Origin of the sequence: Pseudoalteromonas sp. 78C3 (genome assembly GCF_002836695.1) — a bacterium.
Taxonomy (GTDB): Bacteria; Pseudomonadota; Gammaproteobacteria; order Enterobacterales; family Alteromonadaceae; genus Pseudoalteromonas; species Pseudoalteromonas arctica.
This window is the reverse complement of record NZ_PJAV01000146.1, coordinates 1-57,671: the sequence shown is the minus strand read 5'-3', so window position 1 is coordinate 57,671 and position 57,671 is coordinate 1. Positions and strand designations below refer to the sequence as shown.

Annotated in this window: 48 protein-coding genes (1 of these 48 running past the window's edge); 23 read left to right on the top strand and 25 right to left on the bottom strand. The window is 39.2% G+C overall.

What is annotated here, in order from left to right:
* Window positions 1-161 carry the 5' portion of a class 1 fructose-bisphosphatase gene (locus CXF76_RS11210; protein WP_101163684.1) on the bottom strand. It extends 808 nt beyond the left edge of the window, so only the first 161 of its 969 coding nucleotides appear in the window; it begins with the start codon at window positions 159-161; the stop codon falls past the left edge of the window.
* Between the two features lie 154 nt (window positions 162-315).
* On the opposite strand from CXF76_RS11210, the gene CXF76_RS11205 reads away from it, so the two are divergent.
* The gene (locus tag CXF76_RS11205; RefSeq protein WP_101163683.1) at window positions 316-2,745 is read left to right on the top strand and encodes a zinc-dependent metalloprotease; all 2,430 of its coding nucleotides are present in this window, start codon (window positions 316-318) and stop codon (window positions 2,743-2,745) included.
* A 110-nt stretch (window positions 2,746-2,855) separates the two neighbouring features.
* Here CXF76_RS11205 and CXF76_RS11200 read toward each other — a convergent pair whose 3' ends face one another.
* Window positions 2,856-3,629 (bottom strand): YggN family protein, encoded by a 774-nt coding sequence (locus CXF76_RS11200; RefSeq protein ID WP_007581974.1) that lies wholly within the window; start codon window positions 3,627-3,629, stop codon window positions 2,856-2,858.
* A 335-nt stretch (window positions 3,630-3,964) separates the two neighbouring features.
* Window positions 3,965-6,859, bottom strand: coding sequence for an RNA polymerase-associated protein RapA (gene rapA / locus CXF76_RS11195; protein WP_101163682.1), 2,895 nt, complete (start codon window positions 6,857-6,859; stop codon window positions 3,965-3,967).
* Window positions 6,860-7,164: 305 nt separating this feature from the next.
* On the opposite strand from rapA, the gene CXF76_RS11190 reads away from it, so the two are divergent.
* The 3 genes from CXF76_RS11190 to CXF76_RS11180 are packed head-to-tail and all read left to right on the top strand — an operon-like array spanning window position 7,165 to window position 13,306.
* On the top strand, window positions 7,165-8,562 hold the full coding sequence (locus tag CXF76_RS11190; protein ID WP_010553307.1) for a PhoH family protein: 1,398 nt from the start codon (window positions 7,165-7,167) through the stop codon (window positions 8,560-8,562).
* A gap of 51 nt (window positions 8,563-8,613) precedes the next feature.
* Window positions 8,614-12,423, top strand: a complete 3,810-nt coding sequence (locus tag CXF76_RS11185; RefSeq protein WP_101163681.1) for a PAS domain-containing hybrid sensor histidine kinase/response regulator — start codon at window positions 8,614-8,616, stop codon at window positions 12,421-12,423.
* Window positions 12,407-13,306 (top strand): diguanylate cyclase, encoded by a 900-nt coding sequence (locus tag CXF76_RS11180; protein ID WP_024590665.1) that lies wholly within the window; start codon window positions 12,407-12,409, stop codon window positions 13,304-13,306. Before CXF76_RS11185 ends, CXF76_RS11180 begins: the two co-directional genes overlap by 17 nt.
* Window positions 13,307-13,584: 278 nt before the next feature.
* Here CXF76_RS11180 and CXF76_RS11175 read toward each other — a convergent pair whose 3' ends face one another.
* Both CXF76_RS11175 and CXF76_RS11170 read right to left on the bottom strand, forming a co-directional pair.
* Complete coding sequence (locus CXF76_RS11175) at window positions 13,585-13,965, bottom strand: DUF3192 domain-containing protein (protein ID WP_024590666.1); 381 nt, start codon at window positions 13,963-13,965, stop codon at window positions 13,585-13,587.
* Between the two features lie 185 nt (window positions 13,966-14,150).
* Window positions 14,151-15,095 carry a D-2-hydroxyacid dehydrogenase gene (locus CXF76_RS11170; RefSeq protein ID WP_024590667.1) on the bottom strand — a complete coding sequence of 315 codons (945 nt, stop codon included), beginning with the start codon at window positions 15,093-15,095 and terminating at the stop codon, window positions 14,151-14,153.
* 380 nt (window positions 15,096-15,475) lie between these two features.
* Here CXF76_RS11170 and CXF76_RS11165 point away from each other — a divergent pair, with 380 nt between their 5' ends.
* Both CXF76_RS11165 and CXF76_RS11160 read left to right on the top strand, forming a co-directional pair.
* Entirely contained in the window at window positions 15,476-16,609 is a 1,134-nt protein-coding gene (locus CXF76_RS11165; protein WP_024590668.1) for a 1-acyl-sn-glycerol-3-phosphate acyltransferase, read from the top strand.
* 105 nt (window positions 16,610-16,714) lie between these two features.
* Window positions 16,715-16,960, top strand: a complete 246-nt coding sequence (locus CXF76_RS11160) for a DUF1289 domain-containing protein (protein ID WP_007586940.1) — start codon at window positions 16,715-16,717, stop codon at window positions 16,958-16,960.
* Here the strand turns inward: CXF76_RS11160 and CXF76_RS11155 are convergent.
* A complete protein-coding gene (locus CXF76_RS11155; RefSeq protein ID WP_024590669.1) occupies window positions 16,957-17,655 on the bottom strand; it encodes a transporter substrate-binding domain-containing protein in 699 nt (232 codons plus the stop codon). The genes CXF76_RS11160 and CXF76_RS11155 overlap by 4 nt on opposite strands.
* Window positions 17,656-17,773: 118 nt before the next feature.
* On the opposite strand from CXF76_RS11155, the gene CXF76_RS11150 reads away from it, so the two are divergent.
* Genes CXF76_RS11150 through CXF76_RS11140 form a run of 3 tightly spaced genes read left to right on the top strand, consistent with a single transcriptional unit; the run spans window position 17,774 to window position 22,921 of the window.
* Window positions 17,774-17,977, top strand: coding sequence for a DUF3283 family protein (locus tag CXF76_RS11150; protein WP_002962585.1), 204 nt, complete (start codon window positions 17,774-17,776; stop codon window positions 17,975-17,977).
* 14 nt (window positions 17,978-17,991) lie between these two features.
* Entirely contained in the window at window positions 17,992-18,393 is a 402-nt protein-coding gene (locus CXF76_RS11145) for a GNAT family N-acetyltransferase (protein ID WP_024590670.1), read from the top strand.
* 25 nt (window positions 18,394-18,418) lie between these two features.
* Window positions 18,419-22,921 carry an EAL domain-containing protein gene (locus CXF76_RS11140; RefSeq protein ID WP_024590671.1) on the top strand — a complete coding sequence of 1,501 codons (4,503 nt, stop codon included), beginning with the start codon at window positions 18,419-18,421 and terminating at the stop codon, window positions 22,919-22,921.
* A 16-nt stretch (window positions 22,922-22,937) separates the two neighbouring features.
* Here CXF76_RS11140 and CXF76_RS11135 read toward each other — a convergent pair whose 3' ends face one another.
* Both CXF76_RS11135 and CXF76_RS11130 read right to left on the bottom strand, forming a co-directional pair.
* The gene (locus CXF76_RS11135) at window positions 22,938-23,891 is read right to left on the bottom strand and encodes an ion transporter (RefSeq protein WP_024590672.1); all 954 of its coding nucleotides are present in this window, start codon (window positions 23,889-23,891) and stop codon (window positions 22,938-22,940) included.
* Window positions 23,891-26,560, bottom strand: coding sequence for a bifunctional acetate--CoA ligase family protein/GNAT family N-acetyltransferase (locus tag CXF76_RS11130; protein ID WP_007586928.1), 2,670 nt, complete (start codon window positions 26,558-26,560; stop codon window positions 23,891-23,893). The genes CXF76_RS11135 and CXF76_RS11130 overlap by 1 nt, the downstream gene beginning before the upstream one ends.
* Window positions 26,561-26,674: 114 nt before the next feature.
* On the opposite strand from CXF76_RS11130, the gene CXF76_RS11125 reads away from it, so the two are divergent.
* Entirely contained in the window at window positions 26,675-27,391 is a 717-nt protein-coding gene (locus CXF76_RS11125; RefSeq protein ID WP_024590673.1) for an SIMPL domain-containing protein, read from the top strand.
* A gap of 274 nt (window positions 27,392-27,665) precedes the next feature.
* The gene (locus tag CXF76_RS11120; RefSeq protein WP_007585421.1) at window positions 27,666-28,109 is read left to right on the top strand and encodes a hypothetical protein; all 444 of its coding nucleotides are present in this window, start codon (window positions 27,666-27,668) and stop codon (window positions 28,107-28,109) included.
* On the opposite strand, the gene CXF76_RS11115 is transcribed toward CXF76_RS11120, so the two are convergent.
* The 8 genes from CXF76_RS11115 to CXF76_RS11080 form a co-directional block, all read right to left on the bottom strand.
* Window positions 28,092-28,760 (bottom strand): hypothetical protein, encoded by a 669-nt coding sequence (locus CXF76_RS11115; protein WP_024590674.1) that lies wholly within the window; start codon window positions 28,758-28,760, stop codon window positions 28,092-28,094. The genes CXF76_RS11120 and CXF76_RS11115 overlap by 18 nt on opposite strands.
* Window positions 28,761-28,849: 89 nt before the next feature.
* A complete protein-coding gene (locus tag CXF76_RS11110; protein WP_101163680.1) occupies window positions 28,850-30,685 on the bottom strand; it encodes a DUF885 domain-containing protein in 1,836 nt (611 codons plus the stop codon).
* Window positions 30,686-30,753: 68 nt separating this feature from the next.
* On the bottom strand, window positions 30,754-31,890 hold the full coding sequence (gene hemW / locus CXF76_RS11105; RefSeq protein WP_024590676.1) for a radical SAM family heme chaperone HemW: 1,137 nt from the start codon (window positions 31,888-31,890) through the stop codon (window positions 30,754-30,756).
* A complete protein-coding gene (gene rdgB / locus CXF76_RS11100; protein WP_101163679.1) occupies window positions 31,887-32,486 on the bottom strand; it encodes an RdgB/HAM1 family non-canonical purine NTP pyrophosphatase in 600 nt (199 codons plus the stop codon). The genes hemW and rdgB overlap by 4 nt, the downstream gene beginning before the upstream one ends.
* Before the next feature lie 4 nt (window positions 32,487-32,490).
* Window positions 32,491-32,934 carry a DUF4426 domain-containing protein gene (locus tag CXF76_RS11095; RefSeq protein WP_007376526.1) on the bottom strand — a complete coding sequence of 148 codons (444 nt, stop codon included), beginning with the start codon at window positions 32,932-32,934 and terminating at the stop codon, window positions 32,491-32,493.
* Between the two features lie 60 nt (window positions 32,935-32,994).
* Entirely contained in the window at window positions 32,995-33,528 is a 534-nt protein-coding gene (locus tag CXF76_RS11090) for a YggT family protein (protein ID WP_101163678.1), read from the bottom strand.
* Between the two features lie 27 nt (window positions 33,529-33,555).
* Window positions 33,556-34,377: a pyrroline-5-carboxylate reductase gene (gene proC, locus CXF76_RS11085; RefSeq protein WP_101163677.1), complete on the bottom strand. Its 822-nt coding sequence runs from the start codon at window positions 34,375-34,377 to the stop codon at window positions 33,556-33,558.
* A gap of 17 nt (window positions 34,378-34,394) precedes the next feature.
* On the bottom strand, window positions 34,395-35,108 hold the full coding sequence (locus tag CXF76_RS11080; RefSeq protein ID WP_007585410.1) for a YggS family pyridoxal phosphate-dependent enzyme: 714 nt from the start codon (window positions 35,106-35,108) through the stop codon (window positions 34,395-34,397).
* Between the two features lie 2 nt (window positions 35,109-35,110).
* Here CXF76_RS11080 and CXF76_RS11075 point away from each other — a divergent pair, with 2 nt between their 5' ends.
* Together CXF76_RS11075 and CXF76_RS11070 are read left to right on the top strand one after the other, a co-directional pair.
* A complete protein-coding gene (locus tag CXF76_RS11075; protein ID WP_007585408.1) occupies window positions 35,111-36,151 on the top strand; it encodes a type IV pilus twitching motility protein PilT in 1,041 nt (346 codons plus the stop codon).
* A gap of 9 nt (window positions 36,152-36,160) precedes the next feature.
* On the top strand, window positions 36,161-37,297 hold the full coding sequence (locus tag CXF76_RS11070) for a PilT/PilU family type 4a pilus ATPase (RefSeq protein ID WP_010553294.1): 1,137 nt from the start codon (window positions 36,161-36,163) through the stop codon (window positions 37,295-37,297).
* Between the two features lie 89 nt (window positions 37,298-37,386).
* On the opposite strand, the gene ruvX is transcribed toward CXF76_RS11070, so the two are convergent.
* From ruvX to CXF76_RS11040, 6 genes are all read right to left on the bottom strand, one after another.
* Window positions 37,387-37,836 carry a Holliday junction resolvase RuvX gene (gene ruvX / locus CXF76_RS11065; RefSeq protein WP_101163676.1) on the bottom strand — a complete coding sequence of 150 codons (450 nt, stop codon included), beginning with the start codon at window positions 37,834-37,836 and terminating at the stop codon, window positions 37,387-37,389.
* Window positions 37,837-37,874: 38 nt separating this feature from the next.
* A complete protein-coding gene (locus CXF76_RS11060; RefSeq protein ID WP_007585401.1) occupies window positions 37,875-38,432 on the bottom strand; it encodes a YqgE/AlgH family protein in 558 nt (185 codons plus the stop codon).
* A 159-nt stretch (window positions 38,433-38,591) separates the two neighbouring features.
* The gene (gshB, locus tag CXF76_RS11055; RefSeq protein ID WP_007585399.1) at window positions 38,592-39,542 is read right to left on the bottom strand and encodes a glutathione synthase; all 951 of its coding nucleotides are present in this window, start codon (window positions 39,540-39,542) and stop codon (window positions 38,592-38,594) included.
* A gap of 54 nt (window positions 39,543-39,596) precedes the next feature.
* Window positions 39,597-40,331 (bottom strand): 16S rRNA (uracil(1498)-N(3))-methyltransferase, encoded by a 735-nt coding sequence (gene rsmE / locus CXF76_RS11050; protein WP_101163675.1) that lies wholly within the window; start codon window positions 40,329-40,331, stop codon window positions 39,597-39,599.
* Between the two features lie 69 nt (window positions 40,332-40,400).
* The gene (locus tag CXF76_RS11045) at window positions 40,401-40,901 is read right to left on the bottom strand and encodes a hypothetical protein (RefSeq protein ID WP_081709157.1); all 501 of its coding nucleotides are present in this window, start codon (window positions 40,899-40,901) and stop codon (window positions 40,401-40,403) included.
* A gap of 64 nt (window positions 40,902-40,965) precedes the next feature.
* On the bottom strand, window positions 40,966-41,859 hold the full coding sequence (locus CXF76_RS11040) for a DUF350 domain-containing protein (protein WP_101163674.1): 894 nt from the start codon (window positions 41,857-41,859) through the stop codon (window positions 40,966-40,968).
* A gap of 77 nt (window positions 41,860-41,936) precedes the next feature.
* Here CXF76_RS11040 and glnE point away from each other — a divergent pair, with 77 nt between their 5' ends.
* Window positions 41,937-44,732, top strand: a complete 2,796-nt coding sequence (gene glnE / locus CXF76_RS11035) for a bifunctional [glutamate--ammonia ligase]-adenylyl-L-tyrosine phosphorylase/[glutamate--ammonia-ligase] adenylyltransferase (RefSeq protein ID WP_101163673.1) — start codon at window positions 41,937-41,939, stop codon at window positions 44,730-44,732.
* 80 nt (window positions 44,733-44,812) lie between these two features.
* On the opposite strand, the gene CXF76_RS11030 is transcribed toward glnE, so the two are convergent.
* From CXF76_RS11030 to tolC, 3 genes are all read right to left on the bottom strand, one after another.
* Entirely contained in the window at window positions 44,813-45,385 is a 573-nt protein-coding gene (locus tag CXF76_RS11030; RefSeq protein ID WP_101163672.1) for a toxin co-regulated pilus biosynthesis Q family protein, read from the bottom strand.
* Between the two features lie 41 nt (window positions 45,386-45,426).
* On the bottom strand, window positions 45,427-46,356 hold the full coding sequence (gene lpxL / locus CXF76_RS11025) for an LpxL/LpxP family Kdo(2)-lipid IV(A) lauroyl/palmitoleoyl acyltransferase (protein ID WP_101163671.1): 930 nt from the start codon (window positions 46,354-46,356) through the stop codon (window positions 45,427-45,429).
* A 111-nt stretch (window positions 46,357-46,467) separates the two neighbouring features.
* Window positions 46,468-47,835 carry an outer membrane channel protein TolC gene (tolC, locus tag CXF76_RS11020; protein ID WP_101163670.1) on the bottom strand — a complete coding sequence of 456 codons (1,368 nt, stop codon included), beginning with the start codon at window positions 47,833-47,835 and terminating at the stop codon, window positions 46,468-46,470.
* A gap of 151 nt (window positions 47,836-47,986) precedes the next feature.
* Between tolC and CXF76_RS11015 the strand changes: the two genes are divergently transcribed.
* The 9 genes from CXF76_RS11015 (at window position 47,987) to rraB (ending at window position 57,053) form a co-directional block, all read left to right on the top strand.
* Window positions 47,987-48,613 carry an NUDIX domain-containing protein gene (locus CXF76_RS11015; protein ID WP_010553288.1) on the top strand — a complete coding sequence of 209 codons (627 nt, stop codon included), beginning with the start codon at window positions 47,987-47,989 and terminating at the stop codon, window positions 48,611-48,613.
* A gap of 26 nt (window positions 48,614-48,639) precedes the next feature.
* Window positions 48,640-49,098, top strand: coding sequence for a DUF1249 domain-containing protein (locus CXF76_RS11010; RefSeq protein ID WP_024592841.1), 459 nt, complete (start codon window positions 48,640-48,642; stop codon window positions 49,096-49,098).
* Window positions 49,085-49,870, top strand: coding sequence for a metallophosphoesterase (locus CXF76_RS11005; protein ID WP_101163669.1), 786 nt, complete (start codon window positions 49,085-49,087; stop codon window positions 49,868-49,870). Before CXF76_RS11010 ends, CXF76_RS11005 begins: the two co-directional genes overlap by 14 nt.
* Complete coding sequence (locus CXF76_RS11000; protein WP_007585377.1) at window positions 49,855-50,415, top strand: YqiA/YcfP family alpha/beta fold hydrolase; 561 nt, start codon at window positions 49,855-49,857, stop codon at window positions 50,413-50,415. Before CXF76_RS11005 ends, CXF76_RS11000 begins: the two co-directional genes overlap by 16 nt.
* Window positions 50,416-50,523: 108 nt before the next feature.
* Window positions 50,524-52,413, top strand: a complete 1,890-nt coding sequence (parE, locus tag CXF76_RS10995; protein ID WP_024590690.1) for a DNA topoisomerase IV subunit B — start codon at window positions 50,524-50,526, stop codon at window positions 52,411-52,413.
* Window positions 52,414-52,442: 29 nt separating this feature from the next.
* Entirely contained in the window at window positions 52,443-53,537 is a 1,095-nt protein-coding gene (locus CXF76_RS10990; RefSeq protein WP_007585374.1) for a PQQ-dependent sugar dehydrogenase, read from the top strand.
* Window positions 53,538-53,547: 10 nt separating this feature from the next.
* A complete protein-coding gene (gene parC / locus CXF76_RS10985) occupies window positions 53,548-55,842 on the top strand; it encodes a DNA topoisomerase IV subunit A (RefSeq protein ID WP_010553285.1) in 2,295 nt (764 codons plus the stop codon).
* A 162-nt stretch (window positions 55,843-56,004) separates the two neighbouring features.
* Entirely contained in the window at window positions 56,005-56,718 is a 714-nt protein-coding gene (locus tag CXF76_RS10980; RefSeq protein ID WP_101163668.1) for a 1-acylglycerol-3-phosphate O-acyltransferase, read from the top strand.
* Complete coding sequence (gene rraB / locus CXF76_RS10975) at window positions 56,718-57,053, top strand: ribonuclease E inhibitor RraB (protein ID WP_007585369.1); 336 nt, start codon at window positions 56,718-56,720, stop codon at window positions 57,051-57,053. Before CXF76_RS10980 ends, rraB begins: the two co-directional genes overlap by 1 nt.
* Window positions 57,054-57,671: the final 618 nt, after the last annotated feature.

Sequence of the window (57,671 nt, the reverse complement as noted above, 5' to 3'; positions counted from 1 at the left end):
CCTTGAATGTTTTCATCAAGGGTTGAGCCTAATACGCCAGAAAGCGCGCCTTGACCAACGCGAAACGAAATTTCTTTACATGCTGCTAAAATTGTTCGAATTAATGATAAAAGTTCTCTTGAACAACCATCTTCAAGTAATACTGGAGGGAGTCTACGCATTCTATTTTCCTGATAACGTGTTAAAACCAATCATAATGTGAGAGAGATTAGCTTAGAGCGCTGAAATTCGTCTTAAATAACTGTATTGTTTAAATAGCACCCTATAATGGGACCACCTAATCGTACTTAAAACACAAATAACAAAGATAAGATTATGAAAAAAATACCACTACTAAGTTACATATTCTTTACTGTGCTGTGCTCTATCATAACTCAAGCGCACGCAGCAATTAAGTCAATTGATGAATTTACTACGCAAATGAATCATTTTCCGGGCTATTATTCGTTTTTTTACGATACCCAAAACGGAAAAGTATATTTAAAAGTTGATAAGTTTGAACAGCAATTTTTACTGCAGCAAAGCTTGCCTTACGGTATTGGCTCTAACGACATAGGTCTTGATAGAGGTCAGCTTGGTAATACTCACCTTGTGCAGTTTGAGCGTTTTGGCGACAAAGTAATGTTACGCGCTGTAAATACTTACTATCGTGCCAACACAAGTAACAAGGCCGAACAGCAAAGTATTAAAGAAGCGTTTGCATCAAGTATACTTGCTGGTTTTAAAGTAGTCGCAGAAGATAAAGTCACAGCACTTATTGATTACACGCCTTACTTATTAAGTGATGTACACGGCGTAAGCCGCACACTTGCTGCACGAAAGCAAGGCAACTTTAGCCTTGATGAGTCACGTAGCGCCGTTTATATGAATCGCTCAAAAGCATTTGTAAAAAACACCGAGCTTGAAGCTGTACTTACATTTAAAGGCACAAAACCAGGTGAATTTGTTCGCCAAGTAAGTGCCGACCCATACGCACTTACCGTACACATGCATCATTCACTTATTCAATTACCAGATGATAACTACACGCCCCGTAAGTTTAATCCGCAATCAGGTTTTTGGAGTATAGAACATAAAGATTACGCAGCGCCGCTTGGTGACTCTATGTACGTGCGTTATATACCGCGTCATCGTTTAACTAAAAAGGATTCAAGTTTACCTATTAGTGAGCCTGTTAAACCAATTGTATATTACCTTGATCCTGGCGTTCCAGAGCCCGTTAAAAGCGCTTTGCTTGAAGGTGGAAAGTGGTGGAACGACGCATTTACGGCGGCAGGATATAAAAATGCATTTATAGTAAAAGTGCTGCCAAGTAGCGCCGACCCTATGGATATTCGTTACAACGTCATTCAATGGGTACACCGTGCAACGCGTGGTTGGTCATACGGAAGTTCGGTGATCGACCCACGTACAGGTGAAATACTTAAAGGGCATGTAACACTCGGCTCATTGCGTGTTCGCCAAGATATTTTAATAGCCGAAGCTCTTGCTGCTCCTTATTTAAAAGGCAATGAAGTTGCTAAAAACTTGCAAGCAATGGCGCTTGATCGTATTCGCCAATTAAGCGCACATGAAATTGGCCACACGTTAGGTATTTCTCATAACTTTGCAGCATCGGTAGGGGATAGAGCCTCAGTAATGGATTACCCACATCCGCTACTTAGTTTTAATGAACAAGGTAAGCTTGATGTAACGCGCGGCTATGCAACAGGCATGGGCGTGTGGGATACCCAAGTAATTAAATATGGCTATAGCGATTTTACTAACCAAGATGAAAGCGCAGAACTTGCTGCTATTTTAAAAGAGAACAAAGCCAAAGGCCTTGAGTTTATATCAGATAGTGATGCTCGTGCTAAAGGTGGCGCGCATCCAACAGCTCATTTATGGGATAACGGCACTAATCCTTCGCAGGAACTTTTAAGAGTACTCGACGTACGTAAAAAAGCGCTTTCGCAGTTTGGTATTAATAATATTAAAACGGGCGACTCATTATCGCAATTAGAGGAAAAACTAGTTCCGCTTTATCTGTTTCACCGTTTTCAGGTTGAGGCTGCGGTTAAGCTTATAGCCGGTGTTGATTATGAATACGAAACACGCGGTGACTCACCCGTAATAGGCGCACAAGTCGTTAATAAAAAAACACAGCAAGAAGCGGTAAACGCTATTTTTGCAACACTTAAGCCAAGTAACTTATTACTTCCTGAATCTGTGTTATCGCTAATTCCGCCAAAAGCATATGGCGAGTCTAAATCGCGCGAGAGCATAGTTGGGCGCACAGGGTTAACGCTCGATGCAATGGCATTACCCGAGGTTGCAGTGCAGCACAGCTTGTCGCTTTTATTAAATGCACAGCGTTTAAATCGCTTAGCGCAGCAACAAGCGCGTAGTAATGACTTTTATAGTTTAGATGAGTTACTTGAGGAGCTATATAGCCAAGTGTTTAACGTGTCATCACCTAATACAATGACAGGTAAAATCACTCAGCGCGTGCAATTTTTAACAGCAAAAGCTATGGCTGATTTAGTAGCAAGCGATAGTGCAAGCCCTGAAGTGCAAGCGCAGTTACGTTACTACTTAGTTAAGTTGAGTGAAGACTTTAACCAAAACTCAATGCTGAGCCATACAAGTACTGGCGAGAGTGCGTTTAAGCAATATTTAGCTGAGCAAGTAAATCAGTTTTTAATTAAAGGGCAATGGCCAAACAACTTTAAAGTGCTGCCAATCCCACCGGGCTCACCAATTTAGAATAAAAAGTAGAAGCGCTTATTTTTAATCAATCATTTAATCAATCATAAAGCAAAACACCGAGTATGTTCATACTCGGTGTTATTTGATTATAAAAACGAATACGTGCTCTAAGACTTTATTTGCACTAAATCGTAATCGGCCATACCAGGTACTATTGCCTGTAAGCGAGACTCGGTTACATCGAGTGCATTTAAACATTCGCAATACTCAGAAGCTTTAAGCTCTAATTGATGCGCCTTTTTTTGTAGCGACTTATCAATTTCTCTTGAGATAATATCCATGCGTTGCCCCATGTCGTTAATACGATCTTCTATATTACCTTCACGCGATTTGAACGCATCTCCGAGTGATACCAAAATAGCACCTAACGATCCATGCACTGCAGAGTGAATTTGCTGGCTGATCTCTTTAGTAAAAAAATCATCTATTTGCGAAAGTGACTGAGGGGCTATAAAAAAGAAGTCATCGCCGCGCTTAAACTTATCCATTAGCGCGCGCTCTACATACTTTAGTTGTGTTTTAAGTACTTCAGGTTCTTTGTCTGACATACCTTCAACTACGTGTTCAATAGCGCTTAAACCTAAGTTAACACCATCTGTAGCCAGATTTACTAATTCGGGGACTGTGTGGCGAATACCATTACTAAACTGTTCGAGTACTTTGCTTTCGTCATCGCTTAAATCAACCCAATAACCGCGAATAAATAGTTGGTTATTGTTATTAATTTGTACACGAGTCTGGCCTTTATCTAATATGCGAATTGCATCGTCAGTAATAATTAAACCATGACGTAATTCAACATCGCATTGGGCTTGAGCAAAGACACTGCTGCTTGAGAGCGCTATGGACAACGCCAATATCGAACGAGATAGAAACGCCATAAACACCTCAAAAAGACTAAAATGGAAGGCGAGTAGGTTAACAAAAAAACAACTTTATGCAAGGGAAAATAAACCTATCAACTATCTCAAACAATAGCTGTATAGGGCGTAGCTTGAGTTTTTAGATACGGCTATGTTGAGTAAAATCAACAGTACAACAAAGGACTTAGTATAAAGCTAAAGAGGTAGTGTTAGCTCACATCTAAATAAGAACACGTGGTTTTAAAAATGAAGTTTAAAAAGATACAGCTATTTAGTTAATTAAGCTTTTAATAGCTGACTCCAAATTTACTCTGGAGTCAGCTTAAAAGGCTAGCGGTTAAAAGCCAAAATCTCTAGTGTGAAACCACTATTAATCGAATTGCATCAAGTTGTAACTGCGTTTTTTCAATATACGTAGTTAGGTCGTTGCGTTGCTTATCGTAGAAGGTAATTTCTTCTTGGCGAATATTCGGGTTAATTTGCTTAAGGGCTACCAGTCGCTCTTGCTCTTCACTGAGTGACGTTTGCATTTTAACAAGCGACGCTGCACGAATAACTTCAAGTTTTTCTTGTGCCATATCTTTAGCGGTAGTAATCATAGGGTGAACAGCGCTTTGCAGTGCACCCGCAAGTTTACTTGCTGTTTGGCGGCCAACGGCTGATAACTGCTGATTAAAGCCTTCAAATGCCACATTCTCACCTAAATTATTACCTGCTTTATCAAGTAATATACGAATTGGTGTAGGCGGTAAAAAGCGACCAACCTGTAATACTTTTGGTGCCATTGCTTCTGCAACAAAAATAAGCTCAACAAAAAAGGTACCAGGCGGTAACTTTTTGTTTTTAAGCAATGCAACCGATGCGCTACCAAAGTCGTCGTCACAAATCATATCCATGGTGCCTTGCACCATTGGGTGATCCCAACTAACAAAGTGCACGTCTTCTTGCGAAAGTGCCGTGTCGCGATCAAAGGTAACGGTCATACCGTCTTCTTTAAGCGATGGGAATGATGGGTTTAACATATGCTCAGTTGGCTTTAAGATAATGGTATTTTCGCCTTTATCTTCTTGGCTTACGCCAAATGTGTCGAACACGTTGATCATGTAGCTTGGTAATTCAAACTGATTGTCGAGTTTTTCGATTTCAGCTACAAGTGAATCTGCAGCACCTTGACCCGATGAATGTAGCTCTAGTAAACGATCTCGTCCGCTTTCCATTTTTTTACGCAGTACTGCATTTTGCTGTGCTACTTGCTCAAGTAATGGATCGAGTTCGTCTTCATCGCAGTTATGCGCAGAAATATATTCAAGTAGATCATCACGGAACTCTTTATAAAGCATTTGCCCCGTTGAAGAGGTAGATTCGAATGCATCTAGACCTTCGTTGTACCAACGTAGCAATACTTCTTGAGCGGTGTTTTCAAAATATGGCACATGAATGTTCACATCTTGTGTTTGACCTATACGGTCTAATCGACCAATACGCTGCTCTAGTAAATCTGGGTTCAGTGGTAAATCAAACAGTACTAAGTGATGCGAGAACTGGAAATTACGACCTTCTGAGCCAATTTCTGAACACAGTAATATTTGTGCATTATCGTACTCGTCTGCAAAAAATGCAGCAGCGCGGTCACGCTCAATAATAGACATACCTTCGTGGAATACCGACGCTTTAATTGCTTCGCGCTCACGCAGTATTTGCTCAAGGCTGATAGCTGTTTCAGCTTTAGCACATATAAGTAGTACTTTTTCGCGCTTAAGCGTTTTAAGAGTGTCGATTAACCAATCTACACGTGGATCGAATAGACCCCAGCTTGCGCTTTCGCCTTCAAACTCTTGAAATATTTTTTCAGGGAAAAGAGCACGGTGTGCACTTAGTTCAGGGTTTTGAATGCCGCCCATGTTACCAAGAACCGACATAGCCGTTTTATACTGTTTTGGCAGTGCCATAGGGTAGGCGTGTAATTTACGACTTGGGTAGCCATCAATGCCGCTGCGGCTGTTTCGAAATAATATGCGACCCGTGCCGTGGCGATCGAGCAGCATGTTAAGTATTTCTTTACGTGCTGGTAAATCACCTTGCTGTGCTTTTACAAGAATATCAGTAATATCGGTTTCTTTTAATAGCTCAATTAGTGTGGCTTTGGCTGTGTCGTCTAGCCCTTGCTCTTGCAGTAATTGATTTGCAGCTTCAGCAACGTCTTTATAATTTGCTTCTTCTTCTTTAAACACGTCGTAGTCGTAAAAACGGTCAGGATCGAGTAACTGTAAACGTGCAAAGTGGCTGCTGTGACCAAGTTGATCAGGCGTTGCGGTAAGTAAAATAAGGCCAGGAATATCTTGGCTAAGCTCTGCCATACGTTGGTACTCTGAGCTTGGCTTGCCGTTATTTATACTTAGGTGATGGGCTTCATCTATAACTAGTAAGTCCCAATCAGCAAGTGTTGCTTGTTCAAACCAGCGTTTTTTCTTGGTTAAAAACTCAAGACTGGTAAGTACCAATTGCTCTGTATCAAACACGTTTGGTGAATCTGCAAACGCTTCGTCGCAGCGTTCTTCATCAAAAATAGAAAAATGTAAGTTAAAGCGGCGTAGCATTTCTACTAACCATTGGTGCTGTAGATTTTCTGGTACAACAATAAGTACGCGGCTCGCACGACCACTAATAATTTGTTGATGTAGTATCATGCCCGCTTCAATTGTTTTACCAAGGCCTACTTCATCTGATAAAAGTACGCGTGGTGCAAAACGTTTACCCACTTCTTGGGCAATATAAAGCTGGTGCGGAATAAGATTAGCACGTTGACCAATTAAGCCTTTAATAGGCGATTGTTCACGTTCAAATTTATGTAACCACGTTTGGTAGCGAAGTGTATAGCGATCAAAACGATCGACTTGGCCCGCAAATAAACGATCTTGTGGTTTATTAAACTTAATAAAATGATCTAAAAAGGTTTCTTTAAGCTTGGCAGTTTCGCCGTTATCAACACGGGTGCCGTGATAACACAGTAACTCGCCTTGTACTTCAATAGACTCTACTTCTAATTCCCATTCTTCAACGCTTTTGATCACATCGCCAGGATTAAATGCCACACGGGTAACAGGTGCTTCTGCCGAAGAATAAACACGGCTCTCACCACTGGCAGGAAATAATATGCTGACCTGACGGCCTTCAATGGCAACAACGGTGCCTAATCCTAAATCTGACTCTGTATCACTGATCCAACGCTGACCTAAGGAAAAATTCATGTATGTCTCGTCTATGATGAAAAAGGCGGCTATGTTACCTGTAAGCTAACACCACTGCAAGGCGCTATTTGGCTCACTTTTAATTAATTTTGTAAGTGTTAATTATTACTATTAAAACAACTTGTTTATGACTCTTTTTTAGGTAAATCAAAACTAATTACAGTTTGTAATAAAACGGACTTTTATGACAAATAGACTAAACTTACATTATGCCTTGGCAATTAAGTATTGCAGGTTTAAGTTTTGCCCGTTTTACTTAGTTATTTTGGTATAGCATAAAAATCATAAAACGTAAGGAAAGTGCTATGGAAAAAGCTTCGAACCTTGAAAGTAAAATGTATGTGCTAGATACCAACGTACTACTTCACGAACCCCTCGCTTATTTGTCTTTTCAAGAACATGACGTTGTAATTCCGATGACGGTGCTTGAAGAACTCGACCACATAAAAGACAGAAAACACGACGTAAGCCGCGATGCGCGCGTCGCTATTCGTGGATTAGATGAGGTACTTAAAAATGCAACGCCTGAGCAAATGCTACAAGGCGTGGCGCTGCCGAGTAACAAAAAGGCAAAAGCGAGTTCTGCGGGTACGCTTATTATTGTAAACGACCATTTATTTGCCGACTCCATTTCTGGTTTGCCGGGTAACGAAAACGACCATCGTATTATTAATTGCGCCGTGTATTTACAAAAGCAGCACAGTGATTCAAAAGTTATATTAGTAACAAAAGACATAAACATGCGTTTAAAGGCCAAAGGCGCAGGGCTTAAATATGTTGAGGATTACCGTACCGACCAACTTATTGACGATATCAGCTTACTCACTAGTGGTTATAAAAAAATTGAAGGGGATTTTTGGGACCATGTAGGGGAATGTAATACGCAGCAACACGGACGAGATACGCTTCATCATGTGCCTAAAAACTTAATACCTGATGTATTTTGTAATGAATATTTACTTGATGGAGGGGATCAGTTTGCGGCGCGTGTTAAATCGTACGATGACGAGCACATAACGCTAAAAGATATTGGTGTTGAGCGTTTAATGCATCAACAAGCATGGGGCGTTAAGCCCAAAAATATTTATCAAGGGATGGCATTAGATGCACTGCTGGATACAAGTATTGAACTTGTTATTTTAACAGGACCAGCAGGGTGCGGTAAAACCTTGTTAGCACTTGCCAGCGCCCTTGAGATGGTCATCGAAAAAGGTATTTACGATAAAGTAATAGTCACTCGTAATACGCCAGAAATAGCAGAGTCCATTGGCTTTTTACCCGGCACAGAAGAGGAAAAAATGGCGCCATGGCTTGCAGCCATTACCGATACGCTGGAGGTATTGCACAAAGGCGACGAAAATCCGATATCAAGCCGAAACTACATTATGGAAAAAGCCAATGTGCAGTTTAAATCGGTTAACTTTATGCGTGGGCGTAGTATTCAAAATGCGGTGGTAATTTTAGATGAGAGCCAAAATTTAACGGCATCTCAACTTAAAACAATTATTACTCGCTGCGGCGAAGGTACTAAATTAATTTGTACGGGTAACTTGGCGCAAATAGATAGTAACTATTTAACGCCAGTAACATCGGGCTTAACGTACATAGTAGAGCGCTTTAAAAACTTTGAAGGCAGCGCAACTATAAACCTCAACGGTGTTGTACGTAGTCGCTTAGCGTCATTTGCAGAAGAAAATTTATAACTTGCGCTTAACAAATTGGCTCGATAGTCTATCGATTGATTTTCGAGCCAAATGGCAGGCAGTACATTGAATTTTTTACCTCTGAAGCATTATTATCGTTCATTATTTATTGCGCTTTTAGTGCCATTGATTGTCGCTTTTTTACTGTGCTTGCACTTATATAATATAAAGCTTGAGCGGGCGGTTGAAAAACGCGAAGCCGATTTTACGAATGTTTCAGCACATGTTACTCACGGGATGGAGTCGGTGAGTAGTCTACTCACCACCATGTTTAGCTTATACGAACAAACGACCTATCCAAAAATAAACCAAAGCTTACTCGAGGGCATAAATCAATATGATGGTTACTATTACCGTCACTTTAGTGAGCAAGGCACTGAAATTGTAGGTAAGGGGGAGTTTGCGTTATCTGCTAAGGCATTAATGCAGTGGCAGCAGGCTATTACATTAGGGCCTTCGTTTAATACAACGCTTGCATTAATGCAGTCGTTGTCTGCTGTAGCATATGTTGATAATAATGGCTTTGCTTATGTAAGCAGGCGCAACAAAAGCCAAAGTTTAATGCTTACTGAAATTCTAGATGGAAAATTCAAGCCAAAATTTTCACCAAACAAACTTACTTCAAGTCCCATTGTTAAAGTGAATGATAAATCGTATTTTGCTATTGGCCGACAACGAAGCACCGGCTCAGCCGATTACATTATTTTGATTTATGATGTTCAGGCAATTTCTGGGTGGTTAAAAAAGGTTTCACCGAACAGTGGTGAATACGTTTTTATGAACCAATCACATCAAGTTATCGCCAGCTCTAAACAGTTAATAGAGCAAGCAACAGCATTAAAAAATTATTGGCCTGATTTGGCCCAGCACCATAGTAAAAAAACAGTATTAACTAGTGATAGTAATTACTTTATGCAGCCTATGGATGAGTTACCTATTCACGCAGCATTTTACGAGCACAAACCCCAATTAATAAGCCCAATTAAGTATGAAATACTATTAGAGTTCGCATTTTTAACGCTATTTTTAAGTATTATGTTTGGCGTGTTTTTTTGGTTAAGTCAGCGCATTTTTATTAAGCCAATGACTCACTTAATGTCGTACCTAGAGAGTAACGGTACACAGCAAGAAGTGCAGCTCGATTATAAAGTACCGCTGAGCTGGCAGCCTTGGTTTTCTAAAGTGAAGCGTGTATTTACTAAAAACAAACAGTTAGTTGATTCATTACAAAGTGCAAATAAAGCTCTGGACGACCAGGTTCAGTTGCAATCAGAAAAACTAAGCCGCAGTTACGAAGCAAAAGAGCGCCACTTGGCTTTGCTCAACACTATGCTAAACAGTGTGCCAGATCTTATTTATTTTAAAAATATTGATGGATCATTCTTAGGATGCAATAAAGCATTTGAGGCGTACATCGGTAAAGATCAAACTGCATTAGTCGGTAAATATGTAGATGATTTAGGTGATAACGATCAACAAATAAATGCGCTTGAAAAACAAGTATTACAAAATAGAAACAGTGTTGAACAGCGAATAGAAACTGATAAAAAAACGTATCAACTTACTATTGCACCTTTTTATAACGAGCACCAACATCTGTTGGGGACTATGGGTATTGGTCGCGATATTACCGAACAGCAACAAGCATTATTGGCCTTAAAAGCATCAGAATCTAAATTTAGAAGTGCGATTGAATTTGCGGCTAACTGTGTGGTTTTACTCTCGCTTGAGCACACAATATTACAAGTAAATAAAGCGGCAAGAAAGCAGTTTTCTGAACAGCCAGTACTGGTTGGTGAGCAGTTAAAAGCATTGTTTGACGATACTCAATGGCAGCAAATAAAAAGCACTTTAGCGCAATTGCTAGATGACAAAAAACGCGTATACCACTTAACGCTTGCTCAAGGGCGCTTAACAAGTTGGTTGCAACTGAGTGTATCGCTTGTATGGGATGAAAACCGCGACCCAGCTTATTACGTTATTCACATTCAGGATGTGAGCGCATTAACTAAATCGAAACTAGATGCCGAACGAGCAACCCTTGCTAAAAGTCGCTTTATAGCCAATTTAAGTCATGAAATACGCACTCCTCTTAATGCTGTTTTAGGGCTGCTTGATATGCTTATTGAGCAAGGATTAACGCAAAAGCAATTACAACAAACGGATCAAGCTAAGCATGCAGCACAAAGCTTGTTGCTAATGCTCAATAGAATGCTTGATTTTGCACGCATAGAAAGTTCGCAAACCGATTTAAAACAAGCATCTTTTAGTATGGTTGAGCTGGTGGATATTTGTGAAAGTTTAACGGCTCCATTGTGCGAAGGAAAAGGTATTGAATTTGTTATTGATATTGACCCGTTAATAGCGCCTGATTTGATATGCGACAGTATTCGCTTACAGCAAATATTAGGTAATTTATTAACAAATGCTGTTAAGTTTACAAAAACAGGTTCTATCACTTTAAAAATGGAACTTATTGAAAGCGATAGCCTAGAGCAACAGCATATTTGCTTTAAAGTAATTGATACCGGTATGGGCATAGATGAAGCCGATCAGAGGCGTTTATTTGACGCCTTTACGCAAGGTGATGAGTCTTCAACACGTATACATCATGGTGTTGGGTTAGGTTTAGCGATTGTTAAACATGCGGTGTCATTAATGGGAGGGGAGATTGCTTTAAAGAGTAAAAAAGGTCATGGCTGTGAGTTTTACTTCAGCGTTAGTTTTTTGGTTGATACCACTAAAAATACGATGTTACCGACTAATACATTGGCTATTTTATCGGATCAAAGCAAAGAGCTTAAGCAAGTAACAAATGCTTATACAGAGCTTGCTAATATTAATTTAGATGAAGTACTTAAATACCCAATTAAGCTCTCCAATACTCAGCAAATAATAATCGATGCGGCCGACTTACCTGCACTTTTAAATATTGAAGCAATTAATGATTCGTTATCAGCTAAAGAAACATCGGTAATTATTATTAATCATCAGCACACCCTTAATTTACCAACAAGTGAGCATTTAGCTGCGCATCACGTTAAAGCATCGGCATTGGGACAAAGGCTATTTAGCTTGAACTCTCAGCAACAGCCTAAAGCTAGTACCAATGCCGTAATATATAATATTGCTGAAACTAAAGTTGATATATCGGGTCTACTTGTATTAGCCATTGATGATAATCAACTTAATTTAGAAATAATTAGCAGTGTATTACGCCAAGCAAACGTAAGTGTTGTTACCGCTTTAAGCGCATCTATCGGCATGGAATTATTGCAAGTTTTAAAGCCTGACTTAATATTGATGGATGTGCAAATGCCGCAAATAGATGGCTGCCAAGCTACGGCTTTAATTCGTCAACAGTTTGACGCAAAGCAACTGCCTATTTTTGCTTTAACGGCTCATTGTGAACCCGCTGATATTGAACGTTCTTTAAAGTGCGGTATGAATAAGCATTTAACTAAACCAGTTGTTGCTAAGGTACTTATTGATGCAATTGCCGATTTAAACTTAGTTAAACCAAGCTTTTTTGAAAAATCATTCGCATTAACGCAGTTTAGTATGGATGAAAAGCTCCTCAATACAATGATTGGTAAATTTGCTAATTTATGCGAAACCCAGCTATTGCAAATAGAAGAAACAACCAATAAGGATGATTTGGTACGCTTAGTGCATAGTATAAAAGGTGTAGCAGGTAATTTAGGTTTTAGACGATTGTCTCACTGCGCTTTATTGTGTGAAAGAACACTTAAAACAACTAACAAGCCTGTTGAAATAACACTGAAAGAGCTTATTATGCAGTTAGAACAGGTAATTGTTTTTATAAAAGGGGTAGGGGCTAGGGATGTCGAAAAGAGCTAAAGTACTTATTGTAGATGATGATCCAATCAACAGATTAGTACTTGAAAAAACACTTAAAGTAGAACACGACGTATTCTTAGTTGAAAGTGGTGAAAAAGCACTGACCTTTGTAAAAACTGCGCAAGTTGATTTAATTATCCTTGATGTGATTATGCCAGGAATTGACGGCTATGAAGTGCTTGTGCAACTTAAAGAAAATCCGATAACTCAATCGATCCCCGTTATATTTATATCAGCTAATCGTAGCCATGACGACGAAGCTAAGGGCCTAGAACTCGGTGCTATGGATTATATCACTAAGCCATTTAGCCCTTCTATTGTGCGCGTTAGAGTACGTAACCAATTACTTATAAAGCAAAAAAATGATCTGCTAGAGATGCTAGCCTCAATCGACGGCTTAACTGAAATCCCAAATAGACGCTACCTAGACGAAAACTTAGCTCGTGAATGGCGCCGAAGTAAACGCAGTGGAACCCCGCTATCAGTGTTACTTATGGATATAGACCACTTTAAGCGTTACAACGATTGCTACGGACATCGTGCTGGCGATGAATGTTTAAAGGATGTTGCACAAGCACTCGCAGCTCAATGTGAACGTGGTAGTGACTTTATAGCTCGTTATGGTGGTGAAGAATTTGCAGCTGTATTACCTGGAATGAATAGGCATGAAGCTGTGGAGTTTGCTAATAAATTACGCAATGCTGTAAATGCTTTGAATATAGAACATAAAGCCTCATTAAATGCAGACCACATCACTATTAGTATAGGTATCGCCACCACTCAAAGTGGTAAAGTATATGCTGAGCAAGCGTTATTAGAAGAGGCCGATTTAGGCTTATATGCCGCTAAAGATGCAGGGCGAGATAGAATAGTCGCACGCTAAAAACTTAATATACAAAAAACGCCAATATTCATATATTGGCGTTTTTGTATCAAACTACTTTTTATACCAATTCGCTTAATTAAGTGATCTATTTTGAGGATGGAAAAACGTGTTGATAGCTAGGCAAAAAATTCGCTATTTAGTTGTTCTCGGCAATTGCTCCTGCATTGCTCTACCTTCTGCATCCATGCAGTCGTAAATGAGAGTTTTTTAACACAGGTAGCGACACGTTTAGCCCCGCAAAATGATTAAGTATTATTGCGGATTGGTATTATAGGTTACTGCGTGATCATACCTAAAGCGGTTTCACCAATGCCCACTAACTTATCATTTTTAAATACAAGTGGCGTACATTCATCTTTCGTTGTTTTAGAATCTGAATGCTTACTATGAGTTACATAAAAAAGTACTTGGTATACATCGTCATCTTTTTTTAATAGCTCTGTGAAATTAGGCGTTTTTAATTGCGTTAAAACAGATTGATAACTGCTATCCATTTTTAGCTCTGATATAGCTTCACGATTATTTTTATGTTGTGCTTGCCAGCTAGATGAATTCTTACCAGCCCAATGAGTCTCAGCTTCACCATCTGATACGGCAATAACACAGCCTGTTAAAAATGGAGCGATTAAAGCGGCTGCTAAAAGTGATTTTTTCATTTTTATTTACCTTAATAAGATTTTTAATTGGTTATTAGCTGTATTAAAGCAAAGAGTAGACCATATTTATAAGTTGTTATTAATCAGTTTGTTAAGTGGGTTAAGCTGTTTTTATCTAATAAAATATTAAATGTATTAGTAAAAACAGCCATTTTTTAGCTTATTTGATTACTACAATAAAATCACTACACCAAGCGGTTACGTGATTCGCCTTTATTAAATGCAGCAATATTTAAACTTACTTCATTAATTAAACGCACAATAGATTCAGTACTTGCCCATGCTATATGTGGAGTAAGTAAAAGGTTATTACCTTTGTAATTAGCAAGTGGGTTTGAAAGCTCAGCAGGTTCTTTAGTTAGTACATCAACACCGGCTCCAGCAATTAGGTTTTGCTCAAGCGCTGTAGCTAAGTCGGATTCGTTAATAATTCCACCACGTGCTGTATTAATAATTATAGCGCTTGGCTTCATCATTTTAAGCTCATTAAGTGCAATTAAATCACGTGTTTCATCTGTTAGAGGGCAGTGTACGCTGATTATATCGGCTGTTTTAATGACGTCTTCAAAAGGCGTACGACCATCACGACATGCAACACCTTTGCGCTCTGCAACAATAACATTTGCGCCAAATGCCTCAGCCACTTTAGCAACGCCTTTACCTAGCGTACCACCGCCTATAATGGCAAATGTTTTACCTTGTAAGTCGTTAAAGCTGTAATCGAGTATGCAAAACATTTCACTTTTTTGCCACGCGCCTTGCTGGCAATCCGCCTGATAGCGGTGTGTGTTACCCAGTAAGTTAGTAATTAAAGAAAACGTATGTTGAACAACAGAAGGTGTTGAATAGCCAGCTACATTAGTTACGGCAATACCAAATTCTTTAGCGGCTTCTAGATCAACATTATTAGTACCAGTTGCACTTACACAAATTAATTTAAGCTGTGTAAGTTTGCTAATCGTGTCGCGATTTAAAACTGCTTTATTAGTGATTAATACATCAGCACCTTGGCAATGTTCAATAACTTGCTCTGGGCTAGTAAGTTCATAAGTCGTTAATTTACCAAGTTGTTCAATACCAGTAAGAGACGTTTTAGCTAACGTTGCGTTATCAAGAATAGTAATGTTCATTATGAGCCCTAAAATAAGTGGATCTGAAAGAGTTAAAATCGTAAAAAGATGCCTACGATCCATCAAAAATACGAGCTTAAGGTACTACGAAAGAAAGGCTTTGTTAATGGTATTACTACCAAATGATTAGAGGGCTTTGTATTAGTGGTCTGCCCACTAGCAGATTGAGAACATGGTATTTTGCTAGACTGATCAGATTTTTGCACTTTTAAGCAAGCTCATGGTCATAGAAGGTAATTAAACTCGGCTTTAAAACAAGTTGCTAAAAATAAAAATCGTTTTTTTGGTTATTTCGCATTTTAGATTGGCTGAGTTATAATCGGGTATAGACATAAACGGTGCGCTTTGGCGTACCGTTTTTTAACACTGTAGATGTAGTAATGAGTGAATTAGAAGATAAATACGCAGATATACGCCCATACAACGACGACGAAGTTGCGGCGTCGCTTACACGTTTAATTAACGATGATGCGTTTATTGATGTAATAGCAAAGTATAATTTACCGCGCTTTTTATCGGCAGTGCCTTTTATTGCGCGTCCAATGGTAAGAAGTCAGTTACGTAAAAAATGGGGCAAAGTAAGCACCGTTGAAGATGTGCAAAATGAAGTGGCACAATACTTAGATAAACTAGTGAAGCGCACCACATCAAAAGTTACCTTTTCTGGGTTAGAACAGTTAGATGCTAACCAGGCCTATTTATTTATTTCAAACCACAGAGACATAGTGCTTGATCCTGCATTAGTTAACTGGGGTTTATACCAACATAAAATGAAAACAGTGCGTATTGCTATTGGCGATAATTTATTGCAAATACCTTACATTACTGAGCTTATGCGTCTAAATAAAAGCTTTATAGTTAAGCGCTCTGCTAAAGCACCAAAAGAGATGTTAAAAGCACTGACTCAACTATCGTCATACATTTACGATTCTGTGGTCGGTGGAAATTCTATTTGGATTGCGCAAAAAGAAGGGCGTGCAAAAGACGGTTTTGATCAAACTGATCCTGCGCTTTTAAAAATGCTGCAATTAAATGGGCGTAAACAAAAGAAAGAGTTTGGCGATTATATTAAAGAGTTAAAAATAGTGCCTGTTTCTATTTCTTATCAATATGAGCCGTGTGCAATTGCTAAAGCCAAAGAGCTTTACCACAAGCAACATCATGGTGAGTACGTTAAATCGGCTGGTGAAGATATTGCGAGCATTGTTGAAGGCTTTAGTACTGCTAAAGGGCACGTGCATTTAGCATTTGGGCAACCAATTGAATCTAAATGTGATAGTGCTGAAGAGCTTGCTAAAACAATTGATAGGCAAATTGTTGATTCGTTTTATTTACACCCAGGCAATTACATCGCTGGTGGTTGTAAAGATGCGGTAATAGACTCTCCTGATACAGCGACATTTGAACAACGTTTAGCCTGTGTACCTGAAGAGTTAAAACCATTAGTGCTAGCTATGTACGCTAAGCCATTTCACCGTAAAACAGAGATAAATACTAATAGCTGTGAACATTAATACTCACAGCTCAATGAAACTAAGCAGCAATTAAATTGCTGCTTTTTTTTTGCTCAAAAATAACGCTATACTAATACCTCCTCTTCAACTGGGCGGTACTTATGCATGCAACAAATTGAAATATTTGATATTCCAAGTCCTTGCAAGAGTATTTGCTTAGTTAATAACAGAGGGTATTGCAAAGGGTGTTATCGTAGTCGGGATGAACGCTTTTCGTGGAATACCTTAACCAACGACCAAAAAAAGAAGGTGCTTAGTTTGTGCCAGCAGCGCTACAAACGTTATCTTCAAAAAAAGCAGCAAAATGCAGTGCCAAGCACACAGGCGCAGCAGCAAGGGTTCGACTTTTAAAAGCTTAATCCATACTTGGCTCTTAGTGCGTATACAGTGCCATTGTTAGTTAAGTTAATTAATGACATTTTAAGCTTTTCTACCAAGTTTTCATTACGCTTATTTAAATAATGATAAAGCGGATAAGTATTCAACACTTCTTTTTCAAAGCAACCTTGAGGTGAAGGTAGCTCATTGTTTTGCATTATAAAGTTAATCATTAAAGCTCCCTGTACTTTTTTCTGAGCAAGCAAATTAAGTTGGGTATTCATGCTTTTAACTTTAATAATATTCCCTGCAAACTGTGTGCTTGCTAAATAATGTTCTTGGACAGGGTAGCCATCAACAATTGCGACGCTATCGAGCTGTTCTAAACTGCTAGGTAAACAGTTTTTATACAATACTAAGTCAAACTTAAAGAGCTCATAATCGACCCTAATTAAGTTTTCGTAATTTTCTTCAACGCTTGCATCTCTTCCTAACTGCCCATCAAGTACGCCATTATTTGCAGCTAGCAAAGCATTTTGGTGGCTAAAATCGATTATATGTATTTTAAAACCGATATCTGCGTATGCTAACTTTAATAACTCTAAGGCATAATCAGCTTGTGGTGTACTTTGCGGACGATTAAAAGTGAGGTTGTATTGATGACTAAAACAAGAGGCACTAAAAAATAAATTTACCAATAATAACAAGATACTAAAATGTCTATTCATTATCAGTTCCAATTACTACAGAAATAAATAAAATAAGACGCGTATAATAACAAGGAGATTACCTCTTGCCCAGTTTCGGGGTTAATCAAATAATTTTAAAAGCGAATGAGGAAGTATTGTGAGTTTTAATTTATGCCTATTGCCACGTGAAGAAAAATACCAAATTCAGTTAGATTATGAAGCGTCTTTTTGGGCGTATCAAATTAAGCGAAATAAAAAAACGAGAGAGCAAGTTTATAATACAATCCATAGCCGTCCAATGGCTGAACAAATGGTTTTGAAGCAAAAGTTTGAGCAATATTTAGCGCTAATGCTTAGCTAAGTGTTGATATAAAAATGTATATAGTTAAGTTGCTGGATGGGCTAAAAGTTCCACTCGTTAATAAATTTTATAAAAAACATAATGTAAGAGGGCGGGCTAATAAACAAGATAAGGTATGGGTTACTTACTATAATAATGAAATAGTTGCAGCATGTAGGCTGCAAGATAAAACAGAGTTCTTATTTTTATCTACCATGTTTGTTGTGCTGGAACATCGCGGTAAAGGTGTTGCTAAACAGCTATTATCAACACTCTTAAAGTCGCAAGATAAGATGATTAATACCTTCGCATATAAAAACGTAGTTGATTTATATTGTGCTATTGGTTTTAACCAGGTGTTAACATATACTCTTGCTTTACAAGTACTTTTTGATACTTACAAACATCGAAATATAGTCGCTCTAGAGTACCCATAATAATAAATAATAATATGGAATAAGCATGAGTAAATGCGTTAATGGGATCATTAGTTGCTTTGTAGTTTTAATAACTATCCTAAGTTGCCAAGTAGGCGCACAAGTAAAACGTTTATCTCCAAGCGAAGGCTTATCGCAAAGCTACGTTAATACAATGCTTATCGACACTAATGGTTACCTTTGGCTTTCTACTGAGGCTGGGCTTAATCGTTATGATGGCTATCAAGTTATTCCAATAAACGGCCCTAATGGTGAATTAGAAGAAGCGATCATTGATCGTATTTACCAAGACCCTCAAGGGCACATTTGGATAGCCTCTTTACTTGCAGGCCTATTTAGATACGACCCCGTAACAGATTCATATCAGCAATTTCTAGAAAAACCTACCAGTGAAGAAGAAATTATCAATCAGTCTGTTTTTAGTATGGTGGCCGTTGATAAAAAAACACTTTGGATTGGCCGAGGCCGCGACTTTGCAAAGCTTGATATAGCAACCGGAAAAATCACAACTATTTTTGAGCTTCCGGCTAAATATAAAAACACCCTTGTGAGAAAGCTCTTTGCCTACAATGGTTATATATTTATAGGTACAAGCCATGGCGCATATGTATTTGATATTGCAACAGAGCAAGTTAGACCCCTACAGCACTTAAAAGGTGAAGCTGAGCATATTTACCAAAATAATGTTAAGTCGTTCGCATTAGGTGAAAATAAACAGTTGTTAGTAGGGGCGGTCCAAGGTTTATACGAAGTTGATATTAGTAACTTATCAAAAATGTTTGAACGCCCCGATTTACCTTTTGAAAGTAAGGTATTACTAAGTGACCTAAATGTTTGGAGCATAGTAAACGAACACGGAAAAATAGATTTAGCTACCGATAAAGGCTTGTTTAAATTTGATTTAAACACCGGGGAGATGATTAAAAATACTCGAATAGCCCAAAGTAAGTACACACTTGCCGATACCAGTATTATTGATATGGCTAAAGATAAATCGGGTGGTACATGGGTTGCGACTAAGACTGATGGTGCGTTTTATTTATCTCATGACAGCTATCATTTTAATAATGTCGATGGCACTTTGCTCGGGGGGGATGGTTTATCGCATCACTCTATCTGGGGGATTACCGAATATAAAGACAAGCTTTGGCTTGCAACGCATAACGGTATTACCGAGGTTGATTTAAAAACAAATATTGGTAAAGCTTATTTAAAAGATTACAAAGTCGACTTACTCACCACTGAGTTTACCGTATATGAAATAACGCCTTATAAAAATAATTTATGGCTTTATACAAATCGTGGTTTGTTTATTTTTGACCCTGTAACGCATCAAGTTAGCGAACCTAAAGTACATAACCCTGCTAATCAGGAGTTAATTACCGGTAGGGTACATGGCGTTACATTAATGCCAAATGGCGATCTATACTTTGTGCACTCAGATCATGGGGTATTTATATACAATATAGATTCTCAAGTAATAACGCGTTTGGGTGGTCAGTTTGATCAATTTGAACCCTTTTTAGCCCATGGCTTTTTACCTGCGCTGAGCAATAAACCAGATTCACCATTATTTTTTAATGCCGGTATTTTATACCAAGTAAACCCAAGTGATTTAGCACTTAAAATGATTTATAAAGTGCCAAAACAGCATGAAAACGTAGCCATTAGTGTGCTTTCTTACTTAATTGATAACAACAATATATTGTGGATATCACTTTCTAATTTCGGCTTAATAGGCCTTGACGCATCTACTTATCAATTAGTCCATACAATCGATTTAGAGAGGAATAAATTAGGCACTCTGCTATACGATATGGTGCTAGATGATGATGGCATGATCTGGATGAGTAGCCATAAAGGCATTTGGCGATTAAACCCAGAAACACTTCATTTTCAGCAATTTTCTACATCAGAAGGGCTACTCTCTGCTGAGTTCAATAGCAACGCCATGGCACAGCTTAAAGATGGCCATATTGCGTATGGTAGCTTAAAAGGTTTTACTTATTTTCATCCAATGGAAAACCAAAACTATCAGTCGCTTATTGATCACGTAAATATTACGCGAGTTGATTTAATGTCACGAGATTTATCGCTTGATTTAAAACAACCGCTCAACGAGGTTGTGTTAAACCATGATGATATAGGGCTTGAAGTTGCATTTTCGGCCATGGCATTTAGTAATCAAGAACGCATCATTTATGAGTATCAACTCGATAACGGACAAAAAAGTTATACCCGAAATAACAACCGTGTATTGTTTCCAAAATTGAATCCAGGTAATTATCAATTAAAAGTTTGGGCTAAAGACCCCCTGACTGGCGAATATACCTCGCCTGCTATTTTAAAAATAAAAGTAAAGTATCCACTTTGGCGTGCACCTTATTTTATGGTGCTTTATGGCATGCTGTTTATTGGCTTTGTTGCTATGTGGGTTATGCGCCGTAATAAAATTCAGCGTATTTTATTGGCAGCAAATAAAGAAAGTAAAGAAAGCGAAGCGCGTTTAAAGCTAGCGCTTGAAGGCAGCGAATCGGGTGTTTGGGATTGGGAATCAAGCAATCCAAGTATTTACCAACCTCGCTTAGCGAGTGAGTTAGGTTACGAAAATGAAACCGTGAGCCTTGATGAATATTTATCTAAAATTCATCCGCAAGACAAACAGCTATTTCGCTTAGAGTGGCTTGAGTTTTTATCTACCGATAAAGGTTACTTTAATTGCACCTACCGCCTGCGCCATGCAAAAGGCTATTGGCGCTGGTATAAGGATTTTGGAAAAGTCGTTGAGTGGGATGATAAAACGCCACAAAAAGTAGCGGGTACCTACACAAATATGACCCGTGAGATGGTGTTTGAAGAACACGCTTTACTATTTACGGCAGCATTTGAGCAAACACGTGATTGGGTGTTTATCCTCGATAAAAATTTAAATATTCGGGCTTCTAATAAATCACTGCAAACCGCCTTTAATTTCTCTGCTGAGTCGTTATCTAGTCGAGCATTAAATTTAGGTATATCGCGCAGCAATCGTTTTGATTATTTACGCATAATGCAAAAGCTATCCATTGGAGAGCACTTTTCGTGTGAAGACAGTGTAGTTTTAGCAAGTGGTGAGCCACGCCATGTACTTGTGAAAATAAGTGCAGTGGCCGATAACGAACAGCGCCTTAATAGCTATGTCATTATTTTAACCGATATAAATGCACAAAAATCAGCCGAAAATGAGCTGCACTTATTGGCCAACTACGATGCCTTAACAGGGTTGCCAAATCGTACATTATTTAATGACCGCGTTGAACACGCCCTTGAGCAAGCAAAATTGCACGAATGTAAAGTTGCTTTATTACATATAAATATTAAGCGTTTTAAATACTTTAATGACTCTTTGGGGCATGCAGTTGCTGATGAGCTAATTAAAGAGGTTGCTGAGCGTTTAAAATGCTCCTTGCGTCCATCGGATAGTGTTGCTCGATTTGGTGGCGATGAATTTGTAGTACTGGTGGAAGATATTCAGCAAATCGAACAAGTACTCATTATATGCACTAAGTTGATGGATTGTGTGAATCAAAATATTACGATTAATGGCCAAGTTGTAAACGTTAATTTAAGTATTGGTGTGTCTATATCACCAGATGATGCACAGCAAGGCTCTGCGCTTTTAAAAGCTGCGAGCATAGCGTTATATCATGCAAAAGACTCTTTAGAGGGGCGTTATCAGTTTTATAAGCAAGAGATGAATCAGCATGTTCAAAGAGCGCTGCATCTTGAGTCTCAGCTAACTAAAGCGTATCAAGAAGAAGAATTTTGTAATTACTACCAGCCTATTATTAACGCTGAAAGTCAAAAAACAGAAGGCTTTGAAGTACTGCTGCGTTGGCCTGAAAATAAGCTTGTGCAAACTCAAGAGTTTTCGGTGGCAGCAGAAGGTATAGGCCTAATTACAAAAATTATGCTGCAGACTTTTGCGCGCGCTTTATTAGAGCTAAAAGAGTGGCGAAAAGCCTCACCTAGCCTGTATTTATCTATTAATTTATCGGCTCTTGATTTTGAGTTTAAAGACCTTGTTCCTGAAATTAAAAAAGCGTTAAGTAATTCAGGAGTGTCGTCTGAGGCAATTGTTTTTGAAATAACCGAATCAATATTAATGCGTGATTCAAAAGAAGCGCTACACAGCATGGAACAACTTAAAAAGTTGGGCTGTAGATTGTATATGGATGATTTTGGTACGGGTTACGCATCGCTTACTTATTTAAAGCGTTTTCCTATTGATGTATTAAAAATAGATAGAAGCTTTGTACAAGACATAGGCATAGATTCTGACGATGAAGCTATTATTCAATCAATACTCGCGCTTGCTGATAGTTTAGGTAAAGAATGTGTAGCTGAAGGCGTAGAAAGCTCGCACCAACTCGCCTTTTTAAAGGCGCGAGGATGCATGCATTTCCAAGGGTACTTATTTAGTAAACCGGTACCTAATACCGAAGTACTCCCGCTTATTAATCGCAATTGGAGTGACATATTTAATTAATAATAGCAGTACTTATTTAAGGCCTTTTACCGCAGTGCCTGCAAAACAAATGGCTATTATGCTCATTCAACTGCGTTTTAATGGCCTTATTAGCTTCTAGTTTACTCAAGCCTAATTTATAGCGTAGTTCTTCTAGGTGTTCTTGTTGAGTATCATTAAGAGTGCCATCTTGAATTTGTTCATGTACGGCATCTTCAAAAAATTGGCGGCGTTTACGTATTTGTTCTGAAAAACTAGACGCCAGTAAACCGGTAGGTATCGCAACCATTCCCATGCTCAGTAGTGTTATAACACCGCCGAAAAACTTACCCAATGGCGTTATAGGTACTACATCGCCATAACCAACGGTTGTTAATGTTGCCATTGCCCACCACATAGCCGCAGGAATAGAGCCAAATTTATCGGGTTGTATGTCGTGCTCAATTAAGTAAATTCCGCATGAAGCTAAAATAAGCACGACGGCCATAATAAAAAAAGCAGCCATTAATGAACTACCTTCATCGTTAAAGGCTTTTAAAAGTAGCTGCATGGCGCGTGAGTAGCGAGTGAGTTTAAATACCCTTAATAGTCGGAGCACGCGTAAAAAACGTAAATCGAGAGGAAATAAAAACATCATTAAGCTTGGTAAAATCGCAATTAAATCAACAATTGCCAAAGGGGAGAAAAAATAGCTAAGCCGACGTTTGGTATGAGACCCTTCCATTGCTGCATATTGTGTTTTATCTACGCAAGCCCAAAGTCTGGCTAAGTACTCAATAGCAAAAATAGCGACCGAGACAATTTCTAAAACTAAGAATTCGTTGTAATACTGCTCTGCCACACTTGGAATTGATTCAATAACAATGGCTACAACGTTAATCATTATTAAGCTAATGAGTGCAATATCAAGAATATGTCCTGCTCGATGGTACTGGCCTGTGCCTTCAAACAGGCAAGCCATTTTTTGTCTTAAAGTGTGTGGTTCATTCATTATTTAAGTTTAAGTACCATATTAATACTGCCTTCTTCAAAGTCGCGACTAATTTTAAAGCCTAACTTACGGGCAAGCTCAATCATCCCCGTATTCTCTGGTAAAGTTATGCCTTCAATCGACTCAACACCTTGGCGTTTACAGTGGTTAATTGCAGCACTCATTAGTATGCGACCAAGCCCTAAGCCTTGGCAATCTGAGCGTACTACAATGGCAAACTCAGCATGCAGGTTATCGGGGTCCATAATGACGCGAGATACACCTAATGTACGTGTTTTACCTTCAAAGCGCTGGCAAACAATAAACGCCATTTCACGGTCGTAATCAATTTGCGTCATTTTAGCGAGTTGATCGTGGTTAAATTGTGGTAGTTCGCCAAAAAAGCGTTTATATCTGTCTTCTTTATTAAGTGACTCGTCAAATGCTTTATGAGCTTGTTCATCTTCTGGCTTTATTGGCCTGAGCGTAGCCTGGGTGTTGTTTTTAAGTGTTACCACTTCAACAAGTTCAATAGGGTAGGGACGAATAGATAAGCGCTTACGATTGCTCTGAGTTTGATAGCGGCTAAGTGTCATGGTGGCATCGAGCACTAAAAACTGTCCATTACTGGCAAGAATAGGATTAAGTTCCATTGAGCTTATGTCAGGTTGATCAATAACTAACTGAGAAATACGCGTTAGCAGTGCACACAAACGATACTTATCAACTTTTTCGGGTAATATGCGCTCCTTTAGTACGCCTTTATCGTGCGCTGCCGCAATTAAATACTTTGCTAAGTTCATATTTAGTGGAGGCAGAGCAACGGCGGCTTGCGCATATTCAAGGCCGGTTCCTGCTTCACCTAATAATATAACAGGACCAAAATTAGGCTCGGTTTTAATTGCAATTCGCAGCTCATTTGCGCCTGCTCGCGGCGCCATTTTTTGTAATGAAAACCCTTCAATAACAGCATCCGGATAAGTGTTTTTAATACGGATAAGCATTGCAAAAGCGGTTTGTTCAACCTCGTTGGCGTCGTTTAAGTTAAGCACCACACCACCTACTTCAGACTTTGAAGCAATACTTGGGCTAATAAGTTTTAACGCGACCGGAAAACCAAGTTCTATGGCTTGCTCTCTGGCTTCTGTTGGGGTGTAAGCCACCTCAGTTTGAATGCATGTAATACCATAGTGATTTAATACTTGGCTTGCCTGATGGGTAGGTAAGTAGCTTTGTCCGTCATCTAAAAACTCATTAATAAGCGCTTTAGCTGCTACTTTATTTATTTTTGCGTCATCAGTATTCGACTCAGGTGTTTGCGTTAAATGCTTTTGGTTACGGCGATACGTTACCAAGTGCATAAACGCGCCAACAGCACCCTCTGGTGTTCTATAAGTTGGTATTGCGTTGTTTGAGCACACTTTTCTGGCGGCGTAAGATGCGTCTTCACCCATAAAATTAGTTATAACGTAAGGGCGTGCCATTTTGGGTAATGTTTGTAAGGTTTCTACAATAATGTTGGCGTAGTCTTCGCTGGGCGCAAGCGCTGAGGGAGTATGGATAATCAGTAAGTTTTTAACTTCTTTTGCGTGCAGTAAAATTTCTAATGCTTGCTTATAACGCGCAGGTGCTGAGTCGCCAAAAATATCCACAGGGTTTGAGGTGGTTTCTGATTGCGGAATAACTTTATTTAGCGCATTTCGGGTTTCAATGCTTAGTTCTGCTAATTTACCGGAGCTTTGAATTAGCTCATCAACGGCCATAACACCCGGGCCGCCACCATTAGTTAAAATTGTCAGTTGCTCTACTTTTAATAATTTTGGATGCATGGCGAGTGTTTGTGTCGCTGCAAATAGCTCTCGTAAATCATTTACGCGCAGCATACCCGCTCGTTGAAATAACGCATCGTAAACAGCATCAGAGCTTTGCTTTCCACCGGTGTGAATTTCGGCTGCAAGTGCGCCTGCACTTGTTTTACCTGTTTTAATTGCAATTACAGGTTTACTAAAGGCCGCGGCTCTTGCTGCTGATATAAAGCCACGAATATCTTCAATGTTATCAATGTAGAGTAAAATAGCTTTGGTTTTAGCATCACGACCTAAAAAGTCGAGTAGTTCATTAAAGTTTATATCAAGGCAATCACCTACCGATACAAAATATGAAAAGCCAATTTCTTTGTTTTTAGCCCAATCTAAAATGGTTGAGCATACAGCTGCTGATTGCGATACAAATGCAATTTTACCTGGGCTCGCCACGGTATGTGAAAAGCTCGCATTTAAACCAATATGAGGGATCAGCAAGCCCAAACAATTGGGTCCAAGCAAAGTAACCTGTTTGGCTTGAGCGCATGCTTTAAGTGCGCTTTTTTGCTCTCCAGAAAGCCCATCTGCAATAACAATAGCCGTTTTACAGCCAAGCTCTCCAAGCTGCTCAATAATATCAATTAAGGTATTTTTGTTAGTACAAATAACAGCAAGGTCGGGTACTTTTGGTAAGTCAGCAATAGAGGGGTAAGCAAGTACGCCATGTACTGCGCTATGGCTTGGAGTAACGGGCATTATCGGCCCTTTAAAACCGCCTTGAAGTAAGTTGCGCATAACCACAAAACCAGCACGAGTTGATATATTAGAGGCACCAATAACGGCCACTGAGCTTGGGTTAAAAAACTGGGTAATGCGCTTAAGGCTCATGGTTTTTCCTAGGCTGATTAAATTTTGCGTTATTTATAGTCTCAATGTACCCTGTTTACTGTGTTATTTCGAGCGTCTAGATGCTTATTATTGATATCAATCAAGGAGATTATTGTGAATAAAACCCCCGGTTTTTACATTGTTATAGCGGCTATTTGTTTAAGTATAGGCTTAATTAGCTTAGGGTTTATTTTAAAGAGCACAGCTCTCAGTGTAAAAGAGATGGAACGTACTGTGCAGGTTAAGGGATTGGCCGAGCGAGAAGTTATAGCCGATACGGTAATTTGGCCTCTGCAATTTAGTGATGCCGACAATAATCTTGAAAAATTAGTCAGCCGAGTTGAGAAAAAAAATGATGCTGTAACTGCTTTTTTAAAACTGCATGGTTTTGACGACGATGAAATAACAATAGGCAGCCAGTCAGTTATTGATAAGCAAGCACGTGAATACAGTAATGAAAATCAGCAATTTAGATACATAGTGCGCTCAAATATTATTGTTTATTCTGATGCGCCAGATAAAGTGCAAAACGCGTTGAGCAAAGTGAGCCAACTTGCTAAACAAGATATCGCAATAGTGCAGGACAGCTACGAAACAAAAGTTGAATATATTTTTACTGGCCTCAATGATGTAAAACCTGCGATGGTGCAAGAAGCAACTGAAAAAGCGCGTGAAGTCGCTAATAAATTTGCTAAAGACTCTAATTCAAAATTAGGCAAAATAAAAACAGCTCGCCAAGGGCAATTTAGTATCAGTAATCGAGATTCAAACACACCGCAAATAAAAAATATAAGAGTGGTAACCAGTGTTGAATATTATTTAAATGACTAGGGCCTGTTGACCTTTCAGGATTAAAATTTGTTCAATCTAGGGGCGATTTAATCGCGGCGTGAGGTTTGTAACCTAGCGGGCTAAGTAAAAACCGAGCAACAAAGAGTAAATTGCCCCTAGGCAGAACCCTTCGGGCAGCGTATGTTTGGCATTTATTCCACGTTATCGCCTATTTATGGGGAATAACCACACTGCATAGGCTCTGCCTTGCCTAAATACCAAACATACTGCTGCAAATTTAACCTCGAAAGATAAACAGGCCCTAGGAAATAATATGTCAGAGTCTAAATATGGTCAGTTTGTACTGGCGCCCCGTTCGTATTTTTTTACTGCTATAGCGAGCGTAGTGTTTGCGTTTATAGGCTTTAGTTATAATGCATGGCGAATGGAGGCAAGTGAAGAGAACAACAATACACGCATTGCTAGCTTTCAAATTTTACAAGAACTAGCCGAGCTTGAGCTTATTGTATTTGCCGCACATTACGATAATAACAAAATAGATGGCAGCCCTAGAAAAGGCTGGGTTAAAGTTAACTTAATTCATGACTTAAGCTACTTAGCCGTTGATAAAGTACATTTAAAAACAAAAGACTTACAAAAGGTCTGGCAAACAAATTGGCCAAATATGGTTGATCAGCAAAGTGCTGCGCAATCTATTACACATGCCATAGACAGTGTGCGTACAGAAGTTGTGAGTGAATTAAAGCGCCTTGATTAAGTGAGCAACTTGCGCCGTTGAGCGTTGCAAGTAAGCGGCGCTCAGTAAAATTGTGGTCTCGTTAACTTTTTGCCCTTTTAGTACGTTGGCAAGCTGCTGTTTTGCGTTAGGGTTTTGTTTTTGCTCTATTTCCATTAATGCTAACAAAGCTGAAAATTCATGCTTTACCGGTGTGCTCGGTTTATTTGCATAGGCAATGTAGCAGGCAACTGGTGTTAATCCGTGAGAGTTGGGCTGCGCGAGTGCTTTAACTAAGTCATCATTTGATTCAAACAACATTAAAGAGCGTACATAGTTAAATGGTAGCTTTGTAGCATCGGCATGCTTAAACACATTGTGCAGTACGTTATTTCCTTGAGTATCTTGTACTAAAAAGCCTTTATTTACTCTCAGCGCTGGGGTGAAAAAGCTCAATGCGTCAATATTAGTGAGTTGGTTAATAAATAGAGAAGGTGCTGTATTAGTACTTAATATACGGATTGCTATGTTTTGCATAAAGTCATACTTAACACTCAACCGTTGGGCGCTGTCATATAAATGGTTAAGCTGCAAAGTTTGCTGAGCAGGGCTTAACTGTCTAAAGTCGTTATCGAGTTCATTTAACTGCTGCTTTGAAATACGCGCATTAAGTAGTTGTATGCTTAAATCCATTATTATTTCCAAAATCTTTTTTGCTACTATAAAACAAAAAAGGCCGCAAATGCGACCTTTCATATTTAAAGCAATTGTTTAAATTGGTTTTAAGCCTTTTTGCTTGCTACCCATTCATTAACAAAGTTTTCTAGTACATTAAGTGGTACAGGACCATTTTTAAGCACTACGTCGTGGAACTGGCGAATATCAAATTTATCACCCAGTTGCTTTTTAGCGTCTTCACGAAGTTCTAAAATCTTAAGCATACCCACTTTATAAGCGGTTGCTTGTGAAGGCATTACAATGTGACGCTCAACCATTTTAACACCGTCAGATGTAGCATTAGGGGTGTTATTTACGTAGTAATCAATACCTTCTTGGCGAGTCCACTTCATTGCGTGAATACCTGTATCAACAACTAAGCGACATGCGCGCCATAATTCCATTGAAAGGCGACCAAAATCAGAGTAAGGGTCTGAGTACATGCCCATTTCTTTAGGAATGAACTCTGAGTATAAACCCCAGCCTTCAATATACGCTGTGTAGCCACCAAACTTACGGAATTTAGGAATACCTTCTAGCTCTTGCGAAATAGCTATTTGCATGTGGTGTCCCGGAATACCTTCGTGGTAAGCCAGTGCTTCCATTTGATACGTTGGCATTGCTTCCATATCGTAAAGGTTAGCGTAGTAAACACCTGGGCGTGACCCATCTGGAGCTGGCTGTTGGTAAAATGCTTTACCTGCCGCTTTTTCACGGAATGCTTCAACCGCTTTTACTTTTAAATCAGCTTTTGGTTTAACAATGAATAGCTCATCTAAACGCGTTTTCATTGTATCAATAAGCCCAGTGGCTTCATCAAGGTAGCGTTGTTTACCTTGTGCATCATTAGGGTAGTAAAATTGCTTGTCAGTTTTCATAAACTGCATAAACGCTTTTAAGTCGCCTTTAAAGCCAACTTTGTCTTTAATTTCACGCATTTCATCATGAATACGTGTCACTTCAGATAGACCAATTGCATGAATTTCTTTAGCCGTTAAATCTGTTGTAGTTGTGCGCTTAAGTGCGTTGTTATAAAACGCTTCGCCATCAGGTAATTTCCATGCGCCATCGCGATCATCTGCGCGTTTTTCAAGCTGTGCAAGGTAATTAATTAACTTAGAGTAAGATGGTTTAACAGCCGATTTTAATGCATCTGATGCATCGCTGATTAACGAGTCTTTTTCGTCTTGGCTAATTTCAAGCGCTGTTACTTTACGTTTAAAGTCAGCAAGCAATGTATAATCATCGCCTTTTTCAAACGGTGCACCGTGAATAATGTTTTTGCTTGAATCAATAACATGCGGGAATACAAACTTAGGGGCTATGATGCCTTTTTCTGCACGTACAGTTAAATCAACGATAAGCTGATCAATAACACCAGTTACACCATTTAAACGAGAAATGTAGTCTTTAGCTTCTTTTACATTACTAATTGAGTGCTGATTAATTAAAAATGCAGGGATCATAGAATGCGTACCAAACATTTGGTTCACAGGGTAATTATGGTAGCGCCATTTAAAGTCAGCAATTGAGCTTTCAAGATCTTGTTTTTTTAAGTCGTAGCTAACTTTTGTTGCATCATCTAATAAATCACGGCTGATTGCTTTTAGTGCAACTAGGTCAGCTTTCGTTTGCGCTAAATCTTTAAGCTGTCTTTCTTCGCTGCCATCATCCCACTTATCGTAATCTTGCTTAATACCCATGTATGTTTGATATACAGGACTGCTCATTACGTCGCGGTTAAATGTATCTTCAAAAAATGCATTGGCTTTGTCTATTTCACTTTGTTGTGATTGAACTGCTTGTGCAATAGGAGCTGAAGTCGCTTGTTGTGTTGTTTGCTGGCAACCAGCAAGTAGTGCAACGCTTACTGCGGCCGCAATAAAAGTAAGTTTACGCATTGTTTTCCCTTTTGTTGTTAGAAACCCATTAGGGTGTTTTATATTTATTTTTTGTGTAGCGCTGGGGGCTACACAAATAATTCTAGCAGGTCATTTAAAAAGCGATGACCTTTTAAACTTACCTGCCAATGGCTGTCTGTTTGAGTCAATAAACCTTTATTAATTGCTTGGTTTAATGCACTTTGCTGACTTTGCAGTGGCAGTGTTGTAAGTTTATTAAAATCATTAATTGGGCAAGGCTCAACAAGGCGAAAGCGATTCATAAAAAATTCAAACGCTAAATCGTCTTGCTCTACATGCCAGCTTTTGTACATATACGGTTTAATTAAATCCATATAGCCGCGTGGGTGTTTAACCTTTTCAGTACGCGTAATAAGCCCTGTATTTGCATCAGTAACCTTACCATGCGCGCCGCAACCAATACCGAGATAATCGCCAAAACGCCAATAATTCAAGTTATGTTGGCATTGATAGCCCGGTTTTGCATAGCCCGATATTTCGTATTGTATGTAACCTGCTTGAGCTAGTAACTCTACCCCTTGCTCTTGAATGTCCCACAGTGTTTCGTCTTGTGGCAAGGTAGGGGGCTTTGAAGCAAATTGAGTATTGGGTTCAATAGTTAGTTGATACCACGATATATGAGGAGGATCGAGCGCTATTATTTGCTTTAAATCGCTCAGTGCATCGTCAAGTGTTTGCCCTGGTAAGCCGTGCATTAAATCAAGGTTAAAGCTATTTAAACCGGCTTCTTTAGCTTGCTGCGCAGCATAATTAGCCTCGTCACTGCCATGAATCCGCCCCAGTGCTTTTAGCTTGTCGTTTTGCATGCTTTGCACGCCAATCGAAATACGGTTAATACCTGCTTTTACGTAATCTTTAAAACGACCTGTTTCTACTGTACCTGGGTTGGCTTCAAGGGTAATTTCGCAGTGCTCTTCAAGACCAATTAGGTTGTCGACTTCATTTAATAAACGAGTATAAGCCGCACCAGTTAATAAGCTCGGAGTACCGCCACCAATAAAGATGCTGTGAATTTTACGTCCTTGCACTAAGTGCAAATCAGCTTTTAAGTCATCAATTAAATGCTGAACATATTCAGCTTCAGGTATTTCACCTTTTTGTCCGTGGCTATTAAAATCGCAGTACGGGCATTTTTGCACGCACCAAGGTACGTGCACATATAAGCTCAGTGGTGGAAGGTTCACAGGCCGCCTTTTTGCTGTAGCTCTAGCAATAGTTTTTGTAGTGCTTGGCCGCGATGACTCACTGCATTTTTTTGCTCTTTTGTAAGCTCAGCACTGGTACAATTTTTCTCTGCTACAAAAAATACAGGGTCGTAACCAAAGCCACCGTTGCCATTTTGAGTGAGCGTAATTTCGCCTTCCCAGCTTGCACTGCAAATAAGGGGGGTAGGGTCATCTGCGTGGCGCATTAATACCAGTACACACCAAAAACGAGCACTACGGATAGGGTTATTACCCAAGTCTACGAGTAACTTATCAATGTTATCTTGATCGCTGGCACCTGGGCCTGCAAAACGGGCAGAGTAAACACCGGGTGCGCCATTTAGGCCATCAACTTCTAAACCTGAGTCATCGGCAATAGCAGGCATGCCAGTAATTTTAGCGGCATGACGCGCTTTAATAATGGCATTTTCAACAAAGGTAGTGCCGGTTTCGGCAACTTCACCTACGTTAAAATCGCTCTGTGGAACTACATTAATATTCAGAGGGCTTAGCATGTTAGCTAGCTCATTTACTTTGCCAGGGTTACCTGTAGCAAGTACTAAAGTTTTGGTCATGTTATTAATCTACGTAAAATTTTTGCTGAAACTGTAATTTTTGAAATTGATTACTTTGTTGTATTTCAATCTCAAAGCGTAAAATCTCTTCGTTGGTATAATCAACTTGGGCAAGGTAATAAATTGAATCACCTTCTTTTACTTCTTTAAAAGTAAGCGTTTGTTTATTGCCAAGTAGGTTTCTAGCTGTGCCAGTAAGCTTTGCTGTTTGGGCTGTATTTTCGGCATCATTTTTTAAAACAGAAATATTCACAATGCCTTTGTATCCGCTTCGCTCAAGGCCATACGCTTTTGCTATTTTTGGCTGAATAAAGGTAGAAGGAAAGGCGATGTAATGCACTTGCCAAGGGCCAAGCTCTTTATATTGTGCGCCTTGCATTTCTTCGCTTTGCGCGTTAAATGCAAATGCTAAACAAGCAATAAAACAAAACTTAATTAAACGGTTCATTATGTATTCCTCAAAACATATAAAAAAGAGGCCTTTGGGCCTCTAATTAAAAAATCCATATTAGACTAAAAAATCCATAAGCAGCATTTGCAAAAACTGAATACCAATAATAATCACTAAAACTGATAAATCTAAGCCACCCATTGATGGCAATATTTTACGAATTGGTTTTAGCATTGGTTCAGTAAGCTGATGGAAAACCGCTTCTATAGGGTTATAACCTTGGCTAACCCAACTTAAAATAGCGCGAATAATAAGTACCCAAAAAACTAAGTTAAGGCCTTCTTTTAGTACCGTTATAAGTGCTTGTATAATTACAGGCTGTATTGCCCACGCATTATATATAACAAGCATTAAAGTACTAATTTTGGCTACAGCCACTATAAATGCCAACAACAGAGATGCTAAATCAAGTCCGCCAAATCCCGGAATGATTTTACGCAGTGGTTTTACCGCAAACGAAGTGGCTTTAACCACAAACTGGCTCATTGGATTATAAAAGTCGGCTTTTGCCCACTGCAGCCAAAAGCGCAGTAATACCACCATTAAAAACAAATCAAACAGGGTACTGATTAAAAATTGCATGGCATTCATAGTGTAACCTTCAATAAAAAAGTGGTTTTAAAGTTCTTTTTCCATTTGCTCTGCACGCGCAATACACGCATCCATTGCATCGCCAACGGTTTTAGTTAAGCCTTCATCTTTTAAGTGCTCAACAGCTGCGTGAGTAGTACCGCCTTTAGATGTTACGTTTGAACGTAGTTGCGAAATACTAATATCAGGCTGGCTAAGTGCCATTTCGGCGGCGCCAAGGGCTGTTTGTTGTACTAAACGACGAGCGTCTTCATCATTAAAGCCCAGCGCTTTGGCTTTTTCTTCTATGGCTTCCATAAATAAGAAAAAGTAAGCAGGTGATGAGCCGGTCACAGCAATAATATCGTTAATTTGTGATTCTTTTTCGACCCATACAACAATGCCCGTGCATTCAAAAACTTGTTGTACAAACTCGTGTTCGCTTTGTGTTTCGCCCGCGCCATATAAACCTGATACACCACGGCCTAATAAAGACGGTGTATTTGGCATGCAACGTACCATTTTAACGTCTTGACCTAGCATTTCACGTAAACGTTTTACAGTTAAGCCAGCAGCAACAGAAATAAACAGTTTATCGCTAAAATCTACGCCCGACTCTTGAAACGATTTACATAAATCGCCCATCATTTGTGGTTTAACAGACAAAACAATTACATCAGCATCGCGCAGGGCTTCGTTATTGTCACTGGTGGTTTGCACCTTGAAATCGGCTGCTACCTTTTCAAGCTTTTCTTGGTTGCGGTTAGTCGCAATAATGTTACTTGCGTTAAAACCGTTTTTTACCATGCCACCAATAATGGCGTAGCTCATATTACCTGTGCCTATAAATGCGATTTTTTTATCTGACATAAATCTGTTATCACCTTTTAAGTTCGTGTTCCAAAAATGTCTGTGCCGATCCTTACCATGGTTGAGCCTGCACTAATGGCAGCTTCAACATCGTTACTCATACCCATCGACAAAGTATCTACTTGAGGATATTGGGTCTTTAGTTTATCAAAGCAAGTTTGTAATTGCTCAAAAGATTGAATTTGCGTATCCAGATCGTTGCTTTTAGCAGGAATTGCCATTAATCCTCGAAGTGTTAAGTGCTCACATTGGTTAATAAAATCGGCAAGTTCATCTATTTCATCGCGGTGGCAACCCGACTTCGCTTCTTCATTACTTATATTTACTTGAATAAGTATATTAAGAGGCTGTTTATCGTCTGGGCGCTGGGAATCTAATCGTTTCGCTATTTTTATGCGATCAACACTTTGCACCCAATCAAAGTTGGCAGCCACTAAAGCACTTTTATTAGATTGAATAGGGCCAATGAAATGCCAAATGATGTCGCTATATGACTGTAGTTGAGCTATTTTATCTATAGCCTCTTGAACATAAGATTCACCAAATTCGCGCTGACCATGCTCATAAGCTGCAATAACATCTTCGCTTGGTTTAGTTTTAGACACTGCCAGTAGAGTGACTTCGTTAGTGTTTCGTTGTGCAATTTTTGCCGCGTCTGCAATTCTAGCGTAGGCGGATGTGAGTCGTTCTGCTATTGTAACCATATATTTATCAGTTAGTTGTGGAGTCATAAATGGATATTACCGAATTATTAGCGTTTAGTGTGCAACACAAAGCATCCGATTTACATTTATCGTCGGGTGTTTCACCTATGATACGCGTAGACGGTGATGTTCGCCGCATTAATATACCAGCCCTTGCAGACAAAGACGTAAACAGTCTGGTTTACGATATTATGAACGATAATCAACGCAAGGACTATGAACAAAATCTCGAAGTGGATTTTTCGTTTGAAGTGCCTAATTTAGCACGCTTTCGTGTGAATGCGTTTAACTCTAATCGCGGGCCTGCTGCGGTATTTCGTACCATACCAAGTGAAGTGTTAACGCTTGATGATTTAGGTGCGCCAGATATTTTTAAAACAATCTCCGATACCCCACGTGGACTCGTGTTAGTGACAGGGCCAACGGGTTCTGGTAAATCAACAACACTTGCCGCTATGGTCGATTATATAAATCAAAATAAACATCACCATATTCTAACAATAGAAGATCCAATCGAGTTTGTTCACGATAATAAATTAAGCCTTATTAATCAACGTGAGGTACATCGCGATACTCATAGCTTTTCAAACGCGCTACGTAGTGCATTGCGTGAAGATCCAGATGTAATATTGGTCGGTGAGTTACGTGATTTAGAAACAATTCGTCTTGCAATGACCGCTGCTGAAACGGGTCACTTAGTGTTTGGCACGTTGCATACAACATCTGCACCAAAAACCATTGACCGTATTATCGATGTATTCCCAGGTGAAGAAAAATCAATGGTACGTTCAATGTTATCTGAATCTTTGCGTGCTGTTATCTCGCAAACACTGCTTAAAAAGATTGGTGGCGGGCGAGTTGCAGCACACGAAATTATGATTGCAGTACCTGCTATTCGTAACTTAATTCGTGAAGATAAAATTGCACAAATGTACTCGTCTATTCAAACCGGTGCGTCTGTGGGCATGCAAACAATGGATCAATGTTTAACTAATTTAGTTAATCACGGCATTGTTACAAATGCGGCAGCGAAAGAAAAAGCACAAGACAAAACACAATTTGGCGGGTAAGAAACTATTATGGCTTTATCTTTAAACGACTTTTTACTCATCATGATTGAGAAAAAAGGCTCTGACTTATTTGTATCGAGTCAGCTACCTGTAAGTGCAAAAATAAACGGCGAGCTAACAGCCCTCAGTGACGATAGGCTTACAGATGAGCAATCGCTTGAGTTAGTTGAATCTGCAATGAGCGAAAAGCAAAAAGCAGAGTTTCATACAACGAAAGAATGTAACTTTGCGATTGCCACTGACGAAGGGCGCTTTCGTATTTCTGCCTTTTGGCAACGCGATAAAGCAGGTATGGTTATTCGCCGTATTGTTACGCAAATACCTGATGTGAGTGAGCTAGGTCTTCCTTCTATTCTTACCGATGTAATTATGTCTAAGCGTGGCCTTGTTTTGTTCGTCGGTGGTACTGGCACGGGTAAATCAACCTCGCTAGCCGCACTTATTGGTTACAGAAACCGACATCAACGTGGTCATATACTGACTATTGAAGATCCGATTGAATTTGTTCATGAGCATCGCAAAAGTATTATTACTCAACGCGAAGTAGGGCTTGATACCGAAAGCTTTGAGTCAGCACTTAAAAGCTCATTACGCCAAGCTCCCGATGTAATTTTGATTGGTGAAATTCGCTCTCAAGAAACTATGGAATACGCACTAAGCTTTGCCGAAACTGGGCACCTGTGTGTTGCAACACTGCATGCTAATAATGCTAACCAAGCGATTGACCGTATTATGCATTTAGTTCCAAAAGAAAAACACGATAAGCTTAAGTACGATTTAGCACTTAACTTACGTGCAATTGTTGCTCAGCAATTAGTACCGACTGCTGATGGTGAAAGCCGTGTTGCAGCTATTGAAATATTGCTTAACTCACCAATGGTTGCTGAACTGATTAAAAACGGTGATATTGGTGGTATTAAAGAGGCAATGGCTAAATCGAAAGAAATGGGCATGCAAACCTTTGACCAAGCATTATTTGAGCTGTATAGACAGCAGCGAATTAATTACGCTGATGCACTGCATCATGCTGATTCGCCAAATGATTTACGCTTAATGATTAAACTGCGCAATAACGAACAGCAAGGTGCGGGCTTTTTACAAGGCGTTACTATTGATGGCCTTGACGATAAAAATAGCGATCAATGATTTAAAAAGTAATGAATATAAATACTTAATATAAAAAAAGCGCCAATTGGCGCTTTTTATTTATATAACAGGTTATTTATATAGCCTGTTTATTCACCGTAACTAGACTCAAAAAAACTTTCTAAAATAATAACCGCAGACATATTATCTACGTTACCTTTGCCTAAGTTTTTATAGCCACCACTTTCAAAAAGTCGCGCTTTAGCATCCGCAGTCGTTAAACGCTCGTCTTGTGTTTGTACCGGAATGCCATAATGATTATGTAATCTGTTGGCAAACTTTTTTGCTTTAAAGGTAACCTCTTGTGACGTTCCATCCATATTTAGTGGTAAGCCAACAACCATTAAGTCAGGCTGCCATTCGGTTACTTGTACAGCAATATGGTCCCAGTTAGGAATGCCATCTTGTGCTTTTACAGCCTTAAGGCCAGAGGCGCTGCCTGTTAGCTCTTGCCCAATAGCAATACCAATACTTTTGGTGCCAAAGTCAAAGCCCATTACAGTGCGTTCGCCTTGCGGCTTAAGCGATTTTTTTGTCATGTGTATCTTGTTTAAGTTTGCTAAGGGTTAAGTTACTATTATGCGTGACCAGCTTCAGGGCTGAGTTGGCTAATATCAAAGCCCAACATTGAAACTGCTTTTTCCCATCGTTTTTCAACGGGGGTATCAAAAATGATCTTCGGATCGGCTTCTATGATCAACCAACTGTTATCAAGTAACTCTTGTTCGAGTTGTCCTTGCTCCCATCCTGAATAACCCAATGTAATAATAAATTGTTCAGGTGCTTGTGCTGTAGTTAAGCTTGCTAAAACATCTTTTGAGGTAGTGATCATAATATCGCTACTGAGTTTTTGGCTTGCTGAATAACCTGATTGAGGAGAGTGCAAAACAAAACCACGGTCAGTTTTAACGGGTCCGCCTGCAAACACACTTACTTTTGCTGCGTTTTGAGTTTTGTCGTTATCAATTTCTATTTTATCTAAAAGTTCGCCAACGGTAACATCAATAGGTTGGTTTATTACCAAGCCCATAGCCCCATCTTCATTGTGCTCACAAATATAGGTAACAGCACGTTTAAAAAAAGGGTCTTGCATCGACGGCATCGCGATTAAAAAATGATTTTCTAATGACTGCATAGATTTCACCCTTTTTAGTTAATGAACTTTGAGTATGGCACATACCTTTGTTTTTAAAACTAAAAAAGCACTTTCATACAGTTTAAAAATTAATAGTTAACAACTATATTAAAATTTATGACACGAAAGTGCTTTTAATAACGATAGGTAGACACTTATTTATTTATCTAGCTTTCTTTCAATGGCATCAAATAAAATACCCGTGATAGAAATATCATAAGCAGCTTCAATTTCGCGCACGCACGTTGGTGCAGTTACGTTAATTTCAGTTAATTTATCGCCAATAATATCTAAACCTACAAATATTAGACCTTTTTCTTTAAGCGTTGGTGCAACCGCTTGCGCTATTTTTAAATCTGACTCGCTAAGTGGACGCGCTTCGCCTCGACCGCCAACAGCTAAATTACCGCGTGTTTCACCATTTTGTGGAATTCGCGCTAAACAATACGGAATAACCTCACCATCAATAACCAATACGCGCTTGTCGCCTTGTTTGATCTCTGGGATGTAATTTTGCACCATAGCAAAGCGGCTGCCGTGCTCGGTTAGCGTTTCACAAATTACACCAATGTTGGCATCGTCTTCTCTAAGGCGGAAAATAGATGCGCCACCCATGCCATCAAGGGGTTTTAAAATAATGTCTTTATGCTCGGCTAAAAACTCACGAATTTGTTTTTGGCTACGTGTAACAAGTGTGTCTGGCGTATGTTCGCTAAACCATGCTGTAAATAGCTTTTCGTTAGCATCGCGAAGGCTTTGTGGCTTGTTAATTATTAACGTACCTTCTTGTTCTGCACGCTCTAAAATATACGTCGCGTAAATGTATTCGGTATCAAAAGGAGGATCTTTTCGCATTAAAATAACATCAAGGTCGGCAAGGGCTATAGTGGCTTTTTCTTCAAGCTCGTACCATTTTTCTGCATTATTAAACACTTGCGCTTTAGACGCTGTAGCGTACGACTTACCTTTACGAAGAGATAAATCATCCATCTCCATATAATAAATTTCGTAGCCGCGTTCTTGCGCTTGCATCATCATTGCAAAACCGGTGTCTTTTTTGATGTTAAATCCACTAATAGGATCTGAAATAATACCTAACTTAATTGCCATGCGCTGTGCCTTACTATAAATGTTACTGTTTATATGAGGGTGCTTTTAGTTATTTCAATTAGCTAAATCGCCAAATTGAAGTTGTAATGCACTTAAGACCGTTAAAGCGGCTGTTTCCGTTCGTAAAACACGCGGGCCTAAGCGAATATCTACAAATTCTAGTTGTTTAGTTAGTGCCATTTCATCGTCGGTAAAGCCACCCTCTGGGCCGACTAAAAAGCGAACGCCATCTTTAGGTACCGTAATGGTTTTAATGCTGTGCTCAGCACGAGGGTGAAGAGTGAGCTTAATTGCATCGGTTTGTTGTGCAAGCCATTGTTTTAAATCTACAGGAGGATGAATAATTGGCACAAAATTACGCCCAGATTGCTCTGCCGCTGCTATTGCAATTTTTTGCCATTGTTGGTGTTTTTTCTCAAGACGATCGCCCATTAGTTTCACGCCACAGCGTTGACTAAAAATAGGGGTAATTTCGGTAATTCCCAGTTCAACTGACTTTTGAATTGTAAAATCCATTTTATCACCACGCGAAACACACTGGCCTAAATGAATTTTAAGTGGGGATTCTACATCATGGGGATTAAGCTCTAATGGCATTACGACGACTGTTTTTTTTGTTACCTCAATTATTTCACTAAGGTATTCGCCGCCTTCGCCATTAAAAATAGATACATGCTCGCCTACTTTCATGCGCAGCACTCTGCCAATATGCCCTGCAGCATCGTCATCTAAAGTTACAGGGGTGTTTAGGGCAATACTCGATGTTTGATAAATATGAGGAACTCGCATAGGGCGTCACTTACTACTTAGCGTAAAAATATATACTGCTATGGTAAGTAAGCTGGGAGCTGTGCGCAATTATTTATTTTTATTAAGTTGCTCTGCAAGGTCTATTAAATCTTGTGGTGTGTGCGCTATATCGTGGTGATTTTGCGAAGGTTCCGTTAACGTCTCGTCAGTAACTAGGCTTAGTGTATAGCCTGTATCATCAAAGCTTATTAAAAAGCGCTGTTCATGTAACGAGTTATAAATAAAGCGTTGTTTATCGCTTGCGAGTAAGTAATCGGTACTATTAAAAAGGACTCCGTGTAAATCGTGATGCTCTTTTAGATAGTTAATTAATTCAGAAACGCTTATTTCGTTTTCAAGGTCGCAATAACTATAGTCTTTAATTAGTTCGTCAAACATCATTTTTACTAACTGGCGTGTATTACTGCCTGCAGCAATAAGCGTACTCGCTTTTGTTTTGCCATTATTATTTACGTAATACTCAGCAAATGCGCGGCTAAATTCGTTGTCTATGTCAATTAACAAGTAGTTCGTTATTTCAAGTGGCATAGAGGTAGGACCTTGTTGCATTTAAGTAATTACCATTATTACTTAAATGCAGACGTTTTAATGACTGTATTTTTAGTAAAAAGGTCTAAAGAGAAAACATGCTAATAAGCAAATAGCCAATAGCACAAAAAACAGCAAACTCTATACACGCTACCCCAATATTGTCTTGATGGTCTATTTCAAGAGCCGTATCAATATTTGGTAAAGAGATAATTTTTATCACATACGTTAAGCTGTAGAGTAATATCCACATTACACCGCAATGCATAACGAGTGTAAATATGTTTTCTACCATTTTACCGTTTTGAAATGCTGCGCTAGATAAACCAGCATACACAGCCAATGATAAACCTATTGATTTGCCAGCATACCTTATACCAATAGACGTATTCTCTAGGTTAAAGTTACTTTGTAGCGAAGCTCCTTGATTTGCTTTTGCAAAACGGTGTTCTCGTATTTTACTATCCAATGCGAACATTCCTTGCAGTGCAAAAAAGCTAACACAAGCAATAAGTAAGTTGCTAAACCCTTGAGTGTGCGTCCACGTGTATAAGCCAAGTGCAATAATACAGTTAGCGATTAACATTCCTGAATCTACCAATGCAGCACATACATTTTGTTTTAGTATGGCAGCTTCTTCGTTAAACCTGTGGAGTATCCATTTTCTGTGAATTAAATGACCCACTTTTATAAAAGTGAATAAAAGAATAATAATAATTAACACTTTTAACGGGTTTGACTGTGCGGTACTTATGCTTATTTCGTCAAATAAGAAAGCCATAGTGGCTATAACAACTGATATTTCAGATGCAAAACTAATACCCATGGCAAAGTTGTCGTGTTGTGCTAGCTCATCTTTAAGTGCTTGTTTTGCTTTAATTTGAGTGACAACTCGTAAACAAAAAATAGTTATGCAAATAATCGCAAAACTAATGGCAATCGCAATAAAACTAGTGTTAGATAAAGACAAATATGACATGGTGATCCTAATTAAGTTAACCTTTCTAGGTTTTAATCATTCTAGTACGGTTATTGATGATATAAAAGAGAGGATTGATGAGTAACTTAAAGCAACTTCCTATTCAATTACAAAAACTTGGCTTGATGCGCTTTGAACAGTTATACCCGCAGCAAAGTAAACAAAGTGAAGTTGTAAGGTTATTAGCATTAAGCGACTTTGCTTGGCGCAGTTTAGAATCACAACCTGATTTAAATACTTGGCTATTATGCAAAGACGAAATACAAAATAGAGTAATAGATTCTCCTTTTAAAAACCTCAACTTAGCTGACATTGATGAAGTGCAGTGCCATAAAGTACTTCGCCAATATCGTGAAAAGTACTGGCTCAAAGTCGCCTTTTTAGATTTATGCTGTAATAACCCCATTGCCGATAGTATTAATTACATAAGCCAACTGGCTGACATGCTAATAAATAGTGCTAACCAATGGGCGCATGCACAGGTGGCAAAAGTAAATGGTGAGCCGCTTGATGAGCAAAACCAAGCAATGCCATTAATGGTGTTGGGTATGGGGAAACTTGGCGGACAAGAGCTAAATTACTCCTCTGATATTGATCTCATTTTTGCATATCCGCGCAGTACAAAAACCCAAGGTGGTCGCAGAAGCCTTGAGGCTCAAGTATTTTATACCAAAGTTGCACAAAAGCTCATTGCATCACTTAACCAAGCCACCGGTGACGGGCAGGTATTTAGGGTTGATATGCGCCTACGCCCGTTTGGCGAAAGTGGCCCTTTGGTTATGAGCTTTAATGCCATTGAAGATTACTACCAAGAACAAGGTCGCGACTGGGAACGCTACGCAATGTTAAAAGGGCGCCTAATTGGCACACCTAATAAATATTGGGATGAATTTATTAAGCTTTTAAAGCCGTTTGTTTATCGCCGGTATATTGATTTTTCGGTGATTGAATCTTTGCGTAAAATGAAGTTAATGATTGCACAAGAGGTTCGTCGCAAACGCTTAACTAATAATATAAAATTAGGCGCTGGTGGTATTCGTGAAGTTGAATTTATAGTGCAAGCCCTACAAATGGTACGAGGTGGGCGAGAGGCTAATTTACAAACTCAATCATTACTTAAAGCATTAAATGAGCTGGCACTTAACCAAGTTATAGATGAGCAAGAAGCAAGCGAGCTTAAACGCAATTACCTTTATTTGCGAAAAGTTGAACAGTACTTACAAATATTTGACGATCAGCAAACGCAAACACTCCCCGATGATGAATTGAACCAGCAGCGCTTAAATTTATTATTAGAACAAGCTGATTTTTCTGCCACTTTAATCACTATTGAAAAGGTAATGAAGCAAGTTAACGGCGAGTTTGCACTCGTTATTGGTGAAGAAACCGTACCACTAGATACCTGTGAAGGTGCATTTATTAGTGCTTGGGATCATGGTGATGTGAGCTTTCTAAAAGAGGCTAGAGATGAATGGCAAACACCCCTTAACGATTTTAAATTAAGGCTGTCTAAGGTCAACATAGGTAACCGAGGGCGTGAAACCCTTGATAAATTAATGCCTGTTTTATTGAGCCAGTTAAATGACTTTAATGCCAGCGCAGCTGCTTTTACAATGGTTTGCCAAATTTTTAATAAGATAATTTCACGTACTGCTTATTTAGAATTGCTGTACGAAAACCAAGGTGCATTAAAGCAACTTGTTTTACTGTGTTGTCATAGCAAATGGATAGGCGAGCATATTTCTCGCTACCCTATATTGCTGGATGAGCTAATAGACCCGGCTGTTCTTTATAAACCGACACCATTAACCGCTTATAAAGATGAAATAAGACAGTATTTTTTACGAATAGAGCATGACGATTTAGAACTGCAAATGGAGTCGCTTAGGCAATTTAAGCAAACGCATCAATTACGAATTGCTGCTGCCGATGCAACCGGTGTTCTTGATGTAATGAAAGTAAGCGATCACTTAACCGTATTGGCTGAAGCGATTGTTGATCAAGCTGTTAATATTGCATGGCATAACACCGTTAAGCGTTTTGGTATGCCCCCTGGCACTGATGATGAAAACAAAGGTTTTGCTGTTATTGCATATGGTAAAACAGGCGGCTTAGAAGTAGGGTACGACTCAGATTTAGATTTGGTGTTTGTGCATAATCATGATGGCTCAAGCCAAACCAATGGTGAAAAACCGATAGATTCTCGCCAGTTTTATTTAAAACTCGCTCAGCGCTTAATGCATTTATTTAATACTCGCACTGCATCGGGTATTTTGTATGAGCTTGATACGCGATTACGCCCTGAAGGTGCATCAGGTTTACTTGCTATCAATCTAGAGAGTTTTAATCACTATCAGCAAACTCAAGCATGGACGTGGGAACATCAAGCACTTGTGCGGGCTCGGTTAATTTTGGGCCAAGACGATCTTATAGATCGTTTTTCACAAATTCGTAAAAGTATTCTTTGCCAACAGCGCGATGATACCGTGTTAAAAGCCGATGTAATAAAAATGCGCGAAAAAATGCGCGACCATCTAGCGAAAGGAAATTCAGAACAATTTGATTTAAAACAAGATATTGGCGGTATGGCTGATATTGAGTTTATTACGCAATATTTAGTACTTAAACACGCGAATGAGTTTGAGCAGCTTACCGTTTATTCAGATAACGTAAGAATATTAACGGATGCAGCAAATATAGGCTGTATTACTAAAGAGCAAAAACAGCAGTTGATCAAAGCGTATATTGATTATCGCTCGTGTTATCACGTGCTGAGCTTGGATCAAAAAGGCAAATTGATCTTGCGAGAAGCTTTTTTACAAGATATTACTAACGTAACGAATATTTGGAATAGTATTTTTGAATTGAATTGAATTGAATTGAATTGAGTTGAGTTGAATTGTAAAACCCAAGCGCTTGCTTGGGTTTTTTGTACGTGTAAACCCTTAAACCCTTAAACCTTTAGCTTTAAACAGTTTGTTCGCACAAATTCTGATGGTAACTCTGTAATAACCGCTGCTCTTTGTTTGTGGCAAAAGTAAGTGTAAACCTCATGCTCAAAGTCGTCATTTATAGCACGACCAATTTGATAAAGTGCTGAAGTAAAGTTGCTGTCTACTCTAAAATGATCTTTAACTACGTAGTCTTTACTTAAATACCAGTAAAGCTCAATACCTTCATTTTTAGCATATTGATAGAGTACGTCTTTAAGTGTTGTGCCATTTTCAAAGCGTCTAGGTTCAACTTCTCCAGTCCAAGTGGTCGGCATTGGATCAACTGTTCGCGCACGTTCCGCTAATACTCTATCTAAGGTCTGTTCTGGTGTTTTAAGTTTTAAAACAAATTGATCTCGTTCTTTATTACTTTTTACTTGGTTACGAATAGAGGAGTAAAAACGTGATAATCCTTCGGCAGCTGCATTTTTAGATTTTTTAATATCAAATAAAGAGCCATCACTCAACAAAAAGTATACGGCGAGTGCTATTAGTACAGCTGCAAATGATAAATGCCTAATCCAAAACCACATGATTATTACCCACCTTATTTGTTCCTATTATTGTTATACCATTACTTTTTATAAAAAGAAGGGGTATTTTTATCAGGTCGAGTTTTAAAACGACGGTGTAGCCACATATATTGTTCGGGTGCGGCATTAACAGATTGTTCCATGCGTTGATTTACACGTGTCACATCAGCCTTATTATCACCACTGGGGAAGTTTTCAAGCTCTGGCAGTATTTCTAAGTGATATTTACCATTTTCATCACGGCGAGTTATTAAACTCATTGTTTCGCAGTTTTTACTGCCTGCAAACATAAGAGTACCCGTTGTAGTTGCAGCGTCAGGTACTGCGTAAAATGGGACAAATTCACAGCGGTTACGACCGTAATCTTGATCGGGTAAGTAATAACATACCTTTTTATTTTTTAATGCTTTTAGTAAACCTTTTACATCTTTTCGACCGATTAAATATTCGTTAGAGCGAAGGCGCCCATTAGTCGTAAAGTATTCCATTAGTGGGTTGTTATGAGGGCGATAAAAGCCAACACCCTGACACTCTAAGCCCATAATACGGCTAGCCATTTCAAGATGCAGAATATGAGGTACAAGCAATAAAACACCTTTACCAGACGCTTGCACGCGTTCAAAGTGCTCAAGCCCTTTAAAAGACCCTAATGCTTTTTGTGCTCGCCACTGCGGCCACCACCAGGCCATGCCAGTCTCAACCATTGCAATACCGGTGTTTTCCATATTTTTGAGCACAAGGTCTTTTTGATCTGCTGCGCTCATATCAGGAAAACACAGCTTAATATTTACTTCTGCAATATGGCGACGGCGCTTCATAAATTTATGAACTAAGCGACCAAGCTGTTTACCCATTGCCAATTGTAGTTTTTGCGGTAACCAAGAAATTAAATATAAAAATAAAACGCCAACCCACGTTAGCCAGTATCGAGGGCCTAAAAAAGATGCTTTAAAAGGAGATGAGGTGACCACAAAAATCTCTCTGAGAATAAAAACGATAGTTTAACGCTAAGCGCTATAAAATACAAAAAGCCAGCTACATGCTGGCTTTGAATAAATCTATATTATGTTTATCTGTAAAAGTTAAGCTGATTTTAAACCTTGGTTTATAGCAACCAAATCTTCACTTGTTAGTGTACCCGCAGCTTGTTTTAAGCGAAGGGTAGATAACACATAACGGTAACGCACATCAGCAAGGTTACGTTTTGCATCGTATAAATTTTGCGTACTCACTAGTACGTCAACAATGGTACGAGTACCTACTTCAAAACCGGCTTCAGTTGCTTTAAGGGCACTTTGAGCTGAAACAACCGCTTGCTCTAGCGCTTTGTAAGTCGCAATATCTGAAACAACTTGATTATAAGATGTAATTACTGTGCGAGTGACTGCGCGGTAATTTGTTTCATAATCTTGGCTCGCTGATACGTAAAACGCACGCGCTTGGTTTGTTGCAGCAACCGTTGCGCCACCTGAATATAAAGGTACGCTAAAATTAAGCCCAACAGAACTAGAGTCTGAACGCGGTTGGTCATAAAAATTAGCGCCATTTATTTGAGTGTCTGTATGAGTGTCTGTAAGAGAGTCACCATAACTTGCACTTAGAGTTAGTTTTGGGTAATGACCCGCTTTTGCTAATTCAATTTGATCTTTTGCAATATCAACCGTTACTTTAGACACTTGTAGGTTTATATTTTTATCTTCAGCTACTTTAACAAAGTCGCTTGAGCGCTTAGTTGGTCTAGTTGTTGAGAAAGTATCTGTATTTAAAAAGTCTAATTTTTCGTGATATTTACCTGTAATCTCACGAAGTTGCTCACGTGCTGTTTCTACAGCATTACCTGCAATAATTTCTTGAGCTACAGAGTTATCAAACTGAGCTTGCGCTTCGTGTACGTCAGTAATTGCTGTTAAGCCTACCGCATAACGTTGTTTTGTTTGCTCAAGTTGACGTTCAATTGCACGTTTTTCAGCTTCAACAAATTCAAGGTTATCGCTTGCACTTAATACGTTAAAATAACCTTCAGCAACGCGTACAATTAAGTTTTGTTTAGCTGCATCGTATAGGCCGCTTGCTTGAAGCGCTTGCTTGTCGGCAATATCTAACGTATTCCAGGCACCTAAATCAAATAATGTTTGGCTTAAGCTCACACCGCGAGAGAATTGGTCTGTATCACTTTCAACTTTTACTTGGTTAGATAAGTCGCCAACGCTTTGGTACGACGTTGCATCGCTTTTTGTATAACCCATAGTTAAACCAATTTGAGGTAATAGTGCACTCATCGCCAAATCGCTTTGGTAAGACTGCGCATCGGCTTGGGCTTTTGCTTTTAAAACAGTAGGATCGTTAGCTGTCGCTATTTCAAAAACTTGTAGTAAATCTTCAGCTTTCACTGCTGTTGCACCTAATGCGCATGATAAACTAACTAGCGCCGCAAGAATGTTCTTTTTCATGTGGGGTTCGGTCCTTAGACAATTTTTGTACTAAAAGCATGTTAACCTGTTTTACCGCATAACAAAAAAAATAATTAGTAAAAAAGTATGTTCAAGTGTAACAGAATATATTAACGCATTTTAAAGCTTTAGATAAGTAGGAGGTAGCTACGTGGTTGATAAAAAACTCGTTCAATTTACACATAAAGATGTGAATTTAAAGCCAATAAAAAACCTTTATAAAGGTTTTTTTCAGGTTGATTTATACCAATTTGAACATGCTCTTTTTGCGGGTGGAAAATCTAAAGTAATTAGCCGAGAAATATTAGAACGTGGCGATGCAATTGCAGTACTCCCTTACGATCCAATATCAGATACTGTTCTTTTAATTGAGCAAATACGTATTGGCGCTATTAAAAGCAAGCATTCGCCTTGGCTGCTAGAGTGTATAGCCGGAATGACAGACGGCAGCACTGATTACGAATCAGTTGTAAAAAAAGAAGCGTATGAAGAAGCTGGGCTTGAATTAACTGAACTTGAATTTATGCTTTCATACCTATCAAGCCCTGGTGGCACAACTGAGCGCTTACATTTATATTTAGCGCGTACTGACTTAAGCCAAGTGAAATCAGGTGTATATGGTCTTGAAACTGAAGGGGAGGATATAAAAACTCACATTCTATCAGTTGATGATGCGCTAATGCGCCTCAATAACGGTGAAATGGATAATGCGGCAACGGTTATTTGTATGCAGTGGCTTGCGCTTAATCGTGAAAAAATGGCAAGTAAATGGGCATAAACTCTTACTAATATTATGGTGGTACTTTGACAGCACAATTAGCAACAAAGCGATATATTCAGAGCCTCCCAAAGTATTTAACACTTTGTGAGCATAACTATGTGCGACTATTAAAGTTGTTACCGAGCGAGCGCAATATAGGAAGCATTCGTGAAGTTAAACTTGGCAACAGTGAGTTTGCTACAAAAATTGATGGCAGCGCAAAATACACCATGGATATTTCAATTAAGCAGCTAACAGGAATGGTTAAAGGGATTACGCCGCTGTATTTAACGGTGCGTTTGTATCACGATGCCAAAGTGGCTGAAATTGTTCATCACGATTACCATCAACGCATAAAACCATCTTATGGATACCCTAACCCTAAAATGCATCAAAAAGATGAAAAGTATCAACTTAATGCTTTTTTATACGATTGGTTAGTGGCCTGTGTAGAGCACGGACAAGCGACGTTAAATTGGGATGTAAATAATGGCTTGGTTTGATGATACATATACATTTGATAAATCATCTTTGTGCATTGCGCATATTACTGACAGCCATTTATTTGCAGACAAAAGCAGTGAGTACTTTAATGTAAATACCGCAGATCATTTTGAACAAGCCTTGGCAAACATAGCAAAACAATCAATAGACTGCATTATTTTTGGTGGCGATTTAACACAAGATCATAGTTTTGAATCATACTTATTATTTAGTGAACTTATAAATGCCAGTGATATTACTTGTCCTGTATTTTGGGTGCCAGGTAATCATGATGAACTAGCAATGCTTAATCGCATAAGTGGTGGGCAAATAAATTCGGCTAAACATATTATTGCTAATGGGATTGAGCTACTTCTTATTAATTCTAAAGGGCCCACGCCCGCAGGATGGGTTACTGGCACGCATTTAGATGAAGTAACGGACGCTTTAGTCAACTCGAATAATAGTAAAGTTATATTTTGTCATCATAATCCGCTGCCAATAAACGGCTACCTTGATAAACACTTATTAGAAAATGGCCCACAGCTTTTAAATATCTTAGTTAATAGTAATAATGTATCTGCGCTTTTTCATGGGCATGTGCACAATGATTACGAACAAAGTTTTAGAGGGCTGCCCATATATGCGACCCCGGCCAGCTCAATACAGTTTGTAAAGCACACTTCACAGTGGGAGCAAAAAAATGCGGGGCCAGCTTACAGAACGCTAAATATAAAGAGTAAAAAAGATAAAGTAGAAGTAAAAACGGAAGTAGTATGGCTAAACGCGTAATTTATATTCATGGCTTTAATAGTTCACAAAAATCATATAAAGCTGTGCGCTTTGGTGAGCTTATGGCAAACTATGACGTTGATTATTGTGTACCGAACTTAAACCACGAGCCCCTACAAGCTATAATTGAGCTTGAACAATTACTAACGCCAAATACCGTTTTATTAGGTAGCTCGTTAGGTGGTTTTTTTGCCACGTATTTATCGCAGCGTTATCAAATTCCTGCAGTGGTTATTAATCCCGCGGTCGCACCCTATAATTTATTACAGTCGTTACTTGGACCTAATTATAATCCGTATCAAGATTATCATTACGATTTAAATAACAGTCATATTGAGGCACTTAAATTACTCGCTGTAGATAAATTAGCATACCCTGAGTTACTGTACTTATTACAGCAAACAGGCGATGAAGTGTTGAACTTTCAACACGCAGTAAAATATTATTCGCAATGCAAGCAATTGATAGAATTTGGTGGCGATCATAGCTACGTTGAATTTGAACGCACCTTTGCAAGTATTGTAGATTTTCTTAAAATCACGTAAAACTAGTTAGCCTGAACTGAGGTTAGTTACTATATTAACGCTTTAGCGCATATAACAATAAAACTAGTAAAACGTATTAGAGCCTTAGCGGATATAAAGACAAAAACTATGAGTGATCAAAATTATAACGCCGAAGCCATTGAAGTACTTAATGGACTAGATCCGGTAAAACGACGCCCAGGGATGTACACAGATACAACACGTCCCAATCATTTAGGCCAAGAGGTTATCGATAACAGTGTCGATGAAGCTATGGCTGGTCATGCTACTCGTATCGACGTAATACTCCACGAAGACAATTCGCTTGAAGTAAGTGATGACGGGCGTGGTATGCCTATTGATATTCACCCAGAAGAAGGTATCCCTGGGGTTGAATTGATCTTCACTAAATTACACGCCGGTGGTAAGTTTTCTAATAAAAACTATCAATTTTCGGGTGGTTTACACGGTGTAGGTATTTCGGTAGTAAATGCGTTATCTACGCGTGTAGAAGTAACAGTAAGACGCGACGCTCAACAATACAGAATGGCATTTGAAAGCGGCGATAAAGTAGAAGACTTAAACGTAATTGGTACAGTGGGTAAGCGTAACACCGGTACTACGGTTCGTTTTTGGGCTGATGTTAGCTACTTTGATTCACCAAATTATTCAATTACTAAACTTAATCATTTATTAAAAGCCAAAGCAGTTTTGTGCCCAGGACTGCGAATTAAGTTTGTTAATAAGCAAACAAAAGAAACCCAAGAATGGTTTTACGAAACAGGCTTAAAAGACTATTTAGTTGAAGCAATTAAAGGTTTTGAAACATTACCGCAAGACCCGTTTGTTGGCGAATTTAAAAGTTCAATTGAAGGCGCTGACTGGGCTGTTGTATGGCTACCAGAAGGTGGTGAATCAATAGCTGAAAGCTACGTAAACCTTATTCCTACCGCGCAAGGTGGTACGCATGTAAATGGTTTACGCCAAGGCTTACTTGAAGCAATGCGTGAATTTTGTGAGTTTAGAAACTTACTCCCTCGTGGTGTAAAATTAACTCCTGATGACATTTGGGATCGTTGTAGTTACGTGTTGTCGGTTAAAATGCAAGATCCACAATTTGCAGGGCAAACAAAAGAAAAACTATCATCACGCTCGTGTTCTGCGTTTGTATCGGGGGTTGTAAAAGACTCGTTTAGTTTATGGTTAAATGAACATACAGATACCGCAGAGTTATTAGCTGAGTTATGTATTTCAAATGCGCAAACTCGCTTGCGTGCAGCTAAAAAAGTAGTGCGTAAGCGTGTTACTGCAGGTCCTGCCTTACCGGGTAAACTTACCGATTGTAGCGCGGCCGATAACGACCGTACCGAATTGTTTTTAGTGGAAGGTGATTCTGCTGGTGGCTCTGCTAAACAAGCAAGAGACCGTGAATTTCAGGCTATCATGCCGCTACGTGGTAAAATTTTGAATACCTGGGAAGTTGAGTCAGGCCAAATACTAGCATCACAAGAAGTACACGATATTTCAGTGGCGCTGGGTATTGATCCAGAATCAACCGATATGTCGGCATTACGCTACAATAAAATTTGTATATTGGCCGATGCTGACTCGGATGGACTACACATCGCAACACTATTATGTGCACTGTTTGTTCGCCATTTCCCAGAGTTAGTAAAAACAGGGCATGTGTATGTAGCAATGCCGCCATTATTTAGAATCGATATTGGTAAAGAAGTTTATTACGCACTTGATGAGCAAGAAAAAACCGCTATTTTGGCGCGCATAGAAGCCGAGAAAAAACGCGGAAAAGTAAACGTACAACGATTCAAAGGTCTGGGTGAAATGAACCCGTTACAACTGCGTGAAACCACGATGGATCCAAATACACGACGTTTAGTGCAGCTTACGCTTGATGAAGAAGTAGAAACCATGGAAATGATGGATATGCTGCTTGCTAAGAAACGATCGCCTGATCGTCGTCAATGGTTAGAAGATCATGGTAACAAGGCACTCGTTTAATTACCTGTGCTTAACACTAGGAGAGGCGAATGAAAAAACTACTAGGAAGTTTGCTGTTACTTGGGCTGACTACCGCTCCTGTAATGGCGAAAAATATACTCGATAAGCTCACCGTAGCACCGGGATTTGAAATAAGCTTATTTGCAAATGATGTAGAAAATGCACGTCAAATAGCTGTTTCAAAAAAAGGTATTGTGTATGTTGGCTCTCGTAAAGCGGGCAACGTATATGCGCTTATTGATCATAATAGTGATGGCGTAGCAGATAAAAAAATTGTTGTGGCTAAAGGCCTAAATATGCCCTCTGGCATAGCAATTAAAGATGGCGATTTATACGTAGGCGAAGTACATCGTATTATTCGCTTTAAAAATATTGATACCCAATTAAAAGATCCAAAATTTGATGTGGTTTATAACGCATTACCGAGCGAGCGTCATCATGGTTGGAAATTTTTACGTTTTGCACCAACGGGCGAGCTAATCATTCCGGTGGGTGTACCGTGTAATATTTGTGCTGAGGATGAACGTTTTGGCCGTATTTTTGCGCTTAATGTAGAAACAAAACAAATAAAAACAATAGCCAAGGGCGTTAGAAACACCGTCGGTTTTGATTTTCATCCAGCTACTCAAGCTTTATGGTTTAGTGATAACGGTCGCGACATGATGGGCGATGATATTCCGCCTGATGAGTTAAACCGTGCAACGCAAGAAGGTGAGCATTTTGGTTTTCCGTATGTTCATGCCGGTGCAATTATTGACCCTGAGTTTGGTGAAGGTAAAAATATTGCCGATTACACGTCGCCAGCTCTTGCACTTGCTGCGCATGTAGCGCCACTGGGTATTCATTTTTATAACGGTAAGCAATTTCCAGCAAGCTATAAGCAACAATTATTTGTTGCTGAACATGGCTCATGGAACCGTTCTAAAAAGTCAGGTTATAAAGTAGGGCTAGCAACAATTGAAGTAGGTCGCGTAACTAAATATACGCCATTTATTACTGGCTTTATGAAAGACGAAACAACATTTGGACGCCCTGTTGCATTTGCAGAATTAGGTGACGGCAGTCTGTTAGTAAGCGATGATTACGCCAATGTAATCTACCGTGTAAGCTATAAGAAAAACTAGGTAAGCTTTAATGAGTGATACAGATACCTTGCTAATGCAAGGAATTGAGCAACAAACAATGGGGCGTTTTACCGAAGACGCCTATTTAAATTATTCCATGTACGTGATCATGGACCGCGCCTTACCGCATGTAGGTGATGGTTTAAAACCAGTACAGCGTCGTATTATTTATGCGATGAGCGAACTGGGTTTGTCGGCTAACGCTAAGTACAAAAAATCAGCCCGTACAGTGGGTGACGTGCTTGGTAAATACCATCCACACGGCGACAGTGCATGTTACGAAGCGATGGTATTAATGGCGCAGCCGTTTTCTTACCGCTACCCTTTGGTGGATGGACAAGGAAACTGGGGCGCGGCAGATGACCCTAAATCGTTTGCAGCAATGCGTTATACCGAAGCGCGTTTATCTAAGTTTTCAGAAGTACTATTAAAAGAGCTTGGCCAAGGCACCGTCGATTGGACACCAAACTTTGATGGCACGATGGACGAACCTGTTGTACTGCCTTCTCGTTTACCGCATATTTTACTAAACGGTATAACGGGTATTGCCGTAGGTATGGCAACCGATATTCCGCCACATAACGTACGTGAAGTGGCTAGTGCATGTTGTTTATTACTTGATAAACCAAAAACAGAGCTTGAAGAATTACTTGAGCTTGTACATGCACCAGATTACCCAACAGATGCTGAAATAATTACCCCAAAAGCCGATATTCACAAAATATATAAAACCGGTCGAGGGTCTATCAAAATGCGTGCGGTTTATACCGAAGAGCATGGTGATATTGTTATTACAGCGCTGCCGCATCAATGTTCTGGTGGTAAAGTACTTGAGCAAATTGCAGCGCAAATGAACGCTAAAAAATTACCAATGATTGCCGATTTACGTGACGAGTCAGATCACGAAAATCCAACACGCATTGTAATTATTCCGCGCTCAAATCGCATTAAAGCTGAGCCATTAATGGCGCACTTATTTGCAACCACCGATCTTGAAAAAAATTACCGAGTAAACTTAAACATGCTAGGCCTAGATGGCCGCCCGCAAGTTAAAGACTTACGCTGTATTTTAAGTGAGTGGCTAATATTTAGACGCGAAACAGTGCGTCGTCGTTTGCAGTATCGTTTAGATAAAGTATTAGCACGTCTACATATTTTAGAGGGTTTGTTAGCCGCCTTTTTAAATATTGATGAAGTGATTGAAATCATTCGCAGCGAAGATAAACCAAAGCCTGTATTAATGGAGCGCTTTGATTTAACTGATACGCAGGCAGAAGCAATTCTAGAATTAAAACTTCGTCATTTAGCAAAACTTGAAGAGTTTAAAATTCGTGGTGAGCAAGACGAACTGGCTAAAGAGCGTGATAAATTAGCGCAAATTTTGGGCTCAGAACGTCGTATGTCGACACTGCTTAAAAAAGAAATTCAAGAAGCCGCTGAAATGTACGGTGACGATCGTCGCTCACCAGTGATTGAGCGCTCAGAAGCGAAAGCACTTAACGAAAAAGATTTAATTCCGTCAGAGTCAGTTACTGTTGTGCTATCAGACAAAGGCTGGGCACGCGTTGGTAAAGGTCATGACTTAGATGTACAAGGCTTAAATTATCGCTCAGGTGACGGCTTTAGAGCCTCTGCTCGTGGTAAGAGTAATCAACCTGCGGTATTTTTAGATTCAGCGGGGCGGGCGTTTGCAACCGATGCGCACAGTCTACCTTCGGCGCGAAGCCAGGGGGAGCCAATGACAGGTCGTTTTAACTTAACACCAGGCGCTAATTTTGAGCACGTGGTAATGAGTGAAGACGAGCAAGTATTGCTTATGGCGTCAGATGCAGGTTACGGCTTTATTACCGACTTTAAAGACTTAGTTAGTAAAAATAAAAACGGTAAAGCGCTGGTAAGTGTCCCTAAAGGTGGAATATTACTTTCTCCTATTAGAGTGAACGATGTTGCTAGCGATTACTGTATGGCTATTTCTAACGAAGGTCGAATGCTTTTATTCCCGCTGCGAGACTTACCAAAATTAGGTAAGGGTAAAGGTAATAAAATCATCTCTATACCAGGTGCTAAAGTACAAGCCCGTGAAGAGTTTGTAAAAGTGCTTGCTGTTGTACCACTAGGAAGCAGTGTTACGCTTCATGCTGGTAAGCGTAAACTAACACTTAAACCAAGTGATTTAGAGCATTATCATGGTGAGCGAGGACGAAGGGGTAATAAACTACCGCGTGGCTTACAGCGTGTTGACGAAGCCGTTGTTGAGCTAACTCCTCAAGATGATGAACCAATAGACGTTATTAGCGAAGAGTAGCCAATTACTTTTTTGTATAAATAAAAACGGTCTGCATTTGCAGGCCGTTTTTGTTTTAAAATAAAGAGCTTAAATATTTCAGCGTACACTTGTGCGCTATTGACTCGTTTGTGTCACAAAATAACGCTATAATAATTATAATTCATTTTTGGAGAAGCCCATTTGCTAGCTGTTATACGCGTTTTTATTATGCTGCTGTTTATATTATTCAGTTGTATTTTTGGTTTATTACTTTCGATTGTAAGACCATTTCACCCTAATAATGTACATATTATAGCGGGTTGGTTTGGCTCAATGGCTAAAATGGTTGGCGTTAAGCTAGTTCTAACACGTCATAAAGATGCCGTTGATCCAGGTCCTGCAGTTTATGTTGCTAATCATCAAAATAGCTACGACTTATTTACAGTGCCAGCAATGGTGCCAAAAAACTGCGTAAGTTTGGGTAAAAAGAGCTTAAAGTGGATCCCATTTTTTGGTCAGCTTTATTGGTTGTCGGGTAATATATTAATAGACAGATCGAATCGCTCTAAAGCGGCAGGAACTATCTCAAAAGCAGCCGAAAAAATTAAAAATAATGGCTTATCTGTATGGATGTTTCCAGAAGGCACACGAAGCTATGGAAGAGGGTTACTACCATTCAAAACGGGTGCATTTCACACCGCAATGAGCGCAGATGTACCCGTAATTCCGGTATGTATGAATACAACACATAAAACCATTAAGCTAAATCGTTGGGATAATGGTACAATTCACATCGAAATGTTAGCGCCTATACCGCTTGATAAAGAAATTAGCGCGCGTGAGCATGCTAAAAGCGTGCATAGCATTATGGCTGCTAAAATAACTGAATTAGATGCTCAAGTGAGAGAAAAATAATGGAAAACTGGCGTGAAATAAGTGAAGACATCGTAAGTTCACTACTTGAAGATGGGTCAGACCCTGAAATACTTTATGAAGTAGAGCACCACTTTGTGTGTGAAGACTTTCCTAAGTTAGAGCAAGCTGCACTTGCTGCTTTTAAATTGGGTTACGATGTTGAAGAACCAGCAGAGCTTGAGCTTGAAGACGGTAACAAAATTTGGAGCTTTGACATTGTAGTTGAAGCTGAGCTAGACGTAGACGTTATTATGGAAGACGTTGATAAGCTAGCGCAACTAGCCGTTGAGTGCGAAGTTGAGTACGATGGTTGGGGTACTTACTTTCAAGAGTAATTAGCTGACTGTTATAAAAAAGGCGATCATTGCAAAGTGTTCGTCTTTTTAATGCCTGTAAAAGCGTGCTACCAAACATGCGCTTCCCCTCAGGTTTTTTCTAGGGACGATTACTCTTTGTTGCCTAAATGGATGTGGCAAGGGGCGTGAACAGGACGCGGAAGCTTTGCTCGGTTTTTACTTATTTTCACATGGAAGTAAGCCAGTAGCGTAACGCAGGAGTAGTTACCGAGCCCGCTTGGTTACAAACCCCGCGCCGCGATTTAACCGCCCCCTAGATTAAACTAATTTCAATCCGCAAAGGACAACATGCCGAGTTCTGCTAAAGCTTTTAATTAGAACTAAATTGAATCAACCTTCTAGGTGTTTTCAATAATTTATTTAAAACTTATTGGTATGTTTTGTATAAATATTATTAATAAATTATCTATAAAAAATAAAATATCCACCTTCACTGAACTCAAACACCTCTTAAGTTTTTTAAGCTACCCTTCACTAATATAATAATACTTTCATCTTTAAATTCTTATTTCAAATGCATTTCGTTCTGCCATTATTTTGTTTTATTTTGTATAAACAGTCTAAATTAATTGGTTAACCAGTGGTATTCTAGCTAAT

What these genes read in the sequence shown, in the direction of transcription:
- CXF76_RS11030 (WP_101163672.1), bottom strand. Translation starts at nt 45,385, where the DNA reads ATGTGGTTTTGGATTAGGCATTTATCATTTGCAGCTGTACTAATAGCA.
- CXF76_RS11090 (WP_101163678.1), bottom strand. Translation starts at nt 33,528, where the DNA reads ATGAATGCCATGCAATTTTTAATCAGTACCCTGTTTGATTTGTTTTTA.
- CXF76_RS11190 (WP_010553307.1), top strand. Translation starts at nt 7,165, where the DNA reads ATGGAAAAAGCTTCGAACCTTGAAAGTAAAATGTATGTGCTAGATACC.
- CXF76_RS11110 (WP_101163680.1), bottom strand. Translation starts at nt 30,685, where the DNA reads ATGCGTAAACTTACTTTTATTGCGGCCGCAGTAAGCGTTGCACTACTT.
- glnE (WP_101163673.1), top strand. Translation starts at nt 41,937, where the DNA reads ATGAGTAACTTAAAGCAACTTCCTATTCAATTACAAAAACTTGGCTTG.
- ruvX (WP_101163676.1), bottom strand. Translation starts at nt 37,836, where the DNA reads ATGACAAAAAAATCGCTTAAGCCGCAAGGCGAACGCACTGTAATGGGC.
- CXF76_RS11135 (WP_024590672.1), bottom strand. Translation starts at nt 23,891, where the DNA reads ATGAATGAACCACACACTTTAAGACAAAAAATGGCTTGCCTGTTTGAA.
- CXF76_RS11145 (WP_024590670.1), top strand. Translation starts at nt 17,992, where the DNA reads ATGTATATAGTTAAGTTGCTGGATGGGCTAAAAGTTCCACTCGTTAAT.
- proC (WP_101163677.1), bottom strand. Translation starts at nt 34,377, where the DNA reads ATGTCAGATAAAAAAATCGCATTTATAGGCACAGGTAATATGAGCTAC.
- CXF76_RS11060 (WP_007585401.1), bottom strand. Translation starts at nt 38,432, where the DNA reads ATGCAGTCATTAGAAAATCATTTTTTAATCGCGATGCCGTCGATGCAA.
- CXF76_RS11075 (WP_007585408.1), top strand. Translation starts at nt 35,111, where the DNA reads ATGGATATTACCGAATTATTAGCGTTTAGTGTGCAACACAAAGCATCC.
- CXF76_RS11170 (WP_024590667.1), bottom strand. Translation starts at nt 15,095, where the DNA reads ATGAACATTACTATTCTTGATAACGCAACGTTAGCTAAAACGTCTCTT.
- CXF76_RS11185 (WP_101163681.1), top strand. Translation starts at nt 8,614, where the DNA reads ATGGCAGGCAGTACATTGAATTTTTTACCTCTGAAGCATTATTATCGT.
- CXF76_RS11000 (WP_007585377.1), top strand. Translation starts at nt 49,855, where the DNA reads ATGGCTAAACGCGTAATTTATATTCATGGCTTTAATAGTTCACAAAAA.
- parC (WP_010553285.1), top strand. Translation starts at nt 53,548, where the DNA reads ATGAGTGATACAGATACCTTGCTAATGCAAGGAATTGAGCAACAAACA.
- CXF76_RS11115 (WP_024590674.1), bottom strand. Translation starts at nt 28,760, where the DNA reads ATGGATTTAAGCATACAACTACTTAATGCGCGTATTTCAAAGCAGCAG.
- CXF76_RS11175 (WP_024590666.1), bottom strand. Translation starts at nt 13,965, where the DNA reads ATGAAAAAATCACTTTTAGCAGCCGCTTTAATCGCTCCATTTTTAACA.
- CXF76_RS11205 (WP_101163683.1), top strand. Translation starts at nt 316, where the DNA reads ATGAAAAAAATACCACTACTAAGTTACATATTCTTTACTGTGCTGTGC.
- CXF76_RS11080 (WP_007585410.1), bottom strand. Translation starts at nt 35,108, where the DNA reads ATGACTCCACAACTAACTGATAAATATATGGTTACAATAGCAGAACGA.
- CXF76_RS11005 (WP_101163669.1), top strand. Translation starts at nt 49,085, where the DNA reads ATGGCTTGGTTTGATGATACATATACATTTGATAAATCATCTTTGTGC.
- tolC (WP_101163670.1), bottom strand. Translation starts at nt 47,835, where the DNA reads ATGAAAAAGAACATTCTTGCGGCGCTAGTTAGTTTATCATGCGCATTA.
- rapA (WP_101163682.1), bottom strand. Translation starts at nt 6,859, where the DNA reads ATGAATTTTTCCTTAGGTCAGCGTTGGATCAGTGATACAGAGTCAGAT.
- CXF76_RS11120 (WP_007585421.1), top strand. Translation starts at nt 27,666, where the DNA reads ATGTCAGAGTCTAAATATGGTCAGTTTGTACTGGCGCCCCGTTCGTAT.
- CXF76_RS11130 (WP_007586928.1), bottom strand. Translation starts at nt 26,560, where the DNA reads ATGAGCCTTAAGCGCATTACCCAGTTTTTTAACCCAAGCTCAGTGGCC.
- parE (WP_024590690.1), top strand. Translation starts at nt 50,524, where the DNA reads ATGAGTGATCAAAATTATAACGCCGAAGCCATTGAAGTACTTAATGGA.
- CXF76_RS11070 (WP_010553294.1), top strand. Translation starts at nt 36,161, where the DNA reads ATGGCTTTATCTTTAAACGACTTTTTACTCATCATGATTGAGAAAAAA.
- rsmE (WP_101163675.1), bottom strand. Translation starts at nt 40,331, where the DNA reads ATGCGAGTTCCTCATATTTATCAAACATCGAGTATTGCCCTAAACACC.
- CXF76_RS11165 (WP_024590668.1), top strand. Translation starts at nt 15,476, where the DNA reads ATGAGTGAATTAGAAGATAAATACGCAGATATACGCCCATACAACGAC.
- CXF76_RS11040 (WP_101163674.1), bottom strand. Translation starts at nt 41,859, where the DNA reads ATGTCATATTTGTCTTTATCTAACACTAGTTTTATTGCGATTGCCATT.
- CXF76_RS11140 (WP_024590671.1), top strand. Translation starts at nt 18,419, where the DNA reads ATGAGTAAATGCGTTAATGGGATCATTAGTTGCTTTGTAGTTTTAATA.
- CXF76_RS11095 (WP_007376526.1), bottom strand. Translation starts at nt 32,934, where the DNA reads ATGAACCGTTTAATTAAGTTTTGTTTTATTGCTTGTTTAGCATTTGCA.
- CXF76_RS11160 (WP_007586940.1), top strand. Translation starts at nt 16,715, where the DNA reads ATGCAACAAATTGAAATATTTGATATTCCAAGTCCTTGCAAGAGTATT.
- CXF76_RS11155 (WP_024590669.1), bottom strand. Translation starts at nt 17,655, where the DNA reads ATGAATAGACATTTTAGTATCTTGTTATTATTGGTAAATTTATTTTTT.
- gshB (WP_007585399.1), bottom strand. Translation starts at nt 39,542, where the DNA reads ATGGCAATTAAGTTAGGTATTATTTCAGATCCTATTAGTGGATTTAAC.
- CXF76_RS11045 (WP_081709157.1), bottom strand. Translation starts at nt 40,901, where the DNA reads ATGCAACAAGGTCCTACCTCTATGCCACTTGAAATAACGAACTACTTG.
- CXF76_RS11200 (WP_007581974.1), bottom strand. Translation starts at nt 3,629, where the DNA reads ATGGCGTTTCTATCTCGTTCGATATTGGCGTTGTCCATAGCGCTCTCA.
- rraB (WP_007585369.1), top strand. Translation starts at nt 56,718, where the DNA reads ATGGAAAACTGGCGTGAAATAAGTGAAGACATCGTAAGTTCACTACTT.
- rdgB (WP_101163679.1), bottom strand. Translation starts at nt 32,486, where the DNA reads ATGACCAAAACTTTAGTACTTGCTACAGGTAACCCTGGCAAAGTAAAT.
- CXF76_RS11180 (WP_024590665.1), top strand. Translation starts at nt 12,407, where the DNA reads ATGTCGAAAAGAGCTAAAGTACTTATTGTAGATGATGATCCAATCAAC.
- CXF76_RS10990 (WP_007585374.1), top strand. Translation starts at nt 52,443, where the DNA reads ATGAAAAAACTACTAGGAAGTTTGCTGTTACTTGGGCTGACTACCGCT.